The sequence below is a fragment of the Streptomyces sp. BK239 genome (assembly GCF_004217285.1).
In the GTDB taxonomy this organism is placed as follows: domain Bacteria; phylum Actinomycetota; class Actinomycetes; order Streptomycetales; family Streptomycetaceae; genus Streptomyces.
Genome location: NZ_SHKS01000003.1, coordinates 1 through 56,700, shown reverse-complemented (window position 1 = coordinate 56,700; position 56,700 = coordinate 1). Strand labels below are relative to the sequence as shown.

Below are 56,700 nucleotides of genomic sequence, written 5' to 3'. Positions count from 1 at the left end.
CCTCCACGGCGCGCGCGACCCGCACGGCGTCGGCGGTCGCGCGTACCGCGTGCACGCGGACCGCCCACGCGCCCGCGTGCGCCGCGAGGGCGGAGACGGCGGCGGTGGCGGCGTCGCGTTCGCGCGCGGGGGGCGGAGCGCCCTGCGGGCCGGCCAGCACACGGCCGAGGAAGCGCTTGCGGGAGGCGGCGACGAGCACAGGGCGGCCGAAGGCGTGCAGACGGTCCAGGCAGGCCAGCAGCGACAGATCGTGGTCGGCCTCCTTGGAGAAGCCGAGGCCGGGGTCGATGACGACGCGGTCGGGGGAGACGCCGCCGGCGACGACGGCGTCCACACGCGCGTGCAGTTCGTCGACGACTTCGCGGACGACGTCCTCGTAGACGCCCCGGACGTTGCCGCCCTCCAGGAAGCCGCGCCAGTGCATGACGACGAAGGGGGCGCCCGCGTCGGCGACGACCGGGATCATCTCGGGGTCGGCCAGTCCGCCGCTGACGTCGTTGACCAGGGCGGCGCCGGCGGCGAGGGCCCGGGCGGCGACGGAGGCGCGCATGGTGTCGACGGACACGACGACTCCCTCGGAGGCGAGCCCGCGGACGACGGGCACGACACGGCGCAGCTCCTCCGCCTCGTCCACACGGGCCGCTCCGGGGCGGGTGGACTCGCCGCCCACGTCGACGAGGTCGGCGCCCTCGGCGACCAGGTGGAGGCCGTGCTTGACGGCGGTCGTCGTGTCGAAGAAGCGGCCGCCGTCGGAGAAGGAGTCGGGGGTCACGTTGACGACGCCCATGACCGCGCAGCGGTCCCACTCGGGAAGGCCGTCGACGTGCCCGCGTCCGCTCTGCTTGCTCATACGTTCAGCGTAGGCCCAGCGGGGCGCCGGGACGGTGCGCGGCCCGGTCGGACGCCCCGGGTGGGGCGGTCCGGCCGGGCCGGGTCCTGGGCGCAGGGCGGCTACGCGGCCCGCATGTCCCGTTCGCGCACCCGGTCCGCCACGACGTGCGCGCACGCGCGCGGGGTGGCGGTGCGGCGGCGCAGGAAGCGCGGCAGGGGGAGGGCCAGGGTGACGAAGCCCTCGGCCTGCATGGCGGCGAAGCCGATGCGGGGCAGGTCGGCGGAGGCCCGGTAGACCACGAAGCGGGGCTCCCAGCGCGGCTGGAACTTGGCGTTGAACTTGTACAGCGACTCGATCTGGAACCAGCGCGAGAGGAACACCAGCAGTCCGCGCCAGGCGCGCAGCACCGGACCCGCGCCGATCTTCTCGCCCCGTGCCAGCGCCGAGCGGAACATGGCGAAGTTGAGGGACACGCGCGCGATGGCGAACTTCGGCGCGGCCTGGAGGGCGGCGACGATCAGCAGTTCGTTCATGCCCGGGTCGGCCGAGCGGTCGCGGCGCATCAGGTCTAGGGAGGCGCCGTCCGTGCCCCAGGGCACGAAGTGCAGGATCGCCTTCAGGTCGCCGTACTCGCCCGGCTCGGCGTCGGCCTTGTGGGCGGTGGCGATGAGGCAGTCGCCGTCGGCGGGGTCGCCGATCCGGCCGAGGGCCATGGAGAAGCCGCGCTCGGTGTCGGTGCCACGCCAGTCCTCGGCGGCGCGCCGGATGCGCTCCAGTTCGGCTTCGCCGAGGTCACGGACACGACGGACCCGGGTCTCGTAACCGGCGCGCTCGATGCGCTTGACCATCTGGCGCACGTTGCGCATCGCGCGGCCGGCGAGCGAGAAATCCGCCACGTCCACCACCGCCTCGTCGCCCAGCTCCAGGGCGTCGAGTCCGGTCTCGCGGGTCCACACCTCGCCGCCCGTCTCCGAGCAGCCCATGACGGCGGGGGTCCAGGAGTGGGCCTTGGCCTCGTCCATGAAGCGCTCGATGGCGCCGGGCCAGGCCTCGACGTCGCCGATGGGGTCGCCGCTGGCGAGCATCACGCCGGAGACGACGCGGTAGGTCACGGCGGCCTTGCCGCTGGGGGAGAACACGACGGCCTTGTCGCGGCGCAGCGCGAAGTGGCCGAGGGAGTCGCGGCTGCCGTGCTTGGCCAGCAGGCCGCGCAGCCGGGACTCGTCCTCCTCGGTGAGGCGGGCCGCCGGGTGCTCGGGCCGGAAGGCGAGGTAGATGGTGGTGACCGCGGTGATCCAGCCGAGGGCGCCCAGGGAGAAGGCGACCGTCCAGGAGGTGTTGCCCTGGTAGTCGACGGGGCCCTCGAAGCCGAACAGGCCGTACAACACGTGGGTGATGCGGTCGGCCAGGCTGGGGTCGCCGATCAGACGGCCGGGGTGGGCGCTGACGATGACCATGCCCAGCATGAGCGAACCCGCGCCCATGAGGACGAAGTTGGCGAGCGCGCGCCAACGGCTGCGCGGGTCGGGCAGCGCGGCGAACTGGTCGCGGTGGACGAGCAGCGGTATCAGCAGCGCCAGGGAGATCAGCGCGCCGACGACGGAGTGCCGGTAGGTGAACTGCGCGACGGCGCCCGCGGGGAGGAGCACGACGGCCGCGCGCCACGCGCGCCGCTTGCCGCGCTTGAGGCCGTGCGCGAGCAGCAGCAGCAGGACGCCCGCGCTGAGCGACATGGCGGCCGCGAACGGGCCGAAGGAGCCGGGCAGCACCTCGGCGATGGTGTGCATCCTGCTGTGCCGGAACCGGGGGAACACGCCCGCGGCGACGTCCAGCAGACCCACGAGGGCGCACGCCCTGCTGACGAGGACGGGCACGGCCTCGGGGCGGGGGCCCCGGATCAGCCGGCGCACCCTGCTCGGAACCCCGCCCGACATTTCCTCATCTTCCCTGACAGACATCGCATCCCGTAGTTCCGCGAGAGACATGGAGACCCGGGCCCGATCGGGCATCCGGCGACTTTGTGCCCTCTAGGACGGTGTCTCGGGGAGAGAGGTTCACTCGCCTCGTCAAAGCCGCCGAAAAGGCCAAGGAAAGTCCGGGAAAAGCCCCCGCGCAGGAGCGGAGGCGGACGGGAACCCCGGCGGAGAGCGCAGGCAGGAACACCTCATGGGTCTCACGAGCAACGCAACGCTGTGGACGACGGCCGCCGCCGCTCTACTGCTGTTCGCCGGCACGGTGTGGCAGTGGCCGCGGCTGGCGGGACGCGGCTGGCGGGCCGTCACCGGGCGCGTCGGTCTGCTGCTCGCCACGCAGGTGGCGCTCTTCGCGGCGGTGGGTCTCGCCGCCAACCAGGCGTTCGGCTTCTACGCCAGCTGGGCCGACCTGTTCGGGAAGGAGAACGACCAGGGCGTCGTCGTCGACCACGCGGAGGACGGCCGTCCGACGGGACCGCTGCGCGTCGTCGACACGCGCCGCCTGGCGGGCGGGGGGCAGACGAGCACGAGCGGGCAGATCCAGCAGGTCGCCGTGGCGGGCCGGACGACGGGCATCAACTCGCCCGCGTTCGTGTACCTGCCCCCGGAGTACTTCGACCCGCAGCAGCGCACGCGTACGTTCCCCGCGGCCGTCATCCTCACGGGCTACCCCGGCACGGCCAAGGCGCTCGTCGACAAGCTGGAGTACCCGCGTACCGCGCGGGAGCTCGCCAAGGCCGGCCGTATGGAGCCGACGATCCTGGTGATGCTGCGGCCGACGGTGGCGCCGCCGAGGGACACCGAGTGCGTGGACATCCCGGGCGGGCCGCAGACCGAGTCGTTCTTCGCCAAGGACCTGCCGGAGGCGGTGGCGGCGCACTACCGGGTGAACAAGAAGCCGGGCAGCAGATGGGGCGTCATAGGCAACTCCACGGGCGGCTACTGCGCTCTGAAGCTGGCGATGCACCACCCCGACGTCTTCGCGGCGGGCGCCGGCCTGTCGCCGTACTACACCGCGCCGTCCGACCCGACGACCGGAGACCTCTTCCACGGCGACAAGACCCGCCGCGCCGAGGCCGATCTGCGCTGGTTCATCAAGCACCGGCCCGCGCCGGACACTTCGCTGCTCGTCACCAGCAGCAAGGTCGGGGAATCCGACTACAAGCCCACGATGAAGTTCATCGACATGGTGAAGGCGACGAAGAAGACGAGGATCTCGTCGATCATCCTCGAAAGCGGCGGACACAACTTCAACACCTGGCGGAGGGAGATCCCGGCGACCCTGGAGTGGGTCAGCGGACGGCTGAGCAGCCCGTGACACCGGGGCCGTGGCGGCCGCCCAGCGGAAACGATCTTGTTTGTCGTCGAATTCCGTGACGGCGCTGAATGCCGATGCGCTGTGAAGACTTCGGAACGGCTGTGTTTTTACGGGGCGGGGCGCCAACAATCCTCTACGCGCGGTAAGTTTCTGGCCATGCCACGTGGACGTCACCGCCATTCACCGCCCTTGCACAGGCTGCTTCCTCCGTCGGCGATCGCAGGCGTCTCCGTCGTCTGCGCCCTCGGTCCCTGGGTGTTCACGGAGCCCCTCGCGCTCCGAGGTCTGGCCGCCGCCGCCGCGGCGACGGCGGTCATCGGCGCGATCGTCATGCGCCGTTGGGACATCCAGGCCGGCAAGCAGGTCGCCGACCTCACACGCGCGCGTGCGGGCGACGAGTGGCGCTTCGAGGAGCGCGTCGCCGAGTTGGAGAGCGACCTCGACGAGTCGCGCGAGCTGCGGATGAAGCTGGAGCAGCGGCTGCGCGCCAAGCGCGCCGAACTCGCCGGCCTGCGCAACGAGCACGCGGCGCTGCTGCGCCGCTACGCCACCGCCGAGACCGAGCGGGCGACCGCCCTGGAGGGCCGCCGCCTGCTGGAGATAGAAGCCGCGCCGCCGTCGAACGCCCTGCCGCCCGCGCCTGCTGCGGAGACGGCCGAGGGCGCGGGGACCGAGGTGACTTCGGCCGAGGCCGCGCTCGATGACGTCGCGGTCGATGACGTCGCGCCCGCCGAGGGACCGGTCGACGGGGCTTCGGCGGCTGAGGCCTTGAACGCCGGCGTATCCGCTTCCGGGGCGTCCGGTGAGGGCGAGGCCGACGCTCCCGCGATCTTCAACGCCGACGGCTCCAAGCTGTTCCTGCGTGCGCTGAGCGCGCTCGCCCGCTTCGACGCCGACCGGCCCGAGCGCGCGGAGTCCGCGCAGCCCGAGCCGGCTCGGCCCGCCGTGTCCGAGCCGGTGAAGTCCGCCGAGCCGACCGAGCCCGCCGAGCCGACCGAGCTCGTCGGGCCGGCCAAGCCCGGCAAGCCGGCCGAGGCCGCCAGGACCAAGTCCGCCAAGCCGGCCGAGGCCAAGTCCGCCGGCACCGCCGACTCCACCGAACCCGCCGACGCCAAGCCCGCTTCGGTCGCCTTCTCGAAGGCCGGCGGCGACAAGGAGGCCGCGCGGGAGGACGAGGCGGAGGGGAAGCCCGAGGCGGTCGACGAGCACACGCGCGCGGCCGCCCCACCCCTGGACGCCGACGAGGACGAGGCCCCGGCACAGACGACGGCCGCAACCGCGCCGGAAGAGGCCGCCGAGCGGACGCAGGCCACAGACGCGAACCCGACGGACGGAACAGACGGCACGGACGCCACGGACACCCCGGAAGCGCCCCACGCCGCCGCTCCCGCGCGGCGTCCCGGCGGTCACTTCACCGTGCCCACCGCCGTGGCCGTCGCTCCCGAGTCGCAGCCGGTACGCCGGCCCACGGCCGAGGGCGGGTTCGACTTCTTCGGCACGAAGGAGTCGGCGGCGTCCGACGCCCTGGAGGCCGTGCAGAACGAGGACCTCGCCGACGTCGTCGGCCAGGAGGCGCTCGCGCTGCACAAGGCGGAGACCGAGGCGGAGTTCAAGCCGGCCGACGACTCGCGCCGCGTCGGCCAGGTGATCGACCTGACCGTGCACGACGAGACCGAGCAGATCGACCTGCACCGCCTGCGCAGCGCCGTCTCCTGAACAGGCCTTGCACGACAGCTCCTAGTGCCTGTCGGGGCACTAGGCCATCCACCGGTCGGGCCGGGCGTCACGGCGTCCGGTCCGGGACCGTTCGGCCTGGCCGCGCAGCAGCTCCGCGGCCTCCCGCGCGTCCCGCAGACGCGCTGTGACGGTCGTCCCGGCCCCCGAGTCCACTCGCACGTCGGCGACGCGCCACAGCCGCTGCCAGGGCCCTTGCGTGAGCCGCACGCTCTGCACCTTGGCGTGCGGGACGAGCGCCAGGCTCCGGCGCAGCAGCCCGTGCCGGGAGGCGAAGACCGTGTCGGTGACCGCCGTCCCGTAGCCCCGCCACCACACCGGGACGCACCGTCCGGCCCGGCGGGGCGGCCGTGCCAGGGCGGCGGCGTCGGGGACGGCGACGCCGGGCAGCACGCGCGCGATGACGGCCTCCGCGGCCTCGCGCGGGGCCACCGGCACGAGCACGGAGTTGGTCGAGCCGGCCACGGCCAGCTCGACGCGCACCCACCCCCTGCGCCGCCACAGCAGCGGCTCGACGATCCGGACCGTCTGCACCCGCCCGGGCGGCACCGTCTCGTGCGCGCGGTCCAGCAGACCGTGGTCGATCCGCAGCCCGTCCGGTGAATCGCCGACGCTCCAGTCGAACTCCGCGACGAACCGCCCCACGCTGCGCGCGCCCGCCGCGCCGAGCAGCGGCACACCCGTCGCCAGCACCGTCCAGACGCTCTCGGTGACGAGCCACAGCATCGGCAGCACCACGAGCGCGGCGATCAGCGCGCCCCAGGTCGCGCCGGTCAGCGCCAACGCGATCGCCAGCTCGCGCGTGGGCACGCGCAACAGCTCGCGCGCCGGGGCCTCGCCGACCTCGTGCGCCGTCTCGGGGGCGAAGCCGGCCGCGCGCGCGAGCAGTTCGGCCCGCAGCACGCTCGCCTCCTCCTCGCCGAGGAAGGCGAGTTCGTCCTTCTTGTCGGCGCCGACCACGTCGAGCCGCAGTTTGGCGACGCCGGCGATCCGCGCGAACAGCGGCCGGGTGACGTCGACGGCCTGGATGCGCTCCAGCCGGATGTGCGCCGTGCGCCGGAACACCAGGCCGGTCCGTATGCGCAGTTCGCTGTCGGTCACCGCGAAGTGGGTGAACCACCAGCTCAGGAAGCCGTACAGGGCCGCTGCGGGGATGACGACGGCGAGCGCGATCAGCAGGGTCGTCGTGGTGAGCCGCGTCAGCTGCCGCTGGGCCTGGTTCGGGTCGTGCACCGCCCATCCGGCGACCACCGCGATGGGCGCCCACGCGCGCCGGAACGGCGTCACGGGGTGCAGCCGGCGCTCGACGACGGTCCGCGCCCGCGTGGCGTCGGCCACGCCGCCGTCGGCGCCCGGGGCCGTCACAGTCCCGCCGATCGGGCCTCGCCGAGCTCGGTGAGCCGGTCACGCAGCCGTTCCGCCTCGGCCGGGTCCAGCCCCGGGATCCTCGCGTCCGTCGAGGCGGCCGCCGTGTGCAACTGGACGCCGGCCAGTCCGAAGTACCGCTCCACAGGACCGGAGGTCACCTCGACGAGCTGCATCCGCCCGTACGGCACGACCGTCTCCTCGCGCCACAGCACGCCCCGGCTGATCAGCAGGTCGTCGGCGCGCTCGGCGTAGCGCCAGGAGCGCCAGTTGCGGCCGAGCACGACCCACCCCCAGCCGATGCCCGCCAGGGGCAGCAGCGCGAACGCCGCCCACGCGGGCCCGGCGAGCAGACCGAGCGGCACCCCGACGCCGGCCGTCGCGAGCCCCAGCCACAACACCAGCAGAAGCCGCCGCATCCGCAGCAGTCCGGGCGGCAGCCCGGTCCACGCCGCGCCGCCTCCCACCGTCTCCACGCCCCCCGGGCCCGCCGGGCTCCCCGTCTCCATGCGGCCAGCGTACGTAGGGGAGACTGGGGCCATGACTCCTACGACGGAGACCACGGTCGGGATCGGCGGCGCCGCGGAGAGCACCGACATGGTGCTCAACATCGGCCCGCAGCATCCCTCCACGCACGGCGTCCTGCGGCTGCGGCTCGTGCTGGACGGCGAGCGCATCATGCACGCGGAGCCGGTGATCGGCTACATGCACCGGGGCGCGGAGAAGCTGTTCGAGGCGCGTGACTACCGCCAGATCGTGATGCTGGCCAACCGCCACGACTGGCTGTCGGCGTTCTCCAACGAGCTGGGCGTGGTCCTCGCGGTGGAGCGCATGCTCGGCATGGAGGTGCCCCCGCGCGCGGTGTGGACGCGCACGCTCCTCGCGGAGCTGAACCGGGTGCTCAACCACCTGATGTTCCTCGGCTCCTATCCGCTGGAGCTCGGCGGCATCACGCCGGTCTTCTACGCCTTCCGCGAGCGCGAGGTCCTCCAGAACGTGATGGAGGAGGTCTCCGGCGGGCGCATGCACTACATGTTCAACCGGGTCGGCGGCCTCAAGGAGGACCTGCCGGCGGGGTGGGCCTCCCGCGCGCGCGGGGCCGTCGCCGCCGTCCGCTCCCGCATGGACGTCTTCGACGACCTCGTCCTGGGCAACGAGATCTTCCGGGGACGCACACGCGGCGTGGGCGTCCTCTCCTCGCGGGCCGTGCACGCGTACGGCGTGAGCGGGCCCATCGCGCGCGCGTCCGGCGTCGACTTCGACCTGCGCCGCGACGAGCCCTACCTGGCGTACGGGGAGCTCCAGGACACGCTGAGGGCGGTGACCCGGACGGAGGGCGACTGCCTGGCCCGCTTCGAGTGCCTCCTGGAGCAGACGCACGTCGCGCTGGACCTCGCGGACGCCTGTCTGGACCGCCTCGCCGAGCTGCCGCCCGGACCGGTCAACCAGCGGCTCCCCAAGGTCCTCAAGGCGCCCGAAGGGCACACGTACGCGTGGACCGAGAACCCCCTCGGGGTCAACGGCTACTACCTCGTCAGCAAGGGCGAGAAGACCCCGTACCGGCTGAAGCTGCGCTCGGCCTCGTACAACAACATCCAGGCGCTGACCGAGCTGCTGCCGGGCACGCTGGTCGCGGACATGGTGGCGATCCTGGGGTCGATGTTCTTCGTGGTCGGGGACATCGACAAGTAGTCGGGGGCATCTCGGCGCCGGTGGCGGTGGGGCGAGCGCTCCGGCGTGCGTGTCAGCGGGGCGGGGCGAGCGGGTCGGCGATCCCGACCGGCTGGAGCAGCCAGGCGAAGTCGCCGAGGCCGCCCGCCGCGGTGAGTTCGGCCGCCTCGCCGGCGCTCGCGAGGGCGCGGACGTACGCGGCGGGGTCCGTGGAGGCCAGCGCGAGCGGGGGGCGCGCGCCGGTGACACCCAGGGCGTGCAACGCCTCCCGCTGGGAGAGCAGGCGGGGCGCGGACGGCGAATGCGCCGGTGTGCCCGCCTGCGCACAGGCGTCCAGGGCGACATGCGTCGTGAGGTCGCACGAGCCGTCCGGCACGGGAGTCGTCTCCCGGCCCTCCCGGTAGCCCGTGAGCGTCCCGAACGGAGGGCGGGCGTCCGCCGTGTGCGCGTAGTCCACGGCCACGGCGAGCCCGCGCCGGACACGGGCGACGGCGGAGGCCCAGGCGGTGTCCCGGGGCAGCCCGATCTCCGCCCGCAGCCCCTCCTCCCCGGCCAGGGGCCACCAGCGCGCGAGCCACTCCGCCTCCGCGCCGGACACCGGCTCGCCGAGCCGCTCTGCCCCGTCGCCTCGGACGAGCACCCGGCGTACGGTTCCGGCGGGGTCGACCTCGGCGACCTCGACGGGCACGTTGTCCAGCCACTCGTTGGCGAACAGCAGCCCGGTGACCTCCGGGGGCGGCTCGGGCAGCCACTCGACCCGACGGTCGAGGCCCGCCGGACGGGCGGCGATCTCGACGGCGTACGCGCGTGTGCGGGCCGCCACGTGGGCGGGGAGCGCGGCGAGCACCGCGGTGACCAGCTCACCGCGTCCGGCGGCCATGTCGACGAAGTCGAGCGACGCGGGCCGGCCCAGCGCCTCGTCCACCTCGCACAGCAGCCGGGCCACCGCACCGGCGAAGAGCGGGGACGCGTGCACAGACGTGCGGAAGTGGCCCGCCGGGCCCTCGGGGCGGCGGTAGAAGCCGTCCGTCCCGTAGAGCGCGTCCTGCGTCGCCGCCCGCCAGCCACGCCATCCACCGGAGCCCGTCACCTGTGCCGCCACCGGCTCAGACTATGCGCACAGGCGATCGTCTCCTCCACCTTGCGGAGTATGCGCGCCGGATCCGGATCGGCCCTCCGGTTGACCCGTGCACACATCGGGCTTCCCTACTCTGGGTTACGTGCAGCGCCTCTATGACTTCATCCGCAGACACCCGAGCGGGGTCGACGGCTTCTGGGCCTTCGTCCTGTTCGGGATCTCTGTGGTGGCCGACACCTCCACCAGGAACACCGGCCAGGGAACCGACGATCCGGCACTCATCGTGCCGGTGGCCTTCCTGCTCTGCCTGGTGGTGGCGCTGCGACGGCGCATGCCCGAGGGGATGCTCCTGCTGGCCGGCGCCATCGGCGTGGCGCAGCTGGCGCTGGACGTCGCGACGATGGCCGCCGACTTCGCCCTGCTGGTGATCGTCTACACGGTCGCCGCGACGGGCGTGCGCTGGTCGTCCTGGCTGGCCCTGGGCACGGGGCTGAGCGCGGCGACGCTGGCGCAGATGCGCTGGCCGAACGAGCAGACCAGCGCGTTGGGCAATGTCGCGATCGTCGTCTTCCAGACGGTGCCGTTCGCCCTCGCCTGGGTGCTCGGCGACTCCATGCGGACCCGCCGCGCCTACTTCGCGCAACTGGAGGAGCGGGCCTCCCGCCTGGAGAAGGAGCGCGAGGCGCAGGCGAAGGTCGCTGTCGCCGCCGAACGCGCCCGTATCGCGCGCGAGTTGCACGACGTCGTCGCGCACAACGTGTCGGTGATGGTGGTGCAGGCCGACGGCGCGGCCTACGTCCTGGACGCCGCCCCCGACCAAGCGAAGAAGGCCCTGGAGACGATCTCCTCGACCGGCCGCCAGGCGCTCGCCGAGATGCGCCGCCTGCTGGGCGTGCTGCGCACCGGGGAGCACCAGGAGAGCGGCGAGTACGTGCCGCAGCCGGACGTCGAGCAGATCAAGGACCTGGTCGAGCAGTGCAGCGGCTCCGGTCTGCCCGTCGACTTCAAGGTCGAGGGCACTCCGCGCCCGCTGCCCAGCGGCGTCGAGCTCACCGCGTACCGCATCGTGCAGGAGGCGCTGACCAACACGCGCAAGCACGGCGGACCGCACGCGGGCGCCAGCGTGCGTCTGGTCTACTTCGACGACGGTCTCGGCCTGCTCGTCGAGGACGACGGCAAGGGCGCCCCGCACGAGCTGTACGAGGAGGGCGGCATCGACGGCCAGGGGCACGGGCTGATCGGCATGCGTGAGCGGGTCGGCATGGTCGGCGGCACGCTGGACGCCGGCCCGCGCCCGGGCGGAGGATTCCGCATCAGCGCCCTGCTGCCGCTCAAACCGGCGCACTGACGCCCCCGCACGCCCCCTGTTGACACCTGTAACACGGAAGAGGACCCGATGACGATCCGCGTGATGCTCGTCGACGACCAGGTGCTGCTGCGCACCGGGTTCGGGATGGTGCTCGCCGCCCAGCCGGACATGGAGGTCGTGGCCGAGGCGGGCGACGGCGTCGAGGCCCTCCAGGCGGTGCGGTCCACAGCGGTGGACGTGGTGCTGATGGACGTGCGCATGCCGAAGCTGGACGGAGTGGAGGCGACCCGGCGGATCTGCGCGGAGGAGAACCCGCCGAAGGTGCTGATCCTGACCACCTTCGACCTCGACGAGTACGCCTTCTCCGGGCTGAAGGCGGGCGCCTCCGGATTCATGCTCAAGGACGTGCCGCCCGGCGAACTGCTCGCCGCCATCCGCTCCGTGCACAGCGGCGACGCGGTCGTCGCCCCCTCCACCACCCGCCGTCTGCTCGACCGGTTCGCGCCGATGCTGCCCAGCGCCGGCAAGGAGCCGCAGCGCAAGGAGCTGGAGCGGCTCACCGAGCGCGAGCGCGAGGTCATGATCCTCGTCGCCCAGGGGCTGTCCAACGGCGAGATCGCCGCCCGGCTGGTGCTGTCCGAAGCGACGGTGAAGACCCACGTCGGCCGCATCCTCACCAAGCTGGGCCTGCGCGACCGGGTCCAGGTGGTCGTCCTGGCCTACGAGACGGGACTGGTCCGCGCCGGCGGGCACTGAGAGGAAAGCGCTCCCCGGCCCCCGTGGCGGCCACTAGGGTCTGCGCATGCTCCTGTGGATAAACGGCCCTTTCGGGGGTGGCAAGACACAGACGGCACACGAGATCCGCCGCCGGCTGCCGGGCAGCGTCGTGTGCGACCCCGAGCACGTGGGCTTCGGCCTGCACCGCATGCTGCCGCCCGGGCTGCGCGAGGACTTCCGGGACCTCGCGTCCTGGCGGCAGGGCGTCGTCGAGGTGCTCGACCTGGCGCTGCGCAAGCACGACGGCGTGGTGATCGTGCCCATGACCCTCACGGATCCGGACCACTTCGCGCAGACCGTGGGCCGGTTGCGCGAACTGGGGCACGACGTACGGCATTTCACCCTCCTCGCCGAACGGGAGACCGTGCTGCGGCGGCTGCGGGAACGCCGCTTCGGACGCCTGCTCCGGTTCCTCGCCGGCAAGAACGCCGCTCTGAGGCACCAGAGTTGGGCCGTCCGTCAGCTCGACCACTGTCTGGAGCGGCTGCGCGAACCCTGCTTCGCCGAGCAGCTGTGGACGGACCGCACCTCCGTGCCCAGGACGGCCGACCGCATCGCCGTCCTGGCCGGTCTGACGCTCCGGCCCAACAACGAGGGCGCACTGCGGACCAGGCTGCGGCAGGCGCGCGTGGGGCTGAGGCACATCCGCTTCGACTGAGCGGCCGACCCGCGCGAACCGCTCCTGCCGCGGCGCGCGCCCTAGCGGAGTATCCCCTCCAGGAAGTCGCTGCCGAGCCGCGCCACCATCGTCACGTCCAGCTGGTGCAGCACGTACCGGCCGCGGCGGCGGGTGGAGACCAGGCCCGCCTTCTTCAGGACGGCGAGGTGCCGGGATATCTCGGGCGCCGTCATGCCGTGCGCCTGAGCCAGCTCGGTGGTCGTGTACGCGCTGCGGGCCAGCAGACGGCAGATCCGCATGCGCACGGGGTGGGACAGCGCCGTCATCCGCAGCGTCAACTGCTCCACCGACGGCGGCGAGGCCAGTTCCGGCGAGGCGACCGGGTAGTGCAGCACCGGCTGCCAGCCGTACCGGTGCAAGACCATCAGATGCGGCCAGCCGAGGCTCGTCGGCACCAGCAGCAGGGACCCGTCGGTGACGGCGGTGCGGCCCTCGATCAGCTTGTCGACGGTGATGTGCGCGGTGTTCTCGTCCAGTGTCACGGCGGAGGACACCGAGGCGAGGGCCTCCGCGAGACCCTTGCGGTGCAGCAGCTCCGTCTTGTGGCGGGCGTCCGCGGCGAGCGCGTGGCGGACCCGGGCCCAGACGTCCGCGAAGAAGGCCTCCTCGCAGTCCTTGAGGAACTGCCGCAGCCACGCCCGCACGAGGGGCGGGTCGGCGAGCAGCCGCCGGGTGAAGCGCACCTGGCGCGGCCCTCGGGAGGCGGCCAGGTCGAGGGCGCGCTCGTGCAGGGCCGGGTCGGACAGGACGCCGGAGCTCGGCAGCTCGTAGCCCGGCGCGCACGTGAACTCCAGCGCGGAGTCGGTGAACTGTTCGTCGCTCAGTTTGTCCAGCAGGTCGAGCTCTTCGGCGAGTGTGGCGCCCGGCCGGGTGCCGCCCGGGATGCCCGCGTACGGCAGGAAGACGTCGGAGAACGTCGTCCGCCACAGGAAGTCCGCCTCGCACATCCGGTCGGCCAGATGCGGGTCGAGGGACGCCGTCACGCTGGTGACCCAGCCCTGCAGCCCGGGGTGGTGGCCCGGTTCGGACAGCGCGTGCAGCGCCATGCCGAGTTCGGCCAGGGGCGACGGCGCGACCGTGATCCGCTCCGGCCGCAGCCCCGTGATGTCGATGCGCACGCTCATGCCCTCATGGTGCACCCCGGCACTGACAAGGCGGCCGACGATTGACGGCCCTCGTCAATCGACGGGACGCACCGCCCGGGCCCGCCGCAGCCTGGAGTCACCGGGGCGACCGCGGCGCACCCGGGCCCTTCCCCTCTCCGATTCCCGAAAAGGCGACGGCCATGAGCATCACCGAGCAGTACGCCCTCGACGTCCACCGCGCCCGTCAGCACGGCGAGCCCCTCCCGCCCGCGCCCGGCGCCCACGACTGGCAGCTCGTCCGCGAACTGCGCGACCGCCGTGAGTTCGAGGCGGTCCTCGCCGGCCGCCGCGCCGCCCGCGGGCGCGCCCGGAACGCCCTCGGCCGGCTGCTGCACCGTCTGAGGCCGGTCAGGCCGTGAACGGCTGCCCGGCGGTCCCCCTCAGCCGCGCCATGAAGTCCCCGACGGCCGCCCGCACGTCCTGCGGCGTCCACTCCAGGCCGTCGGCGCGCACGGTGACCTCCGTGAACGACAGTCCGGGCGGCCCGCCGCGGCTCCAACCCGACGCGAAGAGCACCGTCTTCGTCTCCTCGGCCTGCCGCACCGCCGCCTCGGTGAGGTCGCCGGCGTCGTAGGGCAGCCAGAGCTGGAACTCGTGCGTGTGCGGCGTCCGCGGATGCACGCGCGCCCAGGGGACCCCGGCCTCGGCGAAGCCCTCACGCAGCGCCTCGGCCACCACGCGCGCGTGGGCGACGTACTCCGGCAGCCGGGGCAGCTCCCGCTCCAGCCCGACGAGCGCGGACAGCGCCGTGGGGAACTGCTGGAAGGCGGTGCCCCCGTACCGGTGGCGCCAGGCACCCGCCTCCTCCACCAGCGCCCGCGGGCCCGCGAGCGCCGCGCCGCCGAAGCCGTCCAGGGACTTGTAGAACGACACGTAGACGCTGTCCGCCAGGCCCGCGATCTCCCCCAGGGAGCGGCCGAAGTGGACGGTGGACTCCCACAGGCGGGCGCCGTCGAAGTGCACCACCGCGTCGCGCTCGCGTGCCGCGTCCACGACCTCGGTGAGCTCCTCCCACGAGGGCAGCACGAAACCGGCGTCCCTGAGAGGCAGTTCCAGCATCAGCGTCCCGAAGGGCTCCTCGAAGGCGCGGACCTCGTCGGCCGTCGGCAGCCGGGGCTCACCGGTGACGCGTACCGGCCGCAGCCCGGCCACCGCGCTCAGGGCGCCCCGCTCGTGGACCTCCGGGTGGGCCAGCGCGTGCAGGGCGACCGTGGGGTTGCCGGTACGCCCGGCCCAGCAGCGCAGGGCGACCTGCTGGGCCATCGTGCCGGTGGGGAAGAACGCGGCGGCCTCCGTGCCCAGCAGGCCCGCGACCCGGTCCTCCAGGGCGGCCACGACACCGCCGCCGTACACGTCCGGGGGCTCGTCCAGGTCGTACACCTCGGGTGCCGCTTCGTGCAGCAGGGCGAGCCGGTCGCGCAGGCTGCCGCGGAAGCCCGGACGCGACAGCGTCCGCTCCGCCGCCCGGAAGGCGGCCGTCCGTCGCTTCCCCAGGTCCTCCCGCCGCTCCTCGCCCGGCTCTTCCCCGTCCCGTTCCGCCGTGTTCGTCATGCTCGGATCATGCCCGGCGCCGGACCGCCCGCGCACCGGGGTTTCCGCACCACCGGCGGCCCGCGCGCGGGTCGTGCGGCCGCCGAGAGGAAACCCACAGCCTGTGGACGACCGGACGCCCCGGCGACCGATCGCGTTAACATGACGAGAAATCGTCCGGTACCCGAAGCGGACTGGAACGGGAAGGCCGTCGCCGCGTGAACACAAGCCAACAGCCAGACCCCAGGGACCGTCCCGCACGGCTCACCGTCGGCGTCGTCGGCGCCGGCCGTGTGGGCCCCGCGCTCGCCGCGTCGCTCCAGCTCGCCGGACACCGCCCGGTCGCCGTGTCGGGGGTCTCCGACGCCTCCCGCCGCCGGGCCGCGGCACTGCTGCCGGACGTGCCGCTGGTGCCGCCCGCCGAGGTCCTCCAGCGCGCCGAACTGGTCCTGCTGACCGTCCCCGACGACGCCCTGCCCGGCCTCGTCGAAGGCCTCGCCGACACCGGCGCCGTACGCCCCGGCCAGCTGATCGTGCACACCTCCGGGCGGTACGGCGTGAACGTCCTCGACCCCGCCCTGCGCGCGGGCGCCCTGCCCCTGGCCCTGCACCCGGCGATGACCTTCACCGGCACCCCCGTGGACGTCCAGCGACTGGCCGGCTGCTCCTTCGGCGTGACCGCGCCCGACGAGCTGCGGCTGGCCGCCGAGGCACTGGTCATCGAGATGGGCGGCGAACCGGAGTGGATCGCCGAGGAGAGCCGGCCGCTCTACCACGCGGCCCTCGCCCTGGGCGCCAACCACCTGGTGACGCTCGTCGCCCAGTCCATGGAGCTGCTGCGCGCCTCCGGGGTGTCGGCCCCCGACCGGATGCTCGGCCCGCTGCTCGGCGCCGCCCTCGACAACGCGCTGCGCTCCGGCGACGCGGCGCTCACCGGCCCCGTCGCGCGCGGGGACGCCGGCACGGTCGCCGCGCACGTGGCCGAACTGCGCAGGCACGCCCCGCAGGCCGTCGGCGGCTACCTCGCGATGGCCCGCGCCACCGCCGACCGCGCGCTGGCCCACGGTCTGCTGAAGCCGGAACTCGCCGAGGACCTCCTCGGGGTACTCGCCAACGGGACCGACGGCGCCGAGGGAGAAGCCGGATGACCACGAGCCTGCTGAGCACCGCCGACGACCTGCACGCACGCGCGCGTGCCGGGCGCAGGGCGGTCGTGATGACGATGGGCGCCCTGCACGAGGGGCACGCCACGCTCGTCCGCACCGCCCGCGAGATCGCCGGGCCGGACGGCGAGGTGGTCGTCACCGTCTTCGTCAACCCGCTGCAGTTCGGCGCGGGCGAGGACCTCGACCGTTATCCGCGCACCCTGGACGCCGACGTCAAGCTCGCCGAACAGGCCGGCGCCGACGTCGTCTTCGCGCCGTCCGTGGACGAGGTCTACCCGGGCGGCGAGCCCCAGGTGCGCATCACCGCCGGGCCCATGGGCGAGCGTCTGGAGGGCGGCTCGCGCCCCGGCCACTTCGACGGGATGCTGACCGTCGTCGCCAAGCTGCTGCACCTCACCCGGCCCGACGTGGCCCTGTTCGGGCAGAAGGACGCCCAGCAGCTCGCCCTGATCCGCCGCATGGTGCGCGATCTGAACTTCGGCGTGGAGATCGTCGCCGTGCCGACCGTCCGCGAGGACGACGGCCTGGCCCTGTCCAGCAGAAACCGCTATCTGTCCGCGACCGGGCGACGCACCGCGCTCGCGCTGTCCCAGGCGCTGTTCGCCGGCCGCGACCGGCACGCCGCCCAGGAGGCGCTGCGGGCACGCGCGCGTGAGGTGCCGGCCACTCACGCGCGCGCCGAGGCGCTCAGCGCCCTGGGCGAGTCCCGTGCCGCCGCCGACGCGCACGCCGTCGCCAAGGCCGTCCCCGGCGCCGCGGCGGCCGTCCGCGCGGCCGCCCGCCTGGTCCTCGACGAAGCCGCCCGCATGGACCCGCCGCTGCGGCTGGACTACCTCGCGCTGGTCGACCCGGTCGACTTCACCGAGATCGGGGACGACTTCACCGGCGAGGCCGTCCTGGCCGTCGCCGCCCGGGTCGGGACGACCCGGCTGATCGACAACCTCCCCCTCACGTTCGGAGCCGCCTCGTGACCAGCACAGGCATACGACTGCACGCGCCCGCGCCCGGGTGGTCCATCTCGGCGGACGTCGTGGTCGTCGGCTCCGGAGTGGCCGGCCTGACCGCCGCCCTGCGCTGCGAGGCCGCAGGCCTGACGACGGTCGTGGTCACCAAGGCCCGCCTCGACGACGGCTCCACACGCTGGGCGCAGGGCGGCATCGCCGCGGCCCTCGGCGAGGGCGACACCCCCCAACAGCACCTGGACGACACGCTGGTGGCGGGTGCGGGCCTGTGCGACGAGGACGCGGTACGGCTCCTGGTCACCGAGGGACCCGACGCCGTACGCCGGCTGATCTCCACCGGCGCCCACTTCGACACCGACGACGAGGGCGGCATCCAGCTCACCCGCGAGGGCGGCCACCACCGCCGCCGCATCGCCCACGCCGGCGGCGACGCCACCGGCGCGGAGATCTCCCGCGCGCTCGTGGAGGCCGTTCGCGCGCGTGGCCTGCGCACGATCGAGAACGCGCTCGTCCTGGACCTGCTCACCGACGCCGAGGGCCGCACCGCGGGCGTGACCCTGCACGTCATGGGCGAGGGCCAGCACGACGGCGTGGGCGCCGTGCACGCTCCCGCGGTCGTCCTCGCGACCGGCGGCATGGGCCAGGTCTACTCCGCGACGACCAACCCGTCCGTCTCCACCGGCGACGGCGTGGCGCTCGCCCTGCGCGCGGGCGCCGAGGTCAGCGACCTGGAGTTCGTGCAGTTCCATCCCACCGTGCTGTTCCTCGGCGCGGACGCGGAGGGCCAGCAGCCGCTGGTCTCCGAGGCCGTGCGCGGCGAGGGCGCGCACCTGGTCGACGGCGACGGCGTGCGGTTCATGCTGGGGCAGCACGAGCTGGCCGAGCTCGCGCCCCGCGACATCGTCGCCAAGGGCATCACGCGCCGCATGCAGGAGCAGGACGCCGAGCACATGTTCCTCGACGCCCGCCACTTCGGCGCCGCCATGTGGGAGAACCGCTTCCCGACGATCCTGGCGGCCTGCCGCGCCCACGGCATCGACCCGGTCACCGAGCCCGTCCCGGTCGCACCGGCCGCCCACTACGCCTCCGGGGGTGTGCGCACCGACTCCCACGGCCGCACCACCGTCCCGGGCCTGTACGCGTGCGGGGAGGTCGCCTGCACCGGTGTGCACGGCGCCAACCGGCTCGCCTCCAACTCCCTCCTCGAAGGCCTCGTCTACGCCGAGCGCATCGCCGCCGACATCGCCGGCGACCGGGCGGCCGACGGCCCGCACGAGCGCGTGCCCGCCCCGGTCGAGCACCCGGCGACGCCCGCGCACCCGCTGCTGGCCCCCGAGGCCCGGTTCGCGATCCAGCGCACCATGACGGAGGGCGCGGGGGTCCTGCGCTCGAAGGAGTCGCTGGAGAAGGCCGCCGACCGGCTCCAGCGGCTGCACACCGAGGCCCGCGACGCCCTCGACGAGAACGGCAAGACCGCCGAGCCCGGCGTCGACACCTGGGAGGCCACCAACCTCCTGTGCGTGGCCCGCGTCCTGGTCGCCGCCGCCCTGCTGCGCGAGGAGACCCGCGGCTGCCACTGGCGCGAGGACCGCGCAGGGCGCGACGACGCGAACTGGCGCCGTCACATCGTCGTACGGCTGAATCCGGACCGGACGCTCGCCGTACGCACCACCGATACCGCAGACTTCCCCCCTACCCGGCAGCACCAGCAGGAGCAGTGACAGAAGTGAGCACCCCCGAGGACCTTTCCCTCGTCGAGAACGGCGGCTGCGGCGACGGCTGCGCCTGCGGCGACGGCACCGGCGACGACGAGTACATGGAGTGCGGGCTGGACCCCGCTCTCGCCCAGCTCCTGGCCGACGCCGGACTCGACCCCCTGGAGGTCGAGGACATCGCCAACGTCGCCATCCAGGAGGACCTTGCCCTCGGCGTGGACGTGACGACCGTCGCGACCATCCCCGAGGAGGCCGTGGCCACCGCCGACTTCACCGCGCGCGAGGCCGGCGTGGTGGCGGGCCTCAGGGTCGCCGAAGCGGTGATCTCGGTCGTCTGCACGGACGAGTTCGAGGTCGAGCGGCACGTCGAGGACGGCGACCGCGTGGAGCCCGGGCAGAAGCTGCTGTCGGTCACCACGCGCACGCGTGACCTGCTGACCGCCGAGCGCAGCGCGCTCAACCTGATGTGCCGCCTGTCGGGCATCGCGACCGCCACGCGCGCGTGGGCCGACGTCCTCGAGGGCACCAAGGCGCGCGTGCGGGACACGCGCAAGACGACGCCGGGGCTGCGGGCGCTGGAGAAGTTCGCCGTCCGCTGCGGCGGCGGCGTCAACCACCGGATGTCGCTGTCCGACGCGGCCCTGGTCAAGGACAACCACGTGGTCGCCGCCGGCGGCGTCGCCCAGGCCTTCGAGGCCGTCCGCAAGGCCTTTCCCGACGTGCCGATCGAGGTCGAGGTCGACACCCTGCACCAGCTGCGCGAGGTCGTGGACGCCGGCGCGGACCTGATCCTCCTGGACAACTTCACCCCCGGCGAGTGCGAGGAGGCCGTCGGCATCGTCGGCGGACGCGCGCTGCTGGAGGCGTCCGGCCGGCTCACCCTGGACAACGCCGAGGCGTACGCCGCCACCGGCGTCGACTTCCTGGCCGTGGGCGCCCTGACCCACTCCTCGCCGATCCTGGACATCGGCCTCGACCTTCGAGCCGCGGAGTAGGAGCGGGAACCGGCCATGCTGCTGACGATCGACGTGGGGAACACGCACACCGTGCTCGGCCTGTTCGACGGGGAGGACATCGTCGAACACTGGCGGATCTCCACCGACCCCCGCCGCACGGCCGACGAGCTCGCGGTCCTGCTCCAGGGGCTGATGGGCATGCACCCCCTGCTCGGGGTGGAACTGGGCGACGGCATCGACGGCATCGCCATCTGCGCGACGGTCCCCTCGGTTCTGCACGAACTGCGCGAGGTCACCCGCCGGCACTACGGCGACGTGCCGGCGGTGCTCGTCGAGCCCGGGGTGAAGACGGGCGTGCCGATTCTGTTCGACAACCCCAAGGAGGTCGGCGCCGACCGCATCATCAACGCGGTCGCCGCCAACGAGCTCTACGGCGGCCCCGCGATCGTCGTCGACTTCGGCACGGCGACGACGTTCGACGCGATCAGCGCGCGCGGGGAGTACGTCGGGGGCGTCATCGCGCCCGGCATCGAGATCTCCGTGGAGGCCCTGGGCATCAAGGCCGCGCAGCTGCGCAAGATCGAGGTGGCCCGCCCCCGCAGCGTGATCGGCAAGAACACGGTCGAGGCGATGCAGTCGGGCGTCGTCTACGGCTTCGCCGGCCAGGTCGACGGCGTGGTCGGCCGGATGGCGCGCGAGCTGGCGGACGACCCGGACGACGTGACGGTGATCGCGACGGGCGGTCTGGCGCCGATGGTGCTCGGCGAGTCCTCGGTGATCGACGAGCACGAGCCCTGGCTGACCCTGATCGGTCTGCGCCTGGTCTACGAACGCAACGTGTCCCGCATGTGAGCGGGGCGCACCGACCGGCCCGCGGGTGCGGGCCGGTCGGTGGAATCCGCATGCGCCACGCCTGCCCGTTATGTCGAACTTGTCTGATTAGCGCGTATCGTCGCCGCATGCCCACGCCATACGGATCCCGCGGCGGCATGGCGTTCGGCCCGGAGGAGCTGCGTGTGCTCCGCCGTGCTCTCGCCCTCGCCCTCCACCCCGGCCCCGCCTCGGCCGAGGACGTCCAGGACTGCCATCGCCTCGCCGAGTCCCTCGACGAGGCGGCGCGGGAGGCCGCCCGGCTGCGGGCCTTCCTGGTGGCCGACCTGGGCCGGTACCGAGCCGCCCTGCCCGGCACGGCGGCCGGCTACCTCCGGCTCCTGGAAGAGGTGCTGGGCGCCGGCTACCGGCCCGTCCCCGACGACCTCGCCGCACTGCGGGCGCTGCGGGGCTCTCCGGCGGCCGCGGCGCTCCTCGAACGCTGCCAGACGCTCGCCGAGCAGGACGTACGGGCCCGTCTGGCGGGTCGTGCGGCCCAGCAGTCCGCCCGGGTCGCCCCGGTCGTCCCGGCGTCCCGCACGCGCCTTCTGGCGCTGCCCGGAGGCCGTTCCGCGGAGTGCCGGACGCAGGAGGACGGCGAAGTTCTCCGCGCCGCAGGGGCCGTCGCTGCGGCAGACGAGCCGAAGAAGAAGCCCGCGGAGAAGCCGACGGCCCCCGCCCCGGGCCCCGGGCCCGTCCCGGTGAACCCCTCCGCCCCCGAGCCGTCGCGCCGGCCCATCCCGACGCCGGGCGAGGTCTTCCCCCGCCGCAAGCCGGCCGCACCGCCCGCGGGCGCCGGGCGGCGGACGCTGGCGGCCGGCTGACCGGAGGGCGGACACGGCCCCGCACCGACGGGGCTGCTCCACCCGGGGGTGGGCGGGTGCCGCACGGCCACCCCGCCCCGGGATCCCCTCCCGCCCTGGCTACTCTGGATCCATGGACTACGTCTCCGCGCTCGTGCCCCCCGTCGTCATGGCCGTGTTCTTCATCGGCGTGATCAGGGTGATCGTGAAGACACAGGGCGGGGCCAACAAGGCCAAGGAGGACGCGGCCGTCGACGCCGCCCTCACGCGCGCGGAGGGCCCCCGCCCGGCCTCCGGGCCGGCCGACGCCTGACCCTGACCCCGCCGCCCACCTGGGCGCACGACTCCGACCAGCTCGGACTCGTGCGCCCTTTTTGCTCGGCTTGCCGACGAAAGAGCACGTCCGGCACGCGATGGGCGGGATCTCCCACTATTGTCTGAGCTGTGCCTCGCCCATTGGGAGAACTCGAAGACGCGGTCATGACGCGGGTGTGGAAGTGGAACCGCCCGGTGACCGTTCGGGAAGTCCTGGAAGACCTCCAGCGGGAACGGTCGATCGCGTACACGACGGTCATGACCGTTTTGGACAATCTCCATCAGAAGGGCTGGGTCCGCCGTGAGGCGGAAGGCCGCGCCTATCGATATGAGGCGGTCTCCACCCGGGCCGCCTACGCGGCCGCGCTGATGAACGACGCCTGGGCGCAGAGCGACAACCCCGCCGCGGCTCTCGTGGCCTTCTTCGGCATGATGAGCGAGGAACAGCGAAGGGCACTCAGCGACGCGGTGCGCATCGTCCAAGGTCCGCAAACACCACCGCCTCCGCCCGCGGAAGCGGGCAGTACGGGCGAGAACCCCGGCTCGGCAACGGGGACCGGTGGGCGATAGCGTCCGCACATGTCAGCTCAGAGCCCTGAAGTCAGCGCTAAAGCCATCACCGTCCGCCGGGCCCGGACCAGCGATGTCCCCGCCGTACGCCGTCTCCTTGACGCGTACGTCCGCGGCGGCATCCTGCTCGACAAAGCGACGGTGACGCTTTACGAGGACATCCAGGAGTTCTGGGTCGCCGAACGCGACGACAACGCCGAGGTGGTCGGCTGCGGGGCACTGCACGTGATGTGGGAAGACCTCGCGGAAGTCCGCACTCTCGCCGTGAAGGACGGCCTGAAGGGCGCCGGCGTCGGCCACCAGTTGTTGGAGAAGTTGCTCCACACCGCCCGCTGGCTAGGTGTTCGGCGCGTTTTCTGCCTGACCTTCGAAGTGGACTTCTTCGGCAAGCACGGCTTCGTGGAGATCGGTGAGACGCCGGTCGACACCGATGTCTACGCGGAGCTGTTGCGTTCCTATGACGAGGGCGTCGCGGAGTTCCTCGGTCTCGAACGAGTGAAACCGAACACCTTGGGCAACAGCCGGATGCTTCTGCATCTGTGATCGCCGAGTCCATTCCGCACCGCCCGCCTTGCCCGGGTGCCCTATGTCCGAAACGCGCACGTTTCCGGGCGCGGGACCGGACGTGAGCCTCAACCGGGGGTTTGTGTTTTCCCGGGAAAAGCGGTTTGCTTTCCGACGTACTGCAGTACTGCATATAACAGGGGGCGGCGAAACGGCGGACGCCGGAGACCCCCGGCCCTCACGTTATCGATGAAAGGAAAAGCGGTGGCACAGAAGGTTCAGGTCCTTCTTGTCGACGACCTCGACGGCGGCGAGGCGGACGAGACCGTGACGTTCGCTCTGGACGGCAAGACGTACGAGATCGATCTCACGACTGCCAATGCGGACAAGCTGCGCGGCCTTCTCGACCCGTATGTGAAGGGCGGCCGCCGTACCGGAGGCCGTGCTTCGGGTGGGCGCGGAAAGACGCGCGCCGCTTCCGGCGGCAGCCAGGACACGGCGCAGATCCGTGCCTGGGCGAAGGAGAACGGCTACGAGGTGAATGACCGCGGGCGTGTTCCCGCGACCATTCGCGAGGCTTACGAGAAGGCCAACGGCTGAGCGCACGCGCGCAGCAACCGGACACGGTGACAGTGCGTCGCCAGTGTGTTGACCAGCCGCACGAGATCGGGGGCGCCTCCACCGCCCCCCAACGCCGACACCGTCGGCAGCGAGGCCTCCACCTCGCACCCCGCCACAGGGGGCCGCAGCCAGACGGCGGCCCCCTGCACCGTTTCCGCGGACCGCTCACAGGGAGCGGGGGGCGTCTTGGGGCGTCGGGAAGGCGAGCCCGGCTCGTCGTGATCCTGAGGCGCCTGCCGCTCGGCGAGGGCGGTGGGCCGAGGCGCTTCCACGGCGCCCCCGGGGCCGATGGCCCTCAGGTCCAGGGGAAGCGGCTCCCATTCCAGCCAGCGCAGGACCCCCGGCAGTTCCTCCGCGCTGCCCGCGGCCACCAGGAACTGCATCCGCTCCCCCCGCACGGCCACCGGAGCGCCCGGCGGCAGACGCCGCAGCGCCGCGTGCCCCGCGACGGCCGGCACGTCCAGGACGTCGAAGCGCACGCCCACGGAAAGTCGTACCGGCTCCCCGGGCACCGTCGCCCACCCCAGTTCGTTCTCGTACCAGCCGCGGACCCGGTCGGCCGGGACGGCCGGGCCGGGATCGAGCGGCCGACGCGGAGACGGGACGAGGGAGGAGGCTGTGCCGACCATGCCAAGTGCAACCCCGAAAAGCGCCGCGAGTCACGCTGGGTGTTTCCCCGATCGCGCAAAGTGCCCGGATTCGGGGCGCGCGGGGGCGTCCGGGGGCGCAAGGTTGTTCGCCCATAGCGGAGCGAACCGGGGCGCGCGGCATGGAGTGTCAGTCCCGACGGGTAAGACATGCCTAGTGGGAGGGGGCGACACGCAGGACAGGACGTCTCACGTTCGCCATCGGCGTACTGGCGATGGGGGTAACTGTCTGGCCTGCGGGAACATCGTCTCGCACCATCGGGTTGGAGCAGATGTCGGCGTTCGGGGTCAGGAGGCCATCGACGGTGTCGGCAGTTGGAATGAGCGGTCCCCGCTTGCGGGACTAAGCTGCGGAAGGACAGGGAGGGGAAGTTCCCCCCACTGCCTGACCGCTCTGAGGAGCGATTAACGATGTTCGAGAGGTTCACCGACCGCGCGCGGCGGGTTGTCGTCCTGGCTCAGGAAGAAGCCCGGATGCTCAACCACAACTACATCGGCACCGAGCACATCCTCCTGGGCCTGATCCATGAGGGTGAGGGTGTCGCCGCCAAGGCCCTTGAGAGCCTCGGGATTTCGCTCGAGGCGGTCCGCCAGCAGGTGGAGGAGATCATCGGCCAGGGCCAGCAGGCCCCGTCCGGGCACATCCCCTTCACCCCCCGTGCCAAGAAGGTCCTGGAGCTGTCGCTCCGCGAGGCCCTTCAGCTGGGCCACAACTACATCGGCACGGAGCACATCCTGCTCGGCCTGATCCGTGAGGGCGAGGGCGTCGCCGCCCAGGTCCTCGTCAAGCTGGGTGCGGATCTGAACCGGGTGCGGCAGCAGGTGATCCAGCTGCTGTCGGGTTACCAGCAGGGCAAGGAGACCGCCGCCGCCGGCGGTCCCGCCGAGGGCACGCCCTCGACGTCCCTGGTCCTGGATCAGTTCGGCCGCAACCTCACGCAGGCCGCTCGCGAGTCCAAGCTCGACCCGGTCATCGGGCGCGAGAAGGAGATCGAGCGGGTCATGCAGGTGCTGTCGCGCCGCACCAAGAACAACCCGGTCCTGATCGGTGAGCCCGGCGTCGGCAAGACCGCGGTCGTCGAGGGCCTGGCCCAGGCGATCGTCAAGGGCGAGGTGCCCGAGACCCTCAAGGACAAGCACCTCTACACCCTGGACCTCGGCGCCCTGGTCGCCGGCTCCCGCTACCGCGGTGACTTCGAGGAGCGCCTGAAGAAGGTCCTCAAGGAGATCCGCACCCGCGGCGACATCATCCTGTTCATCGACGAGCTCCACACGCTGGTCGGTGCGGGCGCCGCCGAGGGCGCGATCGACGCGGCGAGCATCCTCAAGCCGATGCTGGCCCGCGGCGAGCTCCAGACCATCGGCGCCACCACGCTGGACGAGTACCGCAAGCACCTGGAGAAGGACGCGGCCCTCGAGCGCCGCTTCCAGCCCATCCAGGTCGCCGAGCCGTCCCTGCCGCACACGATCGAGATCCTCAAGGGTCTCCGTGACCGGTACGAGGCCCACCACCGCGTCTCCATCACCGACGAGGCCCTCGTCCAGGCCGCCACGCTGGCCGACCGGTACATCTCGGACCGCTTCCTCCCGGACAAGGCGATCGACCTGATCGACGAGGCCGGCTCCCGGATGCGCATCCGCCGGATGACCGCGCCGCCGGACCTGCGCGAGTTCGACGAGAAGATCGCCGGCGTCCGCCGGGACAAGGAGTCCGCGATCGACTCGCAGGACTTCGAGAAGGCCGCCTCCCTGCGCGACAAGGAGAAGCAGCTCCTGGCCGCCAAGGCCAAGCGGGAGAAGGAGTGGAAGGCCGGCGACATGGACGTCGTCGCCGAGGTCGACGGCGAGCTGATCGCCGAGGTCCTCGCCACGGCCACCGGCATCCCGGTCTTCAAGCTGACCGAGGAGGAGTCCTCGCGTCTGCTGCGCATGGAGGACGAGCTCCACAAGCGGGTCATCGGGCAGGTCGACGCCGTCAAGGCGCTGTCGAAGGCGATCCGCCGTACGCGTGCCGGTCTGAAGGACCCGAAGCGTCCCGGTGGTTCGTTCATCTTCGCCGGCCCGTCCGGCGTCGGTAAGACCGAGCTGTCCAAGGCGCTCGCCGAGTTCCTCTTCGGCGACGAGGACGCGCTGATCTCCCTCGACATGTCGGAGTTCAGCGAGAAGCACACGGTGTCGCGTCTCTTCGGTTCCCCGCCCGGATACGTGGGTTACGAAGAGGGCGGCCAGCTGACCGAGAAGGTCCGCCGCAAGCCGTTCTCCGTCGTCCTCTTCGACGAGGTCGAGAAGGCCCACCCGGACATCTTCAACTCGCTGCTGCAGATCCTGGAGGACGGTCGGCTGACCGACTCCCAGGGCCGGGTCGTGGACTTCAAGAACACGGTCATCATCATGACGACCAACCTCGGCACCCGGGACATCTCCAAGGGCTTCAACCTCGGCTTCGCGGCCGCGGGCGACTCGAAGACCAACTACGAGCGCATGAAGAACAAGGTCTCGGACGAGCTCAAGCAGCACTTCCGGCCCGAGTTCCTCAACCGCGTCGACGACGTCGTCGTCTTCCCGCAGCTGACCCAGGAGGACATCCTCGCGATCGTCGACCTGATGATCGGCAAGGTGGACGAGCGCCTGAAGGACCGGGACATGGGCATCGAGCTCTCCCAGACCGCCAAGGAGCTCCTCTCCAAGAAGGGCTACGACCCCGTCCTGGGCGCCCGGCCGCTGCGCCGCACGATCCAGCGCGAGATCGAGGACACCCTCTCGGAGAAGATCCTCTTCGGCGAGCTGCGCCCCGGCCACATCGTGGTCGTGGACACCGAGGGCGAGGGCGACACGAAGACCTTCACCTTCCGGGGTGAGGAGAAGTCGGCGCTGCCCGACGTGCCGCCGATCGAGCAGGCGGCCGGCGGTGCCGGGCCGAACCTGAGCAAGGACGCCTGACCCTTCGGGGACTGAGCGCGAGAGAGGGGCCGGTGCTTTCGGGCACCGGCCCCTCTCGCATGTCTGCGTCCGCTCGCCGTGGTTACGACAACTGCCCGTCGTAGTCCGGCAGCTTGTAGGTCTTCTCGGCGTGGCCGCCGGACAGGTCGGTGGCGCTGTTCCCGATGTTCGCGATGATCGTGAAGCCCTTGTTCTCGATGTCTGCGCGCTGGGCGGTCTTGTAGGCGGCGACGTCCTTGAAGAGGTCGAACAACCCCCGCACACGGAGGCCGGAGACCTTGTAGCCGACCTGCTTGAGGTTGTAGTCGGTGAAGCCGGCGATGATGCCCGGGCGCGCGGTGACGAAGAACAGCGAGACGCCGTGCTCCTGGGCGTACTTGGCGACGTCGAGGACCGGCTTGTTGGCCGGCTGCGGGTAGCTGAAGCCGAAGTCGGTCTCCAGCGCGGTGTTGTCGATGTCGAGGACGAGCGCCTGTTTCTCGCCCGGCTTGGCGGCGGTGATGCGCTGCTTGAGGTAAGGCAGGGCCTGGTTCATCACGACCTGGCAGTCGGCCTGCCAGGTGGCGTAGTCGACGTCCGCGGCGGCCGCCGTCGTGGCGACGGTGGAGCTGCCGGTGGCCGTCGCGGCCTGGGCGCCGGCCGGGACGGCCATCGCGGTGACGGCGGCCGTGGTCACGGCCGTCATGGCGATACGGCGCATCCAGGTACCTCTGTTCATGATGTGGGGGTCCTCTCACGTCCATGGGCTGCGGGTGTCGTGGGCATGCTCATCGATGGGGATGGCTCGAGGGGAACCAGCGGGTTACCGGACGGTAGCGGTTGCTGAGACGCCGCTCACAGAGGCGTGCAGTCGAAGGTGACGCGGGTCACAACTCCGTGCGCCCGTAAGGGAGTAGCGCCCGTCACATGGAGAAGTCCCCCATGGCGAGGCATTGGTGACATGCCGCACAGGCGAAATGTCCGTTACTAGATGGAATAGTGAAAACACTAATTCCGGCAAAACGGACAAGTTGCCCAAAGGGTGAGGTGAACTGCCCACCGGGGGTGGGAGTTGGCGAAGAAACGGACTAAAAGGCCAACTGTCAAGAAGTCATCGTATTCGGGGTTTAGTACTAGCTACCGCCGTAGGTCACACATTTGAGGCGACATGGACCCGGGGGTTACCAAGGGATGGCCATCCGGCGGACGTCACGTCGGGTGGTTATCTCTGACCCCGGACCCATGAGGTTTTCCATGTTCCAGCGCGTCACGTCCCGTTCCTCCCGTACGTCTCAGCTCCGCACCCGGGCGGCCGTCGGGGCCGCCGCTCTCGGCGCCTCGATCGTGCTGGGGTCCGGAGTGGCGTCCGCCGCGCAGCCCGCGGCCGCCAAGCCCGCTGCCGTCGCCAAGCCCGCCGCCGCGGCCGCCAAGAAGAGCGCCTCCTGGATCGACCCGGTGGCGAAGTACCGGCTGTCCGCGAGCTTCGCCCAGGCCGGCGGCATGTGGGCGCACAAGCACAGCGGCCAGGACTTCGCCGTGCCGACCGGCACCAAGGTCATGGCCGCTCACGGCGGCATCGTCGTCAAGGCCGGCGGCAACGGCGCCGGCGACGGTCCGGCCTACGGCAACGCCATCGTGATCAAGCACGCGAACGGCGTCTACTCGCAGTACGCGCACCTCTCGCGCATCAACGTCAACGTCGGCCAGGTCGTCAAGACCGGGCAGCGCATAGCCCTCTCCGGCAACACGGGCAACTCCAGCGGCCCGCACCTGCACTTCGAGATCCGCACGACCCCGAACTACGGTTCGGCGATCGACCCGGTGAAGTTCCTGCGCGCCAAGGGTGTGACCGTCTGACGAAGGCCAGGGCCGGCCGGCTCTCCTAGTCCTCCGAGGGGGAGGGCGCAGAGGACGGCCGGGCGCCCTGATGGGCCTGGGTGACCAGATCGACGGCGACCTCAAGGACGGCTTCCCGCTTGTCCTCGGGGTCGCCTTCGAGGTCGTGGAGGAAGAACATGCCGGCGTGCAGCGTGAAGATGGCGCTGACGCAGCGGACCTGGTCGGTGAGGGGGGCGTCCGGATCGAGGATGATGTCACGCAGGCTCTTCAGGCGGTCCTTGAAGGAGTCGCCGATCTGCAACTCCCGCACCGTCGCCTGGTTCTCCTGCATGAAGCGGAAGAGCGGGGCCGCCTCGGCGAGGGCCTTGCTGTAGCGGCGCACCAGCTCCTGCTTGGTCTCCAGGGTGTGCGGCTGCTCCCGGCCCCAGTCGATCAGGTCCTCGATCGGCTTCGTCAGATCCGTGAAGATGCTGACGATGATCTCTTCCTTGGTCTTGAAGTGGTAGTACAGGGCCGCCTTGGTGACGTCCAGGCGCTCGGCGATCTCGCGGAGCGAGGTCTTCTCGTAGCCCTGCTCGGCGAAGAGTTCGAGCGCCACGTCCTGGATGCGCTGGCGGGTGTTGCCGCGGCGCTGCTGCTTGGTGCCGTCCATAGTGGCGTCCATCCTCGTAGTCCTCACGGTCCCACGGAAATCCGGCCGCCGGAGGTAAGAAACACTTACTTGCCGACCGGCTAGAACTTACTTGACGCCCGGCTAGTTCCACGTCTACTTTCACCAGTGTAGTGAGAACTAGCCGGGCGGCAAGTAAGTGGGTCGCCGTGGGGGAGTGGAAGCGATGGCGGACAGCAAGAGCGTCGAGCGGGAGACCGGCACACCGGACACACCGGATGCCGGTGCACAGGAGAAACAGGCGAAGAGCGTGCGGGCCGTGATCCTCGCGCTCATGATCACGATGATGCTCGCCATGCTCGACAACATGATCATCGGCACCGCGATGCCGACGATCGTGGGCGAACTCGGTGGCCTGGAGCACCTGTCCTGGGTGGTGACGGCATACACCCTCGCGACCGCCGCCTCCACCCCGATCTGGGGCAAGCTCGGCGACATGTACGGGCGCAAGGGCGCCTTCATGACGTCGATCGTGATCTTCCTGGCCGGGTCCGCGCTCAGCGGCATGGCTCAGGACATGGGCCAGCTCATCGCCTTCCGCGCGGTGCAGGGCCTGGGCGCCGGCGGTCTGATGGTCGGCGTCATGGCGATCATCGGCGACCTGGTCCCGCCGCGGGAGCGCGGCCGCTACCAGGGCATGATGGCCGGCGTCATGGCGATCGCGATGATCGGCGGACCCCTCGTCGGCGGCTCCATCACCGACCACTGGGGCTGGCGCTGGGCCTTCTACATCAACCTGCCGCTCGGCGTCGTGTCCCTCGTCCTGATCAGCGTCATCCTGCACCTGCCGAAGAAGCGGTCCGACGCGCGCGTCGACTACCTGGGCGCCGCGCTGCTGACCGTCGGCATCACCGCCATCGTCCTCGTCACCACCTGGGGCGGCACGGAGTACGCCTGGAGCTCCGCCCGGATCATGGAGCTGACCGCCATCGGCGTCGCCGCACTCGTCGGGTTCGTGTTCTGGCAGACCAAGGCCGCCGAGCCGATCGTGCCGCTGCACATCTTCCGCAGCCGCAACTTCACCCTGATGTCGATCATCGGCTTCATCGCCGGCTTCGTGATGTTCGGCGCGACGCTCTTCCTGCCGCTGTACCAGCAGTCCGTGCAGGGCGCGTCCGCCACCAACTCCGGACTGCTGCTCCTGCCGATGCTCGGCGCGATGCTCGTCACCTCGATGATCGCGGGCCGGATCACCACCAGCAGCGGCCGCTACAAGATCTTCCCGGTCGCCGGCAGCGTCCTGCTGGTCGCCGGTCTGTATCTGCTGTCCACGATGGACACCGGGACCTCGCGGTTCATGTCCGGAGTGTTCATGGCCGTCACCGGCCTCGGCATGGGCTGCCTGATGCAGATCACCATGCTGGTCGCGCAGAACAGCGTGGAGATGAAGGACATGGGCGTCGCGTCCTCCTCCACCACCCTCTTCCGCACCCTCGGCTCCTCCTTCGGCGTCGCGATCATGGGCGCCCTGTTCAACAGCCGGGTCCAGGACGTCATGACCGAACGGGCCGGCGCCCTCGGCTCGAAGGTCACCGAGCAGTCCGCCCAGCTGGACGCCGCCAGCCTCGCCAAGCTGCCCGTGGCGGCGCGGGAGGCGTACCAGTACGCGGTCTCCGACGGCACGCACGCGGCGTTCCTCCTCGGAGCCGTGGTGGCCGTGATCGCCCTGGTCGCCGCGGTGTTCGTCAAGGAGGTCCCGCTGCGGGGCGCGCTGCCCAAGCCGGACGGCCCGGACGGCGCCACGGACGGGACGGCCCCCGCCAAGGCCCCGGTGGTCGTGGAGTCCGTCTGACCCGAGCCGAAAGCGAGGCGGCGTCGCGTGCACAGCGCGGCGCCGCCCGCCTCTGTCCGTGACGCGGCCCGAGCGCCGGCGCCTTCCGCTCAGGGCAGCATCGGATAGCTGCCGGTGTTCGTCGGCGCGTGTTCGGGCAGCCACAGCACGGCGACCGCACCCTCGGCGGGTATGTGCTCGGGTGCGCCCACCGGCTGCACATTGCGGAAGGTCAGCCGGGCGCCCATGACCCGGGCCTGACCGGCGGCGATGGTAAGACCCAGCCCGTGGCCACGGCCGGCGCGGTCGCTGCTGCCGGTGCGGAAGCGGCTCGGGCCCTCGGCGAGCAGGCTCTCCGGGAAGCCGGGACCGTGGTCGCGCACCCGGATCACCCTCCCCTCCACGGACACCTGGATCGGCGCCTTGCCGTGCCGGGCCGCGTTGGTGAGCAGGTTGAACAGCACCCGCTCCAGCCGCCGCGGATCCGTGGTCACCATCGACTCGTGGATCACGCGCACCTCGACCTCGGGATCCTTGGCCGCGACCCGGCGGGCGACGAACTCGCCCAGCAGGATGTCCTGCAGCTCGGCCCGCTCCGACGCCCCGTCCAGGCGGGCCACCTCCAGCACGTCCTCGACGAGCGTGCGCATCGCCTTCGCCCGGTCCAGGACCAGTTCGGTGGGCCGGCCGGGCGGCAGCAGTTCGGCGGCGGTCAGCAGCCCCGTCACCGGGGTGCGCAGCTCGTGCGCGATGTCGGCGGTGACCCTGCGCTCCGCCTCCAGCCGCTGCTGCAGCGCGTCCGCCATGGCGTCCACCGCACTGGCCAGATCGTCCGTCTCGTCCCGGACCACACCGCCGATGGCGTCCCGCACACGGACGTCCGCCTCTCCCTTGGCGACCTCGTTCGCCGCGGCCGCCGCGTTGCGCAGCCGCCGGGAGAGCTGTCCGCCGATGAGCACGCCGAGCGCGCTGCCGCCGAAGACGACCGCGATGGAGCCGATCACCAGGGCCTGGTCGAGATCCTTGAGAATGTCCGTGCTGCGGTCGGTGAACCCGGTGTGCAGGGAGAGCACATGATCGCCGTTGTTGACCGGCACCGCCGCCCAGATGTCCGGCGCGCCACCCCCGCGGTCCGACACGAACGTCGCCCTGCGGCCCTCCTCGACCATCTCCCTCAGCTCCGCCGGCAGCCGCGGGTCGTCGATCTTGATGTTGGGGAAGTTCGGATGCCTGGACAACTGGTAGTTGCGCTGGGCGATCTTGATGCGCTCGTCCGCGAGATCGCGCGCGTTGTCCAGCATGGACACGCGGGCCGCGTTGTGCACGACGAGACTGAGCGCGACCGCCACCAGCGCGCCGACCAGCGCGATGGCCGCGCTCAGCTTCCACCGCAGGCCGGTGCGGATGCCCGCGCGCTCCACGCGGACCGGAACCAGGTGTCGCAACATCCCCCGATACTCCGCCCGCTCAGGCCTTCAGCTTGTAACCGAAGCCGCGGACCGTCTCGATGCGGTCCTGACCGATCTTGGTCCGCAGCCGCTGCACATGGACGTCGACCACCCGCGTGTCACCGCCCCAGCCGTAGTCCCACACCCGCTCCAGCAGTCTGTCCCGGGACAGCACCGTGCCCGGGGCGGAGGAGAACTCCAGCAGCAGGCGCATCTCGGTCGGCGTGAGCGCCACCGGCCGGCCCGCCCGCCGAACCTCCATGCCCTCGGTGTCGACCTCCAGCTCGCCGAAGGTCAGCACGCCCCCGACCGCCGACGTGTCCTGGTCGGACCGGTCGCCGCCGCCCGCGTGACCGAACCGGCGCAGCACCGCTCTGATACGGGCGACCAGGACGGCGCCGTCGAACGGCTTGGTCACGTAGTCGTCCGCGCCGGCCTCCAGGCCGAGGACGACGTCGATGGAGTCGGCGCGCGCGGAGAGCATGATCACCGGCACGGTGGACTCGTCGCGGATGCGCCTGCACAGGCTCACGCCGTCCAGGCCGGGCACCATCACGTCCAGCAGCGCGATGTCGGGGCGGTCGGTCCGGAACGCCTCCAGTCCGGACAGGCCGTCGGGCATCGCGGTGACCACGAAGCCGTCCCGCTCCAGGGCGAGCTGGGTGGCCTCGCGGATGACGTCGTCGTCCTCGACGAACAGGACGTGGGTCTGGTCTGCCATCCCGGTGCTCTCAGTCCTCGTGCGTATGGCCGCTCGTGAGCCGGCTCGTGGTGGGCCGGTCGCTTGCGTCTCGGTAGGTCGTGTTCGGTTCGGTGGTGTCTGGTCTGTCGTGGCTGCTCGGTCGTGGCTCGGGCGGTCGGATCGCGGGCGTATCTGTCGCTTCGCTGTCCGGGTGCCCCTAGAGGGGACGCCCGGAGCGCTCAGGTCGTTCACTGGTTCATCGGCCCGGAGGGCCCGAACGGTTCACCCGACGGCCGATTTTCTCCGACGACCTTGCCCGACGGCCTCGCCGGACGACTTCGCCCGACCACTTTCCCCGACGGCGTTCCCCCGGGCGACGGCCCGGTCAGCCACCGGCCGACGGCGGCGGCGTCGGGTCGTCGCCCACGACGCTGTAGTCGTTGTGCCAGCTGTACTCCTTGACGAACCGGCCCGAGACCCAGCGGTAGGTGACCACATTCTCGCCCGAAGGACTGGAGACCGGGTCGCCCTTCTCGTACACCTGCCTGCTCACGACGAGGCCGCCCCGGTCCACCTCCGCGTAGACCGGCGGCTCCTCCGCCTTGAACACGTTGGTGTACCCGTCGCCCGCCCGCCGGTACACGTACGAACCGACGCCGACGATGTCACTGCACGTCAGCACGTTCACCACGATGTCGTCCTCCGAGCCGCCGGTGAGGTCGCCGTACGACACGTCGACCGGGTACTCGTCGCCGACGCAGGGCTTCAGCCCGCGCTTGACCTCGGCCGACACCGCCGGATCGTCCTTGACCAGACGGACCGCGTCCACACGGCCGAAGGTGCTGGTCGGGGCCGCGGCGGGGGTGGCGCCCGACGAGGCGGCGCCCAGGGAGGCGTCGCCCCGGGCCGGCCCCTCGTCGCGCGCGCCGGTCCCCCCGGTGGCGCAGGCGGAGGCCAAAAGCCCGAGGGCGACGAGCACGGTCATCGCCGTGATCGCCGCCTGGAAGATCCCCCGGACCCGTGGGGGCCCGGCCTCGGTCAGGCCGCCGCGCAACGCTCCCGCTCCTCACGCTCCAGCGCGCGTGCGTCCAGATCGCGGGATTCCAGCTCCTCACGGAGCCGGGCGAGCGCCCGGTGCAGCGTGCTCTTGACCGTTCCCGCCGACATGCCGAGGGCGGCGGCGGTCTCGTCCGTGGACATCTGCTCCCAGTGTCGCAGCACGACGACGCTGCGCTGCTTGGGAGCGAGCACCTTCATCGCGTCCATCAGCAGGGCGCGGTCCGCGTGCTGCTCGGTGGAGTCGTCCACGCAGGCGTCCGGGAGCTGCTCGGTGGGCACCTCCTCCAGCTTGCGGGCCCGCCACCACTCGGTGCGGGTGTTGATCATGACGCGGCGCAGGTAGGCGTCGGCCAGCCGCTTGTCCGCTATGCCCTCCCAGCGGCCGTACGTCCGGGCCAGCGCCGTCTGGAGCAGGTCCTGGGCGTCGACCGGGTCCGGGACCAGCCGGCGGGCGCTGCGCAGCAGCGCGTCCTGCCGAGTGCGGACGTACTCCTCGAACTCGAGCACCTCTCCCTGCGCCATGTTCAACACCCTCCGTGTCCCCGTTCCGGCCGACCGTGGTCCGCCGGTGTCCTGCTCGTGGTCTGTGGCCCTCGTGTCGCTGCGGCCACGGAAGAGAAGCTACGGAGGTGTTGTCACGGCACTGTCCGAGGCAGCCTGCGGCCAGCGCTCGGCTGTCCGTCGGTTGTGTAACGGAAATGAGTTCGGGGTAAGGGGACCGACCGATCGGTGTGCCTATGGGGTGCTTTGGGTCGTGAGCGAGTGTGACGGAAGCCCGTTACGGAGCCGTGCACAAGCACTGAGCCTGTGCGACGGCCGTGAACTGGCTGTGCGTCACGTCAGCGGCAGGCGGTACTGGCCGCCCGGCAGCGGTTCCACGAGACCGTCCGCGACGAGGCCGTCCAGCGCACGCGCGCGTTGCACCGGCTCGTGCCACACGCGGTCCAGAACGGCTTGGGGCACGGGCGCGTGAGCGTCCCTCAGGACGGCGAGCAGCTTCCCGCGCACCTGCCGGTCGGTGCCGGCGTACGTCTGTCCCCGGCGCGGCGGGCCGGTGTGCTCCGGCTTGCCCGCGAGCCGCCAGGCGCACTGTGCGGCGATCGGGCAGCGGCCGCACGTCTCGTTCTTGGCCGTGCAGACGAGCGCCCCGAGTTCCATGGAGGCGGCCGCCCAGCGCGCGGCGGTCTCCTGTTCCTCGGGCAGCAGCGCCCGGGCGAGTTTGCGCTCGGCGGCCGTGGTCGCGTTCGGCGGGTACTGGACGCCGGTGACCGCGCGTGCGAAGACCCGCCGGACGTTGGTGTCCAGCACGGCGTGCCGCTGCCCGTACGCGAACGAGGCGACCGCGGCGGCCGTGTACTCGCCGATGCCGGGCAGCGCCAGGAGTTGAGCGTGGTCCGACGGCACGTCGCCGCCGTGCCGTTCCGTTATGGCCACCGCCGCGCCGTGCAGCCGCAGGGCGCGGCGCGGATAGCCGAGCCTGCCCCACGCGCGTACGGCCTCGCCGGGCGCCTCCGCGGCCAGGTCGGCGGGGCGCGGCCAGCGGGCGAGCCACTGCTCGTAGACGGGCAGGACCCGGTTGACCGGAGTCTGCTGGAGCATGAACTCGCTGACCATCACGCCCCACGCGCCGGCTTCGGGCCGCCGCCAGGGCAGGTCGCGGGCGTTGTCGTCGAACCAGTCGATGACGGGGGAGTGGAGGTGGGCGCCGGTGACCTGCTCGTCGAGCAGGGGACCGGGGGCGGCGTCGGCTTCGGCGGGGCTGCTGTACGGGGGCTTGGTGGGCGCAGTCATGGCCCTACCGATCCTGCCATGAGGGGAGGGAAGCGCGCGTACCGCCACTCTGTGGGGCGGGCCACGGGGATCTTCCGTGGGACCGCCCCCCCCGGTCGCGGCCGGAGCGTCAGGCGGCTGTGGCCAGAGGTGCAAGCGGCGCGAATGCGAAGGGAGGCGGCTCCTTCCGCAGCGGTCACGGATGGTGAGCGTGAAGGCCGTCGTCGTCACCCCGTGCGACTGGTGGCGGTGTGAAGGGCACAAGTCGGAGGCGCAGCAGTCGTGTCCGGGATGATGATCCGGAAAAGTTGTTCTCCGGGCGGCGGGTGGGGCCGGTGAACGGCGCGATCTCTCGTACAGTTTGCGCCGTGGGATCTCTGCGCAATCCGGTCGGGCCGCTTCCCTCCTCCATCTACTGGCGACGGAGGGTCGTACTGCTGTCCGTGGTCGCCCTGTTGGCGCTGCTGGTCACATGGATCGTGGCCTCGGGCGGGGGTGGCGGACGCAACGGCGCGGACGGTCCCAACGGGAAGAATCCCGCGCCTTCGATCACCCCGGGACCGTCCGGATCAGGGCCCGCGATCAGTCAAAACCCCGGCGGCCGCGACGAGTCGGGCGACGGGGGCTCCGGTTCCGGCGGATCGGGCGGATCGGGCGGGTCCGGGGCCGTGGGCGGTTCCGGGGGCGGGTCGGGTTCGGGTGGCGGAGCCGGGACCGGTTCCGGCGGCGCCGGTGCGGGCGACGGCGGGGCCGCGGTGGGCGCCGGGGGTGTGGTGAGCGACGGCGTCTCCAGCGCGGGGACGTCCGCCACGGCCCTGCCGGCCGGGACCACACTGCCCAACTGCACTGCGAGCGTGGTGACGTTGAGCCTGCGCAGTGTCCGCAACACCTACTCGCCGGGACAGAAGCCCACGTTCCAGCTGACGGCGAAGAACTCCTCCGGGAGTGACTGCAAGGTCGATCTCGGGCCTTCCAAGGCCGTGTTGACGATCACTCAGGCGGGGGCGGAGGACGACTACTGGTCCTCCGACGACTGCCCCAAGGGTGCGGGCAGCCGGCTGTACCGCGTGGCCGGCGGGAGCGGCCTCACGTACACCGTGACCTGGGACCGCAAGCCCGGTGCGCCCAAGTGCGCGACGCCGCCGCCGGGGGTGGCCGGACCGGGGACCTACCTGGTCGAGGCGAAGGTCCCGGGCTTCGCGAAGGCGCAGACGTCGTTCGTGCTGAAGGCCGACTAGGCGAAACACGCCTAGGGCGAAACGCGCCCTGGGGCGGACGGTCGGCCCGCGGTTCACATGCCGCAGCCGCGGGCCGTGTCAGACGTAGCGTTCCAGGATCGACGACTCCGCCAGGCGGGAGAGGCCCTCCCGGACGCTGCGGGCCCGGGCCTCGCCCACTCCGTCGACCGTCTGGAGGTCGTCGACGCTCGCGGCGAGGAGCTTCTGGAGGCCGCCGAAGTGCTCCACCAGGCGGTCGATAATGGCGCCGGGGAGGCGGGGGACCTTGGCCAGGAGCCGGAAACCGCGCGGGGAGACCGCGGAGTCGAGGGCCTCGGGGGAGCCGGTGTAGCCCAGCGCCCGCGCCACCGTGGACATTTCGAGGAGCTCGGCGTGGCTCAGCGCGTCCAGCTCGTACAGCGCCTCGTCGACCGTGCGGGAGCGCTTGGCCGTCGGCTCGGGCACGTAGTCCCGGACCACCAGCTCACGCTCGGGCTCCACGCCCGCGATCAACTCGTCGAGCTGGAGGGCGAGAAGGCGGCCGTCGGTGCCCAGCTCCACCACGTACTCGGCGATCTCGGTGGCGATGCGGCGCACCATCTCCAGGCGCTGGGCCACGGCGGACACGTCCCGGACCGTCACCAGGTCCTCGATCTCCAGCGCCGACAGAGTCCCCGCGACCTCGTCCAGGCGGAGCTTGTAGCGCTCCAGGGTGGCGAGGGCCTGGTTCGCGCGGGACAGGATCGCCGCCGAGTCCTCCAGGACGCGGCGGTGGCCGTCGACGTAGATCGCGATCAGCCGCATGGACTGGGAGACCGAGACGACGGGGAAGCCGACCTGCTTGCTGACGCGGTCCGCCGTGCGGTGCCGCGTGCCGGTCTCCTCCGTGGGGATCGTGGGGTCCGGCACCAGCTGGACGCCGGCCCGCAGGATCTTCGACAGGTCGGAGGAGAGCACGATGCCGCCGTCGAGCTTGCACAGCTCGCGCAGCCGGGTCGCCGTGAACTCGACGTCCAGGACGAAACCGCCCGTGCACATCGCCTCGACCGTCTTGTCGGAGCCCAGCAGGATGAGCCCGCCGGTGTTGCCGCGCAGGATCCGCTCCAGACCGTCGCGCAGAGCCGTGCCGGGGGCCACCGCGCTCAGCGAGGCGCGCATCAGGCCGTCGGCGCCGGAACTGCCACCGGACTTTCCATGAGCTGCCGCCCGGTCGTTGGCTGCCACTGCACTCCTCCGGTCGCAGGTTCTGGGGCGTCCCCGCTGCGCGCACTCGGTTCGTACGGACGGGCGAGACCTGGGCAAAGTCTACCGGCGGTCCTCCCCCTCCCGTGGGGCCTCTCGGCGACGGGACCGCGGCAGGACCCGCAGGGCGTCCCCCATGTCCGCGACTTCCAGGACCTTCATGCCCGCGGGGACCCTCCCGGGATCGCCCGGCACGAGCGCGTGCGTGAAGCCCAGACGGTGGGCCTCGGCGAGCCTGCGCTGCACGCCCGTGACCCGTCTGACCTCGCCCGCGAGGCCCACCTCGCCGATCGCGACGAGGTTCTTCGGCAGGGGTGTGTCGCTGGCGGCGCTGGCCAGCGCGAGGGCGATCGCCAGGTCCGCGGCGGGCTCGGAGAGCTTCACCCCGCCGACCGTCGCGGAGTAGATGTCCCGCTTGCCGAGGGCGCTGATCCTGCCCCGCTGCTCCAGGACCGCGAGCATCATCGACACCCGGGACGTCTCCAGGCCGGAGGTCGTCCGGCGCGGGGAGGGGATCTGCGAGTCGACGGTGAGCGCCTGCACTTCGGCGACCAGGGGACGGCGGCCCTCCAGGGTGACCGTCAGGCAGGTCCCCGGGACCGGTTCGTCACGACGGGTCAGGAAGAGGCCGCTCGGGTCCGCGAGGCCGGTGATGCCCTCGTCGTGCAGTTCGAAGCAGCCCACCTCGTCCGTCGCCCCGTAGCGGTTCTTGACGCCCCGCACGAGACGCAGGCGCGCGTGCCGGTCGCCCTCGAAGTGCAGGACGACGTCGACCAGGTGCTCCAGCAGGCGCGGCCCCGCGATCGCGCCGTCCTTGGTGACATGGCCCACGAGCAGCGTGGACATGCCGCGGTCCTTGGAGGCGCGGATGAGGGCCCCGGCCACCTCGCGGACCTGGGCCATCCCGCCGGGCGCGCCGTCGATCTCCGGGGAGGCCACCGTCTGCACCGAGTCGAGGATGAGCAGCGAGGGCTTCACCGCGTCCAAGTGGCCGAGGACGGCCGCCAGATCCGTCTCGGCGGCGAGGTAGAGGTGGTCGTCGATGGCGCCGATGCGGTCGGCGCGCAGCCGGACCTGGCTCGCGGACTCCTCGCCGGTCACATAGAGCGTGCGGTGCTCGTCACTGGCCGACTTGGCGGCCACGTCGAGCAGGAGCGTCGACTTGCCCACGCCCGGCTCCCCGGCGAGCAGCACCACCGCGCCCGGCACCAGGCCCCCGCCGAGCACACGGTCCAGCTCGGCCACGCCGGTGGGGCGGGCGGTGGCCTGACGGCCGTCGACCTGGCCGATCGGCAGGGCGGAGGTGGTGACGCGCCCCGGTGTCGTCGTACGGACCGCGGGCGCGCCGTACTCCTCGACCGTGCCCCACGCCTGGCATTCGGGGCAGCGGCCGAGCCACTTGGCCGTCTGCCATCCGCATTCCGTGCAGCGGTAGGACGGACGGTCCTTGGTGGTCTTCGTACGGGCAGCCATGGGGAAACCGTAACGGCAGCCACCGACAACGGTCCGGGCCTGTGGACAACCGTGCGCCCCCGGCGTTCCCCCACCGGGGGACGACCCCCGTATGCACCTTTCGCCCCCGACCCGTATGAGGGATCGTTTCACCCGTACGGATTAAAAGGACTCAAGGGGGCAGAACACGCAGTTCCGCGCCGCCTACGGTCGCACGGGTGATGAGCAGCCGTCCGCAGACCCCGACCCGCACGACCGGCGCACACCGGGCGCACCGGGAGGCGTGCGACCGCGCCGAGGCGCGCACGCCGGCGCGGCGACCGCGCGGCCGCAGCGAGCCGTCCTACGAGCCGTACCTCGACGGGCTGTTCACCTACTGCCTGTCCGTCCTGTGCGAGCACGACGCGGCCACCGCAGCGCTCGCGGACGTCCTCGCCCTCGCCGAGCGGCGCGGTCAGCGCGTCCCGGACGCCCCGGGCGACCGCAGGGCATGGCTGTACGCACTGGCCCGCTGGGCGTGTCTGCGCGAGCTCGCCGAGGCCCGGCGCAAACGCCAGGGCACGCACGCGGCGGGGCGGCAGGCCGCCCCCGGCGCGAGCGGCGCGAAGCCCGCCGAAGCGCCCCCCGCCGACCTCGCGGACGAGGCCAGGCAGCAGCAGCGGCGGCGTGAACTCGCCCTGCTCGCCTGGCCGGAGGCGGCCGGCACCACACCCGAGCAGCGTGAGGCGCTGGAGCTCGCCGTACGCCACCAGCTCGCCGCCCACGAGGTGGCCGCCGTTCTCGGGATGGAGCACGCCGCAGCCCGCGAGCTGCTGGCCACCGCCGCCTGCGAGGTCGAGCGCACCCGCGCCGCCCTCGCCGTGGTGGAGACCGGCGGCTGCCCCGGGGTGGACCGTCTCTCGGGAGACGACCAGCTCGTGCTGAGCGCCGCCCTGCGCCGCGAACTCGTCCGGCACGTCGACGACTGCCCGCGCTGCCGCCGCGCCGCCGAACGCGCGGTCCCCGGCCGCTGGCCCGGCGCCGGCGTCACCCCGGCCGAGCTGCCCGTGCTGGAAGCACCCCGCGCGACCCTGCGCGCCGCCACCGCCCGCCTCTCCCGCGCGCGCGGCGCGGCCGCACCCCGGTTCGACCGGCGCGGCTTCCCGATGGACCCCAAGGACCGCGCCGCCCGCCGCGACCGCCTACGCGCGCGTGCCGTCACCACGACCGTCGTCGCCACCGTCGTCGCCGCGCCCGTGATCGCCCTCTGGGCCGCCTACCGGAGCACGCCGACCACCGAGGGCGCCGACGGACGCAACCCCGCCGCCAGTGAGGCACAGGACCCCGGCGGCCTCGACTCGGCGGCCGCCGGCGGCTACCAGAACGCCGGCAACGCCAGCACCCGGCCCGGCGGGCGCGCTTCCGCGGGCGACGAGACCGACGTGTCCGTCGAGGTCATCAGCGTCGCCGGACTCGGCGAGCACGGCGTCGGCCGCCTCTCCGTGCGGGCCGGCACCGACGGCGCCACCACCCTGATCACCCTGACCGCGGCCCCGGACGCGCCCGAGCCGATCCGCTGGTCCGCGACCGCCACCGCCCCCTGGCTCCACCTGAGCCGCTCCCGTGGCGTGATCGCGCCCGGCGATTCGACGACGGTCAAGGTGTACGTCGACCGTCTGCGCGAACCCGCCGGGCACTGGCACGCACGCGTGGCGATCGCCCCGGCCGGCGCGGTCGTCTCCATCGACGGCTACGGCGTCGCGCCCGCGCCCGCCGATCCCGGACCGGGCCGCCCCACCGGCGCGCCCCCGTCGCAGGGGCCCGTGCCCAGCCCCACGGCACCGCCCACCACGCCCCCGGCCTCCAGCCCCCCGCCGGCCACCGCCGACCCCGAGCCCACCCCCGATCCGTCCACACCGGACCCGGGCGTCTCCACACCGCCCCCGGGCGACGGCGGCGAGGAGGGCGGCGGCGACGACGGCGACACCGGGTCGCCTTGACGGGCCGCCCGGCAGGACCTCCTCAGCCCGCCGGGTCCGCCGGGTGCGGCGCCACCAGGGGAAGCTGTGCGGCGAGCCGCTGCTCGCACAGCTCGACCAGCCGGTCGTAGCCCGCCTTGCCCATCAGCTCGGTCAGCTCCGCCCGGTACGACACGTACACCGGCTCGCCCGCGCCGTGCGCCGAGGTCGCCGAGGTGCACCACCAGTGCAGGTCGTGACCGCCCGGGCCCCAGCCCCGCCGGTCGTACTCACCGATCGACACTTGGAGCACGCGCGTGTCGTCGGGCCGCTCGATCCAGTCGTACGTGCGGCGCACCGGGAGCTGCCAGCAGACGTCCGGCTTGGTCTCCAGCGGCTCACGGCCTTCCCGCAGCGCCAGGATGTGCAACGAGCAGCCGGCGCCGCCCGCGAAGCCGGGACGGTTCTGGAAGATGCACGAACCGTTGAACGGGCGGGTCTGCCGCGAGCCGTCCTCGTCCTCCGCGACCCAGCCGCCCCGCGTGCCCTCGTCGTGGTGCTGCCAGATGTCCGGGGTGAGGCGCGCCACGTGCTCGGCGACGCGCTTCTCGTCGTCCTCGTCGGAGAAGTGGGCCCCCAGCGAGCAGCAGCCGTCGTCGGCGCGGCCCGCCTGGATGCCCTGGCAGCCGCTGCCGAAGATGCAGTTCCAACGCGAGGTCAGCCACGTCAGGTCGCACCGGAAGACCTGCTCGTGGTCGGCGGGGTCGGGGAACTCGACCCACGCGCGCGCGAAGTCGAGGCCCTTCTCGTCCCCGGCCGGGCCGGCGGGCGACCCCTGCGGGGCGGCCTTGCGCGACTTCTTCGAAGTGGCGTTCTTGTCGTGCTTCGCGCTTTTCGTCTTTGGCACGCGTCCAGGGTAAGTCGCCCGCGCGCCGGCGCGACACCGTCTCAGGACGCACACCGGGGACCGTGCGGAGCCCGCCTGGCAGTAGCGTTTCCCCTCATGAGACTCGGTGTCCTCGACGTGGGATCGAACACGGTGCACCTGCTGGTGGTGGACGCGCACCCCGGTGCGTGCCCGCTGCCCGCGCACTCGCACAAGGCGGAACTGCGCCTGGCCCAACTGCTCGACGACAGCGGGGCGATAGGCGCCGAAGGCGTCGACCGGCTGATCACGGTCATCCAGGAGGCCCTGCAGGCCGCCGAGGACAAGGGCGTCGAGGACCTGCTGCCGTTCGCGACGTCCGCCGTGCGCGAGGCCGGCAACGCCGACGACGTCCTCGCGCGCGTGCGGGACGAGACCGGCGTCGAGCTCCAGGTCCTCACCGGCGCGGAGGAGGCCCGGCTCACCTTCCTCGCCGCCCGCCGCTGGTTCGGCTGGTCCTCGGGCAAGCTGCTCGTCCTGGACATCGGCGGCGGCTCGCTGGAGATCGCGTACGGCATCGACGAGGAGCCCGACGCGGCCGTCTCCCTCCCCCTGGGCGCGGGCCGGCTCACGGCGGGTTGGCTGCCCGGCGACCCGCCCGACCCCGAGGACATCCGGGCGCTGCGCCGGCACGCCCGCACGGAGATCGCCCGCACGGTGGGGGAGTTCAGCCGCTTCGGCTCCCCGGACCACGTCGTCGCCACGTCGAAGACCTTCAAGCAGCTCGCCCGCCTCGCCGGCGCCGCCCGCTCCACCGACGGCCAGTACGTGCAGCGTGAGCTCAAGCGGGAGTCCCTGGAGGCCTGGGTGCCGCGCCTGGCCGGCATGACCGCCGCCCAGCGCGCGGAGCTGCCCGGAGTCTCGGAGGGCCGCGCGGGCCAGCTCCTCGCCGGGGCACTGGTCGCCGAGGGCGCGATGGACCTGTTCGGCGTGGAGACCCTGGAGATCTGCCCCTGGGCCCTGAGAGAGGGCGTCATCCTGCGCCGCCTGGACCACATGGGCTCGGCGTAGAGCGAGGCACGCGGGCGTGAGCCTGCGGACGGTCCACACATGCGCGTGCGCGAGCCGGAGGGTCACCCGTGCGCGTGCGGGTGCGCGAGCCGGGCGGGTCCTACGCCGCGTGCGCGAGGCGACAGGGCAGTGTGCGCAAGCCGGCGGGCCACGCGTGTGCTTGCGCAAGCCCCTGCGCATTCGGCGCGAATCCACCGGAGCCCGTCGTGGGCGTCGTGGCGAACACCACAACGGCCGCCGGGGACCCGGCTCGCACTCGACCGCACCCCGTAACCTGTCCCCCATGGCAGAGCCAGTCGTGCGCATCCCGGATGCGAAGGTCGCCCTGTCGACGGCCTCGGTCTATCCGGAGTCGACGGCGACGGCCTTCGAGATCGCCGCGCGCCTCGGGTACGACGGCGTCGAGGTCATGGTCTGGAACGACCCGGTCAGCCAGGACATCGACGCGCTCCGCAGACTCAGCGACTACCACCAGGTGCCGATCCTCGCCGTGCACGCCCCGTGCCTGCTGATCACACAGCGGGTGTGGTCGACCGACCCGTGGGTCAAGCTGCAGCGGGCCCGCGCGGCGGCAGAGAGGCTCGGCGCCGGCACCGTCGTCGTCCACCCGCCCTTCCGCTGGCAGCGCCAGTACGCGCGCGACTTCGTCACCGGAATCTGGCGGATGGCCGACGAGACGGACGTGCGGTTCGCCGTCGAGAACATGTACCCCTGGCGTTACCGCGACCGCGAGATGCTCGCCTACGCGCCGGACTGGGACGTCACCAAGGACGACTACCGGCACTTCACGATCGACCTCAGCCACGCCTCGACGGCCCGTACGGACGCCATCCAGATGCTCGACCGCATGGGCGACCGCCTCGGGCATGTCCACCTCGCGGACGGCAACGGCTCGGCCAAGGACGAGCACCTGGTCCCCGGCCGCGGCTCGCAGCCCTGCGCCGAACTGCTGGAGCGGCTCGCGCTCAGCGGCTTCGACGGCCATGTCGTCATCGAGGTCAACACCCGGCGCGCCATGTCCGGAGCCGAACGGGAGGCCGACCTCGCGGAGGCCCTGGCCTTCACGCGACTGCACCTCGCGTCGGCGCCGAAGGTGCCCCGCTGGTGAACGGCACCGGCGCGCGCCGCCGCGGGCGGCCTCCGCGCACCGAGTCAGGCGACACCCGCGACCGCATCCTGACCGCGGCCCGCGAGGAGTTCTCCGAGCGCGGATACGAGAAGACGTCCGTGCGGGGCATCGCCAAGGCCGCCGGGGTCGACTCGGCGCTCGTCCACCACTACTTCGGCACCAAGGAGCAGGTCTTCGCGGCGGCCATCGAGGTCGCGTTCGCGCCCGCGCTCGACGCGCCCGAGGCCCTCGCCGACGGCCCGCCGGCCGAGGTCGGCGAGCGCCTCACCCGCTTCATCCTGGGCATCTGGGAGAACCCGGCGACCCGTGCGCCCGTCCTGGCCATCGTCCGCTCGGCGGTGACCAACGAGACCGCGGCGGCCGTCTTCCGCCGTCTGGTCGCCTCCCAGCTCCTGCGCCGCGTCGCCGCGCAGCTCGAACTCCCCGACGCCGAGCTGCGCGCCGAACTGGCGGCCGCCCAGCTGGTGGGGATGGCGATGCTGCGGTACGTGATCAAGGTGGAACCGCTGGCGTCGGCGGACGTCGAACAGATCGTCGCCCGGGTCGCGCCGGTCGTGCAGGGACACCTCACAGGGCCGTGACCGGGAGCCGCCCCCGCCCCGCAGGCGAGACATGCGTCCCGCATTACGGACACATCGTCCCGGTCCCTGGATGACCGGCGTACGCTCGACAGCAGCCCTATCTGTCTGAAGGAGCGAGCGACGATGCCCGAGCTGAGGTCCCGCACAGTCACCCACGGCCGCAACATGGCGGGCGCACGCGCCCTTATGCGCGCCTCCGGTGTACCCGGTGCGGACATCGGCCGGAAGCCGATCATCGCCGTGGCCAACAGCTTCACGGAGTTCGTGCCCGGCCACACCCACCTCCAGCCGGTCGGCCGGATCGTCAGCGAGGCGATCGTCGAGGCCGGCGGCATCCCGCGCGAGTTCAACACCATCGCCGTCGACGACGGCATCGCGATGGGCCACGGCGGCATGCTGTACTCCCTGCCCTCCCGCGACCTGATCGCGGACAGCGTGGAGTACATGGTCGAGGCCCACTGCGCCGACGCCCTGATCTGCATCTCCAACTGCGACAAGATCACCCCGGGCATGCTCAACGCGGCCCTGCGGCTGAACATCCCCACGGTGTTCGTCTCCGGCGGACCCATGGAGTCCGGCCGCGCCACCCTCGTCGACGGCACGGTCCGCACGCTCGACCTGGTCGACGCGATCTCGGACGCCGTCAACGACAAGATCTCCGACGAGGACATCCTCCGTATCGAGGAGAACGCCTGTCCGACCTGCGGCTCGTGTTCCGGCATGTTCACCGCCAACTCGATGAACTGCCTGACCGAGGCCATCGGCCTGTCCCTCCCGGGCAACGGCTCGACCCTCGCCACCCACACCGCCCGCAAGCGGCTCTACGTCGACGCCGCGCGCACGGTCATGGACATCACCCGCAGGTACTACGAGCAGGACGACGAGACGGTCCTGCCGCGCAACGTCGCCACCTTCGCCGCGTTCGAGAACGCGATGGCGCTGGACATCGCGATGGGCGGCTCCACCAACACGATCCTGCACCTGCTGGCCGCCGCACAGGAGGCGGGCGTCCCGTTCGGCCTCGACGAGATCGACGCCGTCTCGCGCCGGGTCCCGTGCCTGGCCAAGGTGGCGCCCAACGTCGCCAAGGACCGCACGTACTACATGGAGGACGTGCACCGCGCCGGCGGCATCCCCGCCCTCCTCGGCGAGCTGCACCGCGCGGGCCTGCTCAACGAGGACGTGCACGCCGTCCACAGCCCGTCCCTCGCGGACTGGATGAAGACGTGGGACGTGCGCGGCGGCTCGCCGTCCCCCGAGGCGATCGAGCTGTGGCACGCCGCGCCGGGCTGCGTCCGCTCCGCCGAGGCGTTCTCCCAGTCGGAGCGCTGGGAGGCCCTGGACGAGGACGCCGAGGGCGGCTGCATCCGCTCCGCCGAGCACGCCTACTCCAAGGACGGCGGCCTGGCGGTCCTCAAGGGCAACCTCGCCGTCGACGGCTGCGTGGTCAAGACGGCCGGCGTCGACGAGTCGATCTGGACCTTCGAGGGCCCGGCGGTCGTCTGCGAGTCGCAGGAGGAGGCCGTCGAGAAGATCCTCCTGAAGCAGATCACGGAGGGCGACGTCGTCGTCATCCGCTACGAGGGCCCCAAGGGCGGCCCCGGCATGCAGGAGATGCTCTACCCGACGTCGTACCTGAAGGGCCGCGGACTCGGTAAGGCCTGCGCCCTGATCACCGACGGCCGCTTCTCCGGCGGCACTTCGGGCCTGTCTATCGGCCACGCCTCGCCCGAGGCGGCGTCGGGCGGCACGATCGCCCTCGTCGAGGACGGCGACCGCATCCGCATCGACATCCCGAACCGCACGATCGAGTTGCTCGTCGACGACGCGGAACTCACGCGCCGTGAGCAGGCGTTGAACGGGACGTACGCCCCGAAGAACCGTGAGCGCAAGGTGTCCGCCGCCCTGCGCGCCTACGCCGCGATGGCGACGAGCGCCGACAAGGGCGCCGTGCGGGACGTGTCCAGGCTGGGCTGATCCCGGTGCCGCGGGGGCCACGGCGGGTTCACCAGCCCGCCGGGTCGCCCCCGTCCACCGCGAAGACGGTGCCGTCGGGCGCACTGCCGTACACGCGCCCGTCCGCGACGACGGGCGCCGGCAGGGAGGCCGCCACCCGGTCGCCGTGCGCGCCGAGGCGGGCCGGGGTCTGCCCGAGCAGCCGGCCGGCGCGGGCGTCGACCCCGAGGAGCCGTCCGTCCGCGCCGACGAGGTACACATGCCGGCCGTCGGTGACCGGCTCCGAGCCCCGGCTCACGCCGGTCTCCAGCTGCCACAGGACGCGGCGTCCCGCCATGTCGACGGCCTCCAGCGCCCCGCCGGTGCTCAGCAGGTAGACGACGTCCCCGCGCACGCCGGCCTGCGGGTCCTGGCGGGTCACCGGCAGCTTCACCCGGCGGGTCGACTTCGACACGGGGTCGTAGCGCACGACGGCGTCGGTGTACCCGGTCTCGTCCTCGATCGACAGCAGTAACAGGGCCCCGTCATGGCTGCCGACGGCCGTGAGGGTGCCGTCCAGCCCCGCCTGCCACCGCACGGCGCCCGTGGCCGGGTCCACGGCGGTGACCGAGGTCCTCCCCGGGTCGGAGGTGCTCGTCACGTAGGCGAGCGGATCGCCGGCGAACGACGTGAAGTACGGCGCGGGCTGCCCGGGGACCGTACGGCTCCACGCTGTCTTGCCCGTGGCGCCGTCGACGCCGGTGACCGTTCCGTCGGGGGAGGTGAGCAGCAGCATGTCGCCGACGGCGTGCAGCGCGTTGTACTCGGGCACGTCCGCCGTCCAGCGCGCCTCGCCCGAGGCGGGGTCGAGCGCCTCCAGCCGCGGGGCCAGGTGCGCCGGGGGTTGCACCAGACCGCCGACGAGGACCGGCGCCCCGCTGCCGAGGGGCGCCTCGACGGTGTGCCGCCAGGCAGGGGAGCCGTCGGCGGGGTCGAGCGCGAGGACCGTCCCCGCCTGGGCGCACAGGAGCTTCCCCGCGCCGTAGGAGCACTCGGGCGCGGTCTGCGCGTCGGAGACCGGGTCCGACCTCCACGCCGAGAACCCGGCCGGCGCCGTCCGCCCCCCGGTGGGCCCCTGCGCGGGCGCGCCCCCGGCCCACTGCACGGCGGCGACCCCGCCCGCGACGAGGCTCAGCGCCCCCGCCGCGACCGCCATCGGCCGGAGCAGCCGACGCCGGGTGCGGGGCGCGGGCGGGGCGGCCCCGCCCTTCTCGGCGTGCCCGCCGCCTTCGGAGTCCCCGTGGCTCCCGACGGCCTTACTGCTCTCGGTGTCGTCCTCGCCGGCGGTGTCCGCCTGACCGGTGAGACGGAGGGAATCGCGGTCCAGGTTCTGGTCCTGGTCTCTCTCCCGGTCCCCGTCCCGGTCCCGCGGCGCCGGTATGAACACCTGTGTGTCGTACGAGGCCGACACCGAACGCAGTTCCCGCATCAGCTCGTCCGGTGTGGGCCGCTCCTCGGGCTCCTTCGCCAGGCAGCGCTGGACCAGCGGGGCGAGCACCTGCGGCACGCCCGTCAGGTCGGGCTCGTCGTGCACGACCTGGTAGGCGACGACGTAGGGGCTGTCGGAGTCGAACGGCCCCCGCCCGGTCGCCGCGTGCACCAGGACCGACCCGAGCGCGAAGATGTCGGCGGCGGGCCCGACCTCCCTGGGCCGCCGGAACTGCTCCGGCGCCATGAACGGCGGGGTGCCGATCAACTTCCCTGTCTCGGTGCGCAGTTCGCTGTCCTTGGGCCGGGAGATGCCGAAGTCGATGACCTTCGGGCCGTCCTCGGCGAGCAGGACGTTGCTGGGCTTCAGATCCCGGTGGACGACGCCGACGCGATGGATGTCGCGCAAGGCCTCCGCGAGTCCGGCCATCAGCCGCCGCAACTCACCCGTGCTCATGGGCCCGTTCCGCTTCACCTGGTCCGAGAGGGTCGAGCCGGGGATGAACAGCGTGGCCATCCAGGGCCGTCCGGCCTCCGGGTCGGCGTCGACGACGGGTGCGGTGAACGCCCCGCTCACCCGTCTCGCGGCGGCGACCTCCTGCCGGAACCGCCCTCTGAACTCGGGGTCCTCGGCGAACCGGGCGTGCACGACCTTCACCGCGAGCTTCATCCCCGAGGTGCTGCGGGCCAGGTGGACCACGCCCATCCCGCCCGAGCCCAGACAGGATTCCAGACGGTAGTGGCCGGCGTATTCGGGAAGTTCCGCTTCCGCATCCGATCCGGTGTTGCGCTGTGGCGCCATGGACCACCCCCGTGCTGTTCGGCCGCGAATCGGCGCGCGCGACGCAGGGAGCCTAGTCGATGAGGCTGACGGGACCGAGGAGGCTTGCCAGGCCCCCGTGTTCGAATTGCATACATGTGTTTCAGCCGCTGATTCCAGGGAATCAACGTCTCCCCCCATGGAGGTCATGGGGGTTCACGGGGGAGGTTCAGTCATGTCTGTCGAGCAGGTCGAAGAGGTGGAGGGCGGCGGGGAGCCGATGCGGCGGGCGGCCGTGGCGGTGAACTCCTATCCGGTCGCCCCGGGCGTCCGGCTGAACGTCCGCAGCGGTCCCGGCACCGGTTACGGCGTGGTCCGCGTCCTGCCCGAAGGGGCCTCGGTGACGATCTACTGCCAGACGCCGGGCACAACGGTCAGCGGCCCGTACGGCACGTCGAACATCTGGGACAACATCGGCAGCGGCCAGTACGTCTCGGACACCTACGTCCGCACGGGCAGCGACGGCTACGTGGCCTCACGCTGCGGCTGACCCGCACGGCACGGGCGGGCTCCCACCGGCTCGACCGGTTCGAAGGCCGGACGGAAGGCCCGACGGGACACCTGACGGCAAACCCGACGGAAGCCCGCCCCGCCCCGGCCCCGCCCGGGGGCCCGCCCCGCCCGCGGCCATAATCGTCATGTGAGCGACGACAACGGCGCCCGGGGCGGCGCCACCACCGGCCCCCGCCCCGAGCCCCTGCGCTTCTTCGGCACGACCTGGGTCCACCACGACCAGGGCTACGCCGCCCGCCGGGCCGCCGCGTCCGTCGGGTCCCTCGCCGCCGCGGTCGGCTCCTGCCTGGTGCTGCGCCTCGCCTACGAGGGCCTCGCGATCGCCGACAGCGGCAGCTTCGTGATCCTGCTGGTCGTCGTCATGTTCGCGGTGTGCAGCGCGCTGGCCTTCCGGCACACCCTGGAGGGCTTCACCAAGCGTCACGACCCCGACCGCCAGTCCTCCCTGCGGGGTCTGCTGGCCATCGGCTTCGTCGGCTCCCTGCTCGCCTACTTCTTCCGCTCGCTCATCGAGGCCCCGGGCGAGAAGCTCCACCGCGAGGAGTACGAGGCGGCCCGCGTCCAGTACGAACGCCGCTCCGGCCGCCGTACGGGCAACCCGTCCAAGAAGCGCCGCCGGACCTGACCCGCCCTCGGCGTACCCGCAGGCCCCGTTCCCCTCGCCGCCCGCCCCGGCCCACCATGGCCCCATGACGGCTCCCGCACACACCGACCGAGCGCTCTCCTTCAGCTCCGCCGCAGCCCAGTACGCCGCCAACCGCCCCTCCTACCCGCCCGCCCTCCTCGAAGCGATCGAGGCCATGGCGGCCCATCCGCTCGCCGGGGCGCGCGTCGCCGACATCGGCGCGGGCACCGGCATCGCGACCGCCCTCCTGCACGCCCGCGGCGCCGACGTCGTCGCGGTCGAACCGGGCGACGGCATGGCTGAGCAGTTCCGCCGCGCCCTCCCCGAGGTGCCGGTCGTCCGAGGTGACGGCAACCGACTCCCCCTCGCCACCGCCTCCGTCGACTTCCTCACCTACGCCCAGTCCTGGCACTGGACGGACCCGGCGCGCTCCGTCCCGGAGGCCGTACGCGTGCTGCGCCCCGGAGGCGCCCTCGTCCTGTGGTGGAACGCCGCCGCACTCGACGTGCCCTGGATCGACGCCCAGACCGACCGCGTCCAGCGCCACTTCGGCCTGGAGCGGACCGCCGGCAGGAACGGCGACGGCACGCACGCGGTCCTGGCCGGCCCGACCGACCCCCTGGACTTCGCCCGCGGCCAGGTCCGCTGGAGCCGCCGCGTCCCCCTGGACACCCATCTGGCCAACATCGGCAGCCACTCGATCTTCCTCGTCCACGGCCCGGAGAGCACCGCCGCCTTCCTCGAAGAGGAGCGCCGGCACCTCCTGACCGTCTTCCCGGACGGCATGGTCGAGGAGACCTACGACGTCGCGTTCCTGGTCGCCCTCCGCCCCTGACCCCGCGGACCACACCTCTCCCGTGCGGCGGCTCCCGGTTCCGGGGCCGCCGCACACGCATGTTCCGGGCCCGGCCCTTCTCGACCACGTCCCGCCCGCCCTCGCCCCCTCTTGACGACGCCTCGACCGAGGCGCACTATTCATCACATGATGAATTACAGTTCCGGAGAGCCCCCGACGCCGCCCGACGCCGACCGGACACCCGCCGTCCAGGCCCGCGGCCTCACCGTCGTCCGAGGTCCCCGCACGGTGCTGCGCTCCCTCGACTTCACCGTCCCGCGCGGCCAGATCACCGGACTCCTCGGCCCCTCGGGCTGCGGCAAGTCGACCCTCATGCGCGCGATCGTCGGCACCCAGGCCAAGGTCACCGGCACCCTCGACGTCCTGGGCCGTCCCGCGGGACACCCCGCCCTGCGTACCCGCATCGGCTACGTCACCCAGGCCCCCTCCGTCTACGCGGACCTCACGGTCCGCCAGAACCTCGACTACTTCGCCGCGATCCTCGACCCCGGGCGCCCGGCGGCCGACCGCCGCCACGACGACGTCACCCGGGCCATCGCCGACGTCGACCTCACCAGCCACGCCGACGCACTCGCCGGCAACCTCTCCGGCGGCCAGCGCAACCGCGTCAGCCTCGCCGTGGCCCTCCTGGGCGCCCCCGAACTCCTCGTCCTCGACGAACCCACCGTCGGCCTCGACCCCGTCCTGCGCCGCGACCTGTGGAACCTCTTCGACGACATCGCCGCCTCCCGCGGCGCCACCCTCCTCGTCTCCTCCCACGTCATGGACGAGGCCGAGCGCTGCCACCGGCTCCTCCTCATGCGCGAGGGCGAGATCCTCGCCGACGACACGCCCGACGCCCTGCGCGCCCGCACCGGCTCCGACACCGTCGAGGCGGCATTCCTGCACCTCGTCGACGAGGCCACGCGGTCCGCCCGCGAAAAGGAGACGACCCGATGACCACACCGACCCGCCCCGCCCCCACCGGCCCCCTCAACCTCTCGCGCACCACCGCCACCGCGGCGCGCGTCCTGCGCCAGCTCCGCCATGACCCCCGCACCATCGCCCTGATGATCGTCATCCCGTGCGCGATGCTCTTCCTGCTCCGCTACGTCTTCGACGGCAGCCCCCGCACGTTCGACGACATCGGAGCCTCCCTCCTCGGGATCTTCCCGCTGATCACGATGTTCCTGGTGACCTCCATCGCCACCCTGCGCGAACGCACCTCCGGCACCCTGGAACGCCTCCTCGCCCTCCCCCTCGGCAAGGGCGACCTGATCGCCGGCTACGCCCTCGCCTTCGGAGCCCTCGCGATCGTCCAGTCCGTCCTGGCCACCGGCCTCGCCGTCTGGTTCCTCGACCTCGACGTCACGGGCAGCCCCTGGCTCCTCCTCCTGGTGGCCCTGCTCGATGCGCTCCTCGGCACGGCCCTCGGCCTGTTCGTCTCCGCCTTCGCCGCCTCGGAGTTCCAGGCGGTCCAGTTCATGCCGGCGGTGATCTTCCCCCAGCTCCTCCTGTGCGGCCTGTTCACCCCGCGCGACGAGATGCACCCCGCCCTCGAAGGCCTCTCCAACGTGCTGCCCATGTCCTACGCCGTCGACGGCATGAACGAGGTCCTCAGGCACACCGACATGACGGCGACCTTCGTCCGCGACATCCTCATCGTGGCCGGCTGCGCCCTGCTGGTCCTCGGCCTGGGCGCGGCGACACTCCGCAGGCGTACGGCATGACAGCCCGCCCGCGACCGCGCGCCGGCCCCGCTCCACCGCCCCGCCCGACGTCCCGCCTGCCGGACGACCGCACCACGCGGCCCACCCCGGATGCGAGGATGCCCTCAGGACGACGCACCCTTCCGGAGGACACCCCGCCATGACCCAGAAAGTCGCAGTCCTCGGCACCGGCAAGATCGGCGAAGCCCTTCTCAGCGGAATGCTCCGAGGCGGCTGGCCCCCCGCCGACCTCCTCGTCACCGCCCGCCGCGCCGAGCGGGCCGAGGAACTCCGCAGCCGCCACGGAGTCGTCCCGGTCACCAACGCCGAAGCCGCCAAGACCGCCGACACCCTCATCCTCACGGTCAAGCCGCAGGACATGGGCGCCCTCCTCGAGGAACTCGCCCCGCACGTCCCCGCCGGCCGCCTGGTCATCAGCGGAGCCGCCGGCATCACCACCGCGTTCGTCGAGGACCGCCTCACCGCCGGCGTCCCCGTCGTCCGCGTCATGACGAACACCCCCGCCCTCGTCGACGAGGCCATGTCCGTCATCTCCGCCGGCAGCCACGCAGGCGAAGCCGACCTCGCCCACACCGAGGAGATCTTCGGCTCGGTCGGCAAGACCCTGCGCGTCCCCGAGTCCCAGCAGGACGCCTGCACCGCCCTCTCCGGCTCCGGCCCGGCCTACTTCTTCTACCTGGTCGAAGCGATGACCGACGCCGGCATCCTGCTCGGCCTGCCCCGCGACAAGGCCCACGACCTCATCGTCCAGTCCGCCATCGGCGCGGCCACGATGCTCCGCGACAGCGGCGAACACCCCGTCAAGCTCCGCGAGAACGTCACCTCCCCGGCGGGCACCACCATCAACGCCATCCGCGAACTGGAGAACCACGGCGTACGCGCCGCCCTCATCGCGGCCCTCGAAGCCGCCCGCGACCGCAGCCGTCAACTGGCCTCCGGCACGAAGGACTGACGCCGCCCGCCCACCGGGGAGCAGTCACCTCACGGTGTCGCGACCGGCAGCGGCTCCGGCACCGGCGGCAGCAGTCCGATCGCGCGATAGGCGGAGTCGACCACCGGACGGGCCATCGCCCGGGCCTTCTCCGCACCCTCCCTCAGCACCCCCTCGACATACGCCGGGTCAGCGCACAGTTCCTTGTGCCTGGCCTGCAGGGGCTTCAGGACCTCGACCACAGCGTCCGCCGTGTCCTTCTTCAAAGCGCCGTACGACCGGTAACGGTCGCTGAGGGATTCGGGGTTCCCGCCCGTGCACGCGGCGAGGATCTCCAGCAGATTCGCCACCCCCGGCCGCCCCGCCCGGTCGTACACGACCTCCCGGCCGCTGTCGGTCACGGCCCGCATGACCTTCTTGCGCACCACGTCCGGCTCGTCCAGCAGGTAGACGATCCCCGGTCCGGAGTCCTCGCTCTTGCCCATCTTCGACGCGGGCTCCTGCAGGTTCATCACCCGGGCGGCCACCGCCGGATGCGTGGCCCTCGGCACCACGAACGTCTGCCCGTAGCGCTGGTTGAACCGCAATGCCAGATCCCGCGTCAGCTGCACGTGCTGTGCCTGGTCGTCGCCCACGGGCACCTCGTCCGCCGCGTAGGCCAGGATGTCCGCGGCCATCAGCACCGGATACGTCAGCAGCGACAGCCGCACGCTCCCACCGCGCTCGCGTTCCCGTCCGGCCTTCTCCTTGTACTGGATCATCCGACGCATCTCGCCGTCGGTGGCCACGCACTCCAGCAGGTACGACAGCCGCGCGTGCTCGTCCACATGGCTCTGCACGAACAGGGTGCACAACGCCGGATCCAGCCCGGCCGCCAGCAACAGGGTGGCCGTCTGCCTACTGAGCCGACGCACCCGCGCCGGATCGTGGTCCACGGTCAGCGCGTGCAGGTCGACGACGCAGAACAAGGCGTCCGCCCGGTGCTGGTCCACCTCGGCCCACTGCCGCATGGCCCCCAGGTAGTTCCCCAGCGTCAGATGCCCGGTCGGCTTGACCCCGCTGAAGACCCTCTTCATCACTCCACCTCCTGGTCGATGACCGCCGCGCCCGCCGGCCGGCTCTCAGGAGGGAGAAACGAGAACGGCCGCCGAGGCGGCGGCCGCTGACTGCATACGCGAGTCCGGCCGCCCTCAGGCGGCCCACCACTGCTGGTTGCGCGTACGCATGAACATGCCCCCACAGTACGCCGCGTGGGGCCGCCGAGGAGGCGGGTTGACACACCCCGGGCCGATACGTAGTGTTCTCCGAGTTGTCCGACGTGAGCGCCGACTCCGGTCGGTCCCCGGACAGCCATTCCGCAAGTACCTCACCAGACTCTCGACGAGCAGTCCATTGGTCTGTCGTCGTTTCATTGGCGTGCGTATTCGCGAAATGAGGAATCCGCGTTCGAAAGGACGCGGGCCCCGACTCGCTTCGGCGGCGGGGAATCCGCTAAAGTCTCACTCGTCGGAACGGCCCAACAGCCGGGAAGGCAAACCCCCTCTGACTGGGAATCAGGGCCGAAAGGATCTGATAGAGTCGGAAACGCCGGAAGGGAAACCGCGAGAGCGGGGAACCGGAAAGCACCGAGG

The 56,700-nt window shown here is 72.3% G+C and carries 52 protein-coding genes (1 of these 52 only partly in view); 32 read left to right on the top strand and 20 right to left on the bottom strand.

All coding sequences use genetic code 11. The features are described 5' to 3' along the window. Positions 1-850: the 5' portion of a dihydropteroate synthase gene (gene folP / locus EV567_RS10165; protein WP_130438412.1), read on the bottom strand. Its footprint begins 86 nt before the window's first position; only the first 850 of its 936 coding nucleotides appear in the window; the start codon lies at positions 848-850; its stop codon lies off the left edge, out of view. Positions 851-951: 101 nt separating this feature from the next. After that, positions 952-2,766, bottom strand: a complete 1,815-nt coding sequence (locus tag EV567_RS10160; protein WP_130438410.1) for a phosphatidylglycerol lysyltransferase domain-containing protein — start codon at positions 2,764-2,766, stop codon at positions 952-954. Positions 2,767-2,998: 232 nt separating this feature from the next. On the opposite strand from EV567_RS10160, the gene EV567_RS10155 reads away from it, so the two are divergent. Together EV567_RS10155 and EV567_RS10150 are read left to right on the top strand one after the other, a co-directional pair. Continuing rightward, entirely contained in the window at positions 2,999-4,123 is a 1,125-nt protein-coding gene (locus EV567_RS10155; protein WP_130438408.1) for an esterase family protein, read from the top strand. Positions 4,124-4,279: 156 nt separating this feature from the next. Next, positions 4,280-5,839 carry a hypothetical protein gene (locus EV567_RS10150; RefSeq protein ID WP_130438406.1) on the top strand — a complete coding sequence of 520 codons (1,560 nt, stop codon included), beginning with the start codon at positions 4,280-4,282 and terminating at the stop codon, positions 5,837-5,839. A 39-nt stretch (positions 5,840-5,878) separates the two neighbouring features. Here EV567_RS10150 and EV567_RS10145 read toward each other — a convergent pair whose 3' ends face one another. Beyond that, complete coding sequence (locus tag EV567_RS10145) at positions 5,879-7,222, bottom strand: PH domain-containing protein (protein ID WP_130438404.1); 1,344 nt, start codon at positions 7,220-7,222, stop codon at positions 5,879-5,881. Next, a complete protein-coding gene (locus EV567_RS10140; RefSeq protein ID WP_130438402.1) occupies positions 7,219-7,731 on the bottom strand; it encodes a PH domain-containing protein in 513 nt (170 codons plus the stop codon). Before EV567_RS10140 ends, EV567_RS10145 begins: the two co-directional genes overlap by 4 nt. 31 nt (positions 7,732-7,762) lie before the next feature. On the opposite strand from EV567_RS10140, the gene EV567_RS10135 reads away from it, so the two are divergent. Further along, on the top strand, positions 7,763-8,914 hold the full coding sequence (locus EV567_RS10135) for an NADH-quinone oxidoreductase subunit D (RefSeq protein WP_130438400.1): 1,152 nt from the start codon (positions 7,763-7,765) through the stop codon (positions 8,912-8,914). Positions 8,915-8,966: 52 nt separating this feature from the next. On the opposite strand, the gene EV567_RS10130 is transcribed toward EV567_RS10135, so the two are convergent. After that, on the bottom strand, positions 8,967-9,995 hold the full coding sequence (locus EV567_RS10130) for an SAM-dependent methyltransferase (protein WP_130438398.1): 1,029 nt from the start codon (positions 9,993-9,995) through the stop codon (positions 8,967-8,969). Between the two features lie 118 nt (positions 9,996-10,113). On the opposite strand from EV567_RS10130, the gene EV567_RS10125 reads away from it, so the two are divergent. The 3 genes from EV567_RS10125 to EV567_RS10115 are packed head-to-tail and all read left to right on the top strand — an operon-like array spanning position 10,114 to position 12,715. Then, a complete protein-coding gene (locus tag EV567_RS10125) occupies positions 10,114-11,319 on the top strand; it encodes a sensor histidine kinase (protein WP_130438396.1) in 1,206 nt (401 codons plus the stop codon). 48 nt (positions 11,320-11,367) lie between these two features. After that, a complete protein-coding gene (locus EV567_RS10120; RefSeq protein ID WP_130438394.1) occupies positions 11,368-12,036 on the top strand; it encodes a response regulator transcription factor in 669 nt (222 codons plus the stop codon). A 46-nt stretch (positions 12,037-12,082) separates the two neighbouring features. Next, a complete protein-coding gene (locus EV567_RS10115; protein ID WP_130438392.1) occupies positions 12,083-12,715 on the top strand; it encodes an AAA family ATPase in 633 nt (210 codons plus the stop codon). A gap of 41 nt (positions 12,716-12,756) precedes the next feature. On the opposite strand, the gene EV567_RS10110 is transcribed toward EV567_RS10115, so the two are convergent. Then, a complete protein-coding gene (locus EV567_RS10110; RefSeq protein ID WP_130438390.1) occupies positions 12,757-13,860 on the bottom strand; it encodes a DUF5937 family protein in 1,104 nt (367 codons plus the stop codon). A gap of 161 nt (positions 13,861-14,021) precedes the next feature. On the opposite strand from EV567_RS10110, the gene EV567_RS10100 reads away from it, so the two are divergent. Then, on the top strand, positions 14,022-14,240 hold the full coding sequence (locus tag EV567_RS10100; RefSeq protein ID WP_130438388.1) for a hypothetical protein: 219 nt from the start codon (positions 14,022-14,024) through the stop codon (positions 14,238-14,240). On the opposite strand, the gene EV567_RS10095 is transcribed toward EV567_RS10100, so the two are convergent. Next, positions 14,230-15,432, bottom strand: coding sequence for a low specificity L-threonine aldolase (locus tag EV567_RS10095; protein ID WP_130438386.1), 1,203 nt, complete (start codon positions 15,430-15,432; stop codon positions 14,230-14,232). The genes EV567_RS10100 and EV567_RS10095 overlap by 11 nt on opposite strands. A gap of 197 nt (positions 15,433-15,629) precedes the next feature. On the opposite strand from EV567_RS10095, the gene EV567_RS10090 reads away from it, so the two are divergent. The 10 genes from EV567_RS10090 (at position 15,630) to EV567_RS10045 (ending at position 23,872) form a co-directional block, all read left to right on the top strand. Continuing rightward, positions 15,630-16,559 carry a Rossmann-like and DUF2520 domain-containing protein gene (locus EV567_RS10090; RefSeq protein ID WP_130438384.1) on the top strand — a complete coding sequence of 310 codons (930 nt, stop codon included), beginning with the start codon at positions 15,630-15,632 and terminating at the stop codon, positions 16,557-16,559. Next, positions 16,556-17,548: a pantoate--beta-alanine ligase gene (gene panC, locus EV567_RS10085; protein ID WP_130438382.1), complete on the top strand. Its 993-nt coding sequence runs from the start codon at positions 16,556-16,558 to the stop codon at positions 17,546-17,548. The genes EV567_RS10090 and panC overlap by 4 nt, the downstream gene beginning before the upstream one ends. After that, a complete protein-coding gene (locus EV567_RS10080) occupies positions 17,545-19,260 on the top strand; it encodes an L-aspartate oxidase (RefSeq protein ID WP_130438380.1) in 1,716 nt (571 codons plus the stop codon). Before panC ends, EV567_RS10080 begins: the two co-directional genes overlap by 4 nt. A gap of 5 nt (positions 19,261-19,265) precedes the next feature. Further along, positions 19,266-20,249: a carboxylating nicotinate-nucleotide diphosphorylase gene (gene nadC / locus EV567_RS10075; protein WP_130438378.1), complete on the top strand. Its 984-nt coding sequence runs from the start codon at positions 19,266-19,268 to the stop codon at positions 20,247-20,249. Between the two features lie 15 nt (positions 20,250-20,264). Further along, the gene (locus tag EV567_RS10070) at positions 20,265-21,062 is read left to right on the top strand and encodes a type III pantothenate kinase (protein WP_130438376.1); all 798 of its coding nucleotides are present in this window, start codon (positions 20,265-20,267) and stop codon (positions 21,060-21,062) included. Between the two features lie 137 nt (positions 21,063-21,199). Beyond that, a complete protein-coding gene (locus tag EV567_RS10065) occupies positions 21,200-21,904 on the top strand; it encodes a hypothetical protein (protein WP_130439484.1) in 705 nt (234 codons plus the stop codon). Positions 21,905-22,016: 112 nt separating this feature from the next. After that, a complete protein-coding gene (locus tag EV567_RS10060) occupies positions 22,017-22,196 on the top strand; it encodes a hypothetical protein (protein WP_130438375.1) in 180 nt (59 codons plus the stop codon). A 143-nt stretch (positions 22,197-22,339) separates the two neighbouring features. Next, on the top strand, positions 22,340-22,768 hold the full coding sequence (locus tag EV567_RS10055; RefSeq protein ID WP_130439482.1) for a BlaI/MecI/CopY family transcriptional regulator: 429 nt from the start codon (positions 22,340-22,342) through the stop codon (positions 22,766-22,768). 9 nt (positions 22,769-22,777) lie between these two features. Then, positions 22,778-23,311, top strand: coding sequence for an amino-acid N-acetyltransferase (locus EV567_RS10050; protein ID WP_130438374.1), 534 nt, complete (start codon positions 22,778-22,780; stop codon positions 23,309-23,311). 225 nt (positions 23,312-23,536) lie between these two features. Further along, positions 23,537-23,872, top strand: a complete 336-nt coding sequence (locus EV567_RS10045) for an Lsr2 family protein (protein ID WP_130438373.1) — start codon at positions 23,537-23,539, stop codon at positions 23,870-23,872. Here the strand turns inward: EV567_RS10045 and EV567_RS10040 are convergent. Further along, positions 23,851-24,522 carry an SCO3374 family protein gene (locus tag EV567_RS10040; RefSeq protein WP_130438372.1) on the bottom strand — a complete coding sequence of 224 codons (672 nt, stop codon included), beginning with the start codon at positions 24,520-24,522 and terminating at the stop codon, positions 23,851-23,853. The genes EV567_RS10045 and EV567_RS10040 overlap by 22 nt on opposite strands. 429 nt (positions 24,523-24,951) lie before the next feature. On the opposite strand from EV567_RS10040, the gene EV567_RS10030 reads away from it, so the two are divergent. Next, entirely contained in the window at positions 24,952-27,480 is a 2,529-nt protein-coding gene (locus EV567_RS10030; protein ID WP_130438371.1) for an ATP-dependent Clp protease ATP-binding subunit, read from the top strand. Positions 27,481-27,562: 82 nt separating this feature from the next. Here EV567_RS10030 and EV567_RS10025 read toward each other — a convergent pair whose 3' ends face one another. After that, complete coding sequence (locus tag EV567_RS10025; protein ID WP_130438370.1) at positions 27,563-28,198, bottom strand: HAD family acid phosphatase; 636 nt, start codon at positions 28,196-28,198, stop codon at positions 27,563-27,565. 515 nt (positions 28,199-28,713) lie between these two features. On the opposite strand from EV567_RS10025, the gene EV567_RS10020 reads away from it, so the two are divergent. After that, entirely contained in the window at positions 28,714-29,316 is a 603-nt protein-coding gene (locus EV567_RS10020) for a M23 family metallopeptidase (protein ID WP_130438369.1), read from the top strand. A 25-nt stretch (positions 29,317-29,341) separates the two neighbouring features. On the opposite strand, the gene EV567_RS10015 is transcribed toward EV567_RS10020, so the two are convergent. Beyond that, positions 29,342-29,962: a TetR/AcrR family transcriptional regulator gene (locus EV567_RS10015; protein ID WP_130438368.1), complete on the bottom strand. Its 621-nt coding sequence runs from the start codon at positions 29,960-29,962 to the stop codon at positions 29,342-29,344. Between the two features lie 172 nt (positions 29,963-30,134). Here EV567_RS10015 and EV567_RS10010 point away from each other — a divergent pair, with 172 nt between their 5' ends. Then, positions 30,135-31,760, top strand: coding sequence for an MDR family MFS transporter (locus tag EV567_RS10010; RefSeq protein ID WP_130438367.1), 1,626 nt, complete (start codon positions 30,135-30,137; stop codon positions 31,758-31,760). Between the two features lie 89 nt (positions 31,761-31,849). Here the strand turns inward: EV567_RS10010 and cseC are convergent, their stop codons facing one another. The 5 genes from cseC to EV567_RS09985 form a co-directional block, all read right to left on the bottom strand. Continuing rightward, positions 31,850-33,187 carry a two-component system sensor histidine kinase CseC gene (gene cseC, locus EV567_RS10005; RefSeq protein WP_130438366.1) on the bottom strand — a complete coding sequence of 446 codons (1,338 nt, stop codon included), beginning with the start codon at positions 33,185-33,187 and terminating at the stop codon, positions 31,850-31,852. A gap of 19 nt (positions 33,188-33,206) precedes the next feature. Then, positions 33,207-33,908, bottom strand: coding sequence for a two-component system response regulator CseB (gene cseB, locus EV567_RS10000; RefSeq protein WP_130438365.1), 702 nt, complete (start codon positions 33,906-33,908; stop codon positions 33,207-33,209). Positions 33,909-34,254: 346 nt separating this feature from the next. Continuing rightward, positions 34,255-34,923 (bottom strand): hypothetical protein, encoded by a 669-nt coding sequence (locus EV567_RS09995; protein WP_130438364.1) that lies wholly within the window; start codon positions 34,921-34,923, stop codon positions 34,255-34,257. After that, positions 34,908-35,450, bottom strand: a complete 543-nt coding sequence (locus tag EV567_RS09990; protein WP_130438363.1) for a SigE family RNA polymerase sigma factor — start codon at positions 35,448-35,450, stop codon at positions 34,908-34,910. The genes EV567_RS09995 and EV567_RS09990 overlap by 16 nt, the downstream gene beginning before the upstream one ends. A 312-nt stretch (positions 35,451-35,762) precedes the next feature. After that, positions 35,763-36,719, bottom strand: coding sequence for an A/G-specific adenine glycosylase (locus EV567_RS09985; protein ID WP_130438362.1), 957 nt, complete (start codon positions 36,717-36,719; stop codon positions 35,763-35,765). Positions 36,720-37,066: 347 nt separating this feature from the next. Between EV567_RS09985 and EV567_RS09980 the strand changes: the two genes are divergently transcribed. Next, positions 37,067-37,936: a hypothetical protein gene (locus EV567_RS09980; protein ID WP_130438361.1), complete on the top strand. Its 870-nt coding sequence runs from the start codon at positions 37,067-37,069 to the stop codon at positions 37,934-37,936. Between the two features lie 78 nt (positions 37,937-38,014). Here the strand turns inward: EV567_RS09980 and disA are convergent, their stop codons facing one another. Together disA and radA are read right to left on the bottom strand one after the other, a co-directional pair. Then, positions 38,015-39,139: a DNA integrity scanning diadenylate cyclase DisA gene (disA, locus tag EV567_RS09975; protein WP_130438360.1), complete on the bottom strand. Its 1,125-nt coding sequence runs from the start codon at positions 39,137-39,139 to the stop codon at positions 38,015-38,017. Between the two features lie 81 nt (positions 39,140-39,220). Further along, positions 39,221-40,630 (bottom strand): DNA repair protein RadA, encoded by a 1,410-nt coding sequence (gene radA, locus EV567_RS09970; protein ID WP_130438359.1) that lies wholly within the window; start codon positions 40,628-40,630, stop codon positions 39,221-39,223. Positions 40,631-40,827: 197 nt separating this feature from the next. On the opposite strand from radA, the gene EV567_RS09965 reads away from it, so the two are divergent. After that, positions 40,828-42,588 carry a sigma-70 family RNA polymerase sigma factor gene (locus EV567_RS09965; protein WP_130438358.1) on the top strand — a complete coding sequence of 587 codons (1,761 nt, stop codon included), beginning with the start codon at positions 40,828-40,830 and terminating at the stop codon, positions 42,586-42,588. 22 nt (positions 42,589-42,610) lie between these two features. Here the strand turns inward: EV567_RS09965 and EV567_RS09960 are convergent, their stop codons facing one another. Next, a complete protein-coding gene (locus tag EV567_RS09960; RefSeq protein ID WP_130438357.1) occupies positions 42,611-43,453 on the bottom strand; it encodes a hypothetical protein in 843 nt (280 codons plus the stop codon). Positions 43,454-43,549: 96 nt separating this feature from the next. On the opposite strand from EV567_RS09960, the gene EV567_RS09955 reads away from it, so the two are divergent. The 4 genes from EV567_RS09955 (at position 43,550) to ilvD (ending at position 48,169) form a co-directional block, all read left to right on the top strand. After that, positions 43,550-44,482, top strand: coding sequence for a Ppx/GppA phosphatase family protein (locus EV567_RS09955; RefSeq protein WP_130438356.1), 933 nt, complete (start codon positions 43,550-43,552; stop codon positions 44,480-44,482). Between the two features lie 283 nt (positions 44,483-44,765). Next, positions 44,766-45,590, top strand: a complete 825-nt coding sequence (locus EV567_RS09950) for a sugar phosphate isomerase/epimerase (protein ID WP_130438355.1) — start codon at positions 44,766-44,768, stop codon at positions 45,588-45,590. Beyond that, positions 45,587-46,192, top strand: a complete 606-nt coding sequence (locus EV567_RS09945) for a TetR family transcriptional regulator (RefSeq protein WP_130438354.1) — start codon at positions 45,587-45,589, stop codon at positions 46,190-46,192. The genes EV567_RS09950 and EV567_RS09945 overlap by 4 nt, the downstream gene beginning before the upstream one ends. A gap of 123 nt (positions 46,193-46,315) precedes the next feature. After that, positions 46,316-48,169, top strand: coding sequence for a dihydroxy-acid dehydratase (gene ilvD, locus EV567_RS09940; RefSeq protein ID WP_130438353.1), 1,854 nt, complete (start codon positions 46,316-46,318; stop codon positions 48,167-48,169). A 28-nt stretch (positions 48,170-48,197) separates the two neighbouring features. On the opposite strand, the gene EV567_RS09935 is transcribed toward ilvD, so the two are convergent. Next, on the bottom strand, positions 48,198-50,417 hold the full coding sequence (locus tag EV567_RS09935; protein ID WP_130438352.1) for a serine/threonine-protein kinase: 2,220 nt from the start codon (positions 50,415-50,417) through the stop codon (positions 48,198-48,200). 193 nt (positions 50,418-50,610) lie between these two features. Between EV567_RS09935 and EV567_RS09930 the strand changes: the two genes are divergently transcribed. From EV567_RS09930 to proC, 6 genes are all read left to right on the top strand, one after another. Beyond that, the gene (locus tag EV567_RS09930; RefSeq protein WP_130438351.1) at positions 50,611-50,925 is read left to right on the top strand and encodes an SH3 domain-containing protein; all 315 of its coding nucleotides are present in this window, start codon (positions 50,611-50,613) and stop codon (positions 50,923-50,925) included. 150 nt (positions 50,926-51,075) lie between these two features. Then, positions 51,076-51,573, top strand: coding sequence for an EamA/RhaT family transporter (locus tag EV567_RS09925; protein ID WP_130438350.1), 498 nt, complete (start codon positions 51,076-51,078; stop codon positions 51,571-51,573). 64 nt (positions 51,574-51,637) lie between these two features. Continuing rightward, complete coding sequence (locus EV567_RS09920; RefSeq protein ID WP_130438349.1) at positions 51,638-52,408, top strand: class I SAM-dependent methyltransferase; 771 nt, start codon at positions 51,638-51,640, stop codon at positions 52,406-52,408. A 147-nt stretch (positions 52,409-52,555) separates the two neighbouring features. Next, complete coding sequence (locus tag EV567_RS09915; protein ID WP_130438348.1) at positions 52,556-53,368, top strand: ABC transporter ATP-binding protein; 813 nt, start codon at positions 52,556-52,558, stop codon at positions 53,366-53,368. Continuing rightward, complete coding sequence (locus tag EV567_RS09910) at positions 53,365-54,138, top strand: ABC transporter permease (protein WP_130438347.1); 774 nt, start codon at positions 53,365-53,367, stop codon at positions 54,136-54,138. Before EV567_RS09915 ends, EV567_RS09910 begins: the two co-directional genes overlap by 4 nt. A 139-nt stretch (positions 54,139-54,277) precedes the next feature. Further along, positions 54,278-55,090: a pyrroline-5-carboxylate reductase gene (gene proC, locus EV567_RS09905; protein WP_130438346.1), complete on the top strand. Its 813-nt coding sequence runs from the start codon at positions 54,278-54,280 to the stop codon at positions 55,088-55,090. A gap of 29 nt (positions 55,091-55,119) precedes the next feature. Here the strand turns inward: proC and trpS are convergent, their stop codons facing one another. Beyond that, positions 55,120-56,145 (bottom strand): tryptophan--tRNA ligase, encoded by a 1,026-nt coding sequence (gene trpS, locus EV567_RS09900; protein WP_130438345.1) that lies wholly within the window; start codon positions 56,143-56,145, stop codon positions 55,120-55,122. Positions 56,146-56,700: the final 555 nt, after the last annotated feature.

What these genes read in the sequence shown, in the direction of transcription:
- EV567_RS10160 (WP_130438410.1), bottom strand. Translation starts at nt 2,766, where the DNA reads ATGTCGGGCGGGGTTCCGAGCAGGGTGCGCCGGCTGATCCGGGGCCCC.
- EV567_RS10155 (WP_130438408.1), top strand. Translation starts at nt 2,999, where the DNA reads ATGGGTCTCACGAGCAACGCAACGCTGTGGACGACGGCCGCCGCCGCT.
- EV567_RS10150 (WP_130438406.1), top strand. Translation starts at nt 4,280, where the DNA reads ATGCCACGTGGACGTCACCGCCATTCACCGCCCTTGCACAGGCTGCTT.
- EV567_RS10140 (WP_130438402.1), bottom strand. Translation starts at nt 7,731, where the DNA reads ATGGAGACGGGGAGCCCGGCGGGCCCGGGGGGCGTGGAGACGGTGGGA.
- EV567_RS10135 (WP_130438400.1), top strand. Translation starts at nt 7,763, where the DNA reads ATGACTCCTACGACGGAGACCACGGTCGGGATCGGCGGCGCCGCGGAG.
- EV567_RS10120 (WP_130438394.1), top strand. Translation starts at nt 11,368, where the DNA reads ATGACGATCCGCGTGATGCTCGTCGACGACCAGGTGCTGCTGCGCACC.
- EV567_RS10115 (WP_130438392.1), top strand. Translation starts at nt 12,083, where the DNA reads ATGCTCCTGTGGATAAACGGCCCTTTCGGGGGTGGCAAGACACAGACG.
- EV567_RS10110 (WP_130438390.1), bottom strand. Translation starts at nt 13,860, where the DNA reads ATGAGCGTGCGCATCGACATCACGGGGCTGCGGCCGGAGCGGATCACG.
- EV567_RS10100 (WP_130438388.1), top strand. Translation starts at nt 14,022, where the DNA reads ATGAGCATCACCGAGCAGTACGCCCTCGACGTCCACCGCGCCCGTCAG.
- EV567_RS10095 (WP_130438386.1), bottom strand. Translation starts at nt 15,432, where the DNA reads ATGACGAACACGGCGGAACGGGACGGGGAAGAGCCGGGCGAGGAGCGG.
- panC (WP_130438382.1), top strand. Translation starts at nt 16,556, where the DNA reads ATGACCACGAGCCTGCTGAGCACCGCCGACGACCTGCACGCACGCGCG.
- EV567_RS10070 (WP_130438376.1), top strand. Translation starts at nt 20,265, where the DNA reads ATGCTGCTGACGATCGACGTGGGGAACACGCACACCGTGCTCGGCCTG.
- EV567_RS10065 (WP_130439484.1), top strand. Translation starts at nt 21,200, where the DNA reads ATGGCGTTCGGCCCGGAGGAGCTGCGTGTGCTCCGCCGTGCTCTCGCC.
- EV567_RS10060 (WP_130438375.1), top strand. Translation starts at nt 22,017, where the DNA reads ATGGACTACGTCTCCGCGCTCGTGCCCCCCGTCGTCATGGCCGTGTTC.
- EV567_RS10050 (WP_130438374.1), top strand. Translation starts at nt 22,778, where the DNA reads ATGTCAGCTCAGAGCCCTGAAGTCAGCGCTAAAGCCATCACCGTCCGC.
- EV567_RS10040 (WP_130438372.1), bottom strand. Translation starts at nt 24,522, where the DNA reads ATGGTCGGCACAGCCTCCTCCCTCGTCCCGTCTCCGCGTCGGCCGCTC.
- EV567_RS10030 (WP_130438371.1), top strand. Translation starts at nt 24,952, where the DNA reads ATGTTCGAGAGGTTCACCGACCGCGCGCGGCGGGTTGTCGTCCTGGCT.
- EV567_RS10025 (WP_130438370.1), bottom strand. Translation starts at nt 28,198, where the DNA reads ATGAACAGAGGTACCTGGATGCGCCGTATCGCCATGACGGCCGTGACC.
- EV567_RS10020 (WP_130438369.1), top strand. Translation starts at nt 28,714, where the DNA reads ATGTTCCAGCGCGTCACGTCCCGTTCCTCCCGTACGTCTCAGCTCCGC.
- EV567_RS10015 (WP_130438368.1), bottom strand. Translation starts at nt 29,962, where the DNA reads ATGGACGCCACTATGGACGGCACCAAGCAGCAGCGCCGCGGCAACACC.
- EV567_RS10010 (WP_130438367.1), top strand. Translation starts at nt 30,135, where the DNA reads ATGGCGGACAGCAAGAGCGTCGAGCGGGAGACCGGCACACCGGACACA.
- cseC (WP_130438366.1), bottom strand. Translation starts at nt 33,187, where the DNA reads ATGTTGCGACACCTGGTTCCGGTCCGCGTGGAGCGCGCGGGCATCCGC.
- cseB (WP_130438365.1), bottom strand. Translation starts at nt 33,908, where the DNA reads ATGGCAGACCAGACCCACGTCCTGTTCGTCGAGGACGACGACGTCATC.
- EV567_RS09990 (WP_130438363.1), bottom strand. Translation starts at nt 35,450, where the DNA reads ATGGCGCAGGGAGAGGTGCTCGAGTTCGAGGAGTACGTCCGCACTCGG.
- EV567_RS09985 (WP_130438362.1), bottom strand. Translation starts at nt 36,719, where the DNA reads ATGACTGCGCCCACCAAGCCCCCGTACAGCAGCCCCGCCGAAGCCGAC.
- radA (WP_130438359.1), bottom strand. Translation starts at nt 40,630, where the DNA reads ATGGCTGCCCGTACGAAGACCACCAAGGACCGTCCGTCCTACCGCTGC.
- EV567_RS09955 (WP_130438356.1), top strand. Translation starts at nt 43,550, where the DNA reads ATGAGACTCGGTGTCCTCGACGTGGGATCGAACACGGTGCACCTGCTG.
- EV567_RS09950 (WP_130438355.1), top strand. Translation starts at nt 44,766, where the DNA reads ATGGCAGAGCCAGTCGTGCGCATCCCGGATGCGAAGGTCGCCCTGTCG.
- ilvD (WP_130438353.1), top strand. Translation starts at nt 46,316, where the DNA reads ATGCCCGAGCTGAGGTCCCGCACAGTCACCCACGGCCGCAACATGGCG.
- EV567_RS09935 (WP_130438352.1), bottom strand. Translation starts at nt 50,417, where the DNA reads ATGGCGCCACAGCGCAACACCGGATCGGATGCGGAAGCGGAACTTCCC.
- EV567_RS09930 (WP_130438351.1), top strand. Translation starts at nt 50,611, where the DNA reads ATGTCTGTCGAGCAGGTCGAAGAGGTGGAGGGCGGCGGGGAGCCGATG.
- EV567_RS09920 (WP_130438349.1), top strand. Translation starts at nt 51,638, where the DNA reads ATGACGGCTCCCGCACACACCGACCGAGCGCTCTCCTTCAGCTCCGCC.
- EV567_RS09915 (WP_130438348.1), top strand. Translation starts at nt 52,556, where the DNA reads ATGATGAATTACAGTTCCGGAGAGCCCCCGACGCCGCCCGACGCCGAC.
- EV567_RS09910 (WP_130438347.1), top strand. Translation starts at nt 53,365, where the DNA reads ATGACCACACCGACCCGCCCCGCCCCCACCGGCCCCCTCAACCTCTCG.
- proC (WP_130438346.1), top strand. Translation starts at nt 54,278, where the DNA reads ATGACCCAGAAAGTCGCAGTCCTCGGCACCGGCAAGATCGGCGAAGCC.
- trpS (WP_130438345.1), bottom strand. Translation starts at nt 56,145, where the DNA reads ATGAAGAGGGTCTTCAGCGGGGTCAAGCCGACCGGGCATCTGACGCTG.